The sequence below is a fragment of the Shewanella sp. ISS20 genome (assembly GCF_056522965.1).
The window spans coordinates 2594708-2652378 of sequence record NZ_JAWRZK010000001.1 but is presented as its reverse complement, the minus strand read 5'-3'; the positions used below and the strand labels follow the sequence as shown (position 1 = coordinate 2652378).

Below are 57671 nucleotides of genomic sequence, written 5' to 3'. Positions count from 1 at the left end.
AATGATAACTTGAATCAGTGCACTCTTGGTAAAGACGGTTGCCTTTATCATCGGTAAAGGCTTTTAGAATACGCTCTTTATCGGCGATAATATCTTTAGAGCTAGTTTCATCAATAAAGGCAGTAAATTGAACGATTTCGCCTTTGTCGTTAGTTTCACTCCATTTAGCCACTTCAAGCTTGGGCTTATCGTCGGGCTTGTTATTTTCTTGATAAAGCCAAGTCACATTGCCGTCGCTATCGATGGTGTAAGGCGCCACTGTTTGATCTTGAGCGTTTTTAACCGCGCTATAGCGCTCGATGACCCAAATGCCTTGTTCACGCTGGTTGCGTGGACGGTCTGGATAACCACCACTAGGGCCATTACCATTACTCACCACAGAGTTGCCTTGACCGAAGGCTATGCCAGCGCTGTCGAGCAAGCGGGCATAAGCTGTGTCCTTGTCGTTAGAAATCAAGGTTTCCATGATTAAGATACTGCCGCCGCGACTGACATAATCAATCAGAGCGGTAGCATCATCTTGGCTGATTTTAGGTTTGCTAACATCGGCGCTCATCACTAAGTGGTAATTGTTACCATTGGTTGCAAGCGCATATTCAAAACCATTAAGGATCAGTAGTGGCATGCTGGCAGGATCGAGCCCATCAAAGCTGATTAGCTGCTTAGTGGTTACGCCAAAATCAGGGTGGATAACGAAGTCGGCGTTATTACCCGGCACTTGTCCACCACGCTTAAAATAAGCCTTAGCGATATTAGTGCCAACCGTCATCGGGTTATTAAAAGTGGCGCCTGCTTGATTAGCGGTCAGATATTTGAAGACGTTTTGAAAAAAGCCTTTCATATCATTGCTGTCGTTAGACTTAATGCATTGACCGTTAGTGACACCACCATCCCAACTGTAGCCATTGGGGCAGACTAACACTGAGTTATAACGGGCATTGCCCATGACCATGATTTTACCTTGGCCAATTTCACCTAAGCTAATGAAAGGTAGATTAAAGGTGGCGGTTTCTGCGCCAACTTTATCAACTATTACCTTAGAGGGGACTTCGGTAATATACGCAAGCGACTGGGGATCCCAAGCTTTCTTGCTACCAAATGGCAGCCAGTAGTTATTATCGTTACGCGCCATCAAGATAGGGAAGGCGGTATTGGCGATATTAACTGTACTTTGGCCGCGGGCATTACCTGTGCTGCCGTAGAAGTTAGTGCTGTCATGGAACACGTGGAAATTGTTAACTGCTTGCCAGCCTTGCTGCTGCACGGCGCTGGTGCTACCCCAAAGCTTTTGCACATCAGCTAAAATCTGCCCAGCTTCATCTTTAGCGTTGGCACCTGCGCTCATAACCATAGAAGCATCAATGCTTTGGCAGTTATTCTTGCATAAAGCCTTATCGATTGTCTGCGCTTGGCCTTGGTTAAACTGCGCTAAAAACTCACCCGCGATTACTTGGGTTTGACCATTGCCAAGCTCTAATGATTGATCGTGGGCGCTCAGTCCCAAGGCAATAATTTCGTTAATGACGTTAGGGTATTGAGCAAAGGTTTGGCTAACTTGCTCTGGGACTTGCCAATGATCGCCCTTATCTTCGCTATAACGCTTAACTAAGGTTTGAGCATTGAGGCCTAAATCACCTTCGCCTAATTGTTGCAAGCTAACTTGCTGCTGATTACCGCGAACGCTGCCTAAGGTAAAGGTATCAATACCAAATTCTATGGTGTCGCCCCATACAAACTCGAATTTACCTTTAGCATCGGTAACACCACGGCTGCCACGGCTAAAGTATTCAACCCCAGCTACTGGCGTGCCGTCGGAGTCAGTTAAGATAGCACGGCTTAAAATGGTGTCTTTCGGCTGATAGTGATAACTCGCCTCAGCATTGGCCGCCACAAAACCCGCATTTAAATCACTCGATGCCCCAGGGGTTACTGCAGGCTTGCTATCTGGCACATGGGTCGATGGCAATTTACCTACTTGGTTATCATTGGCTTCTTTTTGCTTAATCAGATCAGCAAAAGCATCAACCTCCATATTGAGATCATGCTGATAATAATTACTAAATTGCAGCGCTTGCAGGCTGCTCAAGCGTAAATCGATAAACTCACCACGGACAGTCCCCATAGTGGCGATTAAGGTTTGCGCGTTACTGCTAGCATTTGCGTTATCAATAAAATTATCACTCTCGGCCAGCAGCAGTTGCTTGCGCTCAGTGCTTTGGCCTGCGCGCGCCTTATCGGCCTGCACATTGCTAAAGCTTGCCAGTAGCACGTCTTGACCATGGTCTTGATAATGACAATTTACACTATCACCGACATTAATCTTGAAGTCTGCGGCAGCTTCGTCATTACAGATCACCATTTGATCAAAGGTGCTCTTACCATCGAGAGAAAAGCTGGCGTGTAACAGAGTCGTCTCTGGTGGCACTGGAATTTCTGGTTCTGGTGGCTGAGGGGTTTCGTTATTTGAGCTACTGCTGCCACCGCAGCCGCCAAGAGTGGCGATAAAAGCCCAACAAATAAGATGTTTATTCATGTGTGTCCTAACAAAAAACAAAATGAGTCGTTAGCGCGGGCAAATGCGCTTGGCTAACTTTTGGGTTATTAATCACTAAAAGGCGGTTGCTGCTCTGGGGGAGACACTGGTGCAAAAACCGTGATAATGAGATTTGAGTCAATGAAGCTATTTTAATTAAATTTTCATCAATTTAATATTATCTCATTGAATATGAGCCAATTTTTTCTTTATTTATCGCCGCAATTACTCTTGCTTGCTGTTTTATTCAGCGTTTGTTGGTGGCGGCGCATCAGCACAGCGCGCTAGTCATGCGGATTTTTTTAGCCAGAGTGTCTAGCTATGTGCTCAAAATAGCAGGAAATATGGCATAAAATGTTAACTGAAAGCGCACTGAGTAAAGACAAACGCTGACTTTGTCGTCATACTTTCGTTTCCCGCCGTTGAGGATGTAGTCATGAATCTAGATGCTTACCAGTTTGACTGGATTCTGTTTGATGCCGACGAAACCTTGTTCCATTTTGATGCGTTTGCCGGTTTAAAACTATTGTTCAGTCGCCATGGAGTGGCCTTTAGTGAACAGGACTTCGAAGAATATCAATTAATTAATCAGCCATTATGGCTTGAATACCAGCGCGGCACTATTGATGCCGAGCACCTTCAAACCACCAGATTTAACGCTTGGGCCACTAAACTCGGTTGCAGCGCCAGCGCGCTTAATCACGGTTTTTTAATGGCCATGGCCGATATTTGTGAGCCGTTACCTGGGGTGAGGGAATTACTGGCAAGCATTAGCCCGCGCTATCGCTTAGGCATAATTACCAATGGCTTTACGCAGTTACAGCAAGTGCGTTTGCAAAAAACTGGGCTTAGTGATTATTTCTCGCTGGTGGTTATTTCTGAACAAGTTGGCGTGGCCAAGCCAGATCCCGCTATTTTTACTCATAGCTTAATGCTAATGAGTGATGTGAGCGGCGCTCAAGTTGCGCCTCACAAGGTATTGATGGTGGGTGATAATTTGCATGCCGACATCTTAGGCGGCAATCGCAGCGGCTTGGCCACGTGCTGGTACAACCCTAGTGGAAAGCCAAGGGTTCCCGAGGTTTTACCTAGCATGGAAATCAGCCATCACGATCAATTGCGGCAGTTATTAAGTTAAGGCTTAATGCGCATCGCTATGATTAATGCCGCGATTAAAGCGGCATTTTTTTGAGCGCAAGTTCTGCAATAAATTCGCTCGGTTGCTCACTGTCACTGAGCAAATACACTTGCTCCTTAGCGCGGGTTAGGGCGACATACAGTAAGCGGCGCTCTTCGGCAAAAGGGTAAGCTTCTTTTGGCGGCAATAAGGCATCCAGTAATAGCGGTGTCACTTGGCGGGCTGGCAAGCCAAACTGACCGCTAATGAGCGGCGAGATAATCACAATATCGGCTTCCATCCCTTTACTGGTGTGAATCGTCATGGCGCTAATCGTTAAATTTGGCCACTCTCGTTGCCACTTTTTAAGCTGCGCCGCGTTTGGTAAATGAAAGCGAAAGCGGCTGAGGATTAACACGCTGCGCGGCGCTGTTTTGCCAATAGTGCTATGTCCACCATCCTTCACGGTACTTGCGTGCTGCGCCAATAACTTAGTGATGATTTCAAGGCTTTGCTGCTGAATATGCGGCGCGCTAATTAAGCTCACTGCACTGGCTTTGCCTTTGCTTAAGCACTGAATTGATTTAGCAATTTGCTGCGGATTAGTTTGCACAAAGTTGCTGGCCACCGCGGCAATACGCTCATTAAAGCGAAAGCTAGTATCTAGATGATTGATGCTGCTATCGCCAAATTGAGCGCTAAAGTGGCGGGTGTAATTTACATCCGAACCCGCAAAGCGATAAATAGCCTGCCAATCATCGCCCACACAAAAGAGTGAAGACGGCTTAACGCTGTTACGAAGCGCTAAGATTAATTGCGCCCTCGGCGCTGAAATATCCTGAAATTCATCCACCATGATAAAGCGCCATGGGCTAACAAATTGGCCACTAGTGACATACTGACAGGCGCGGATAATCATGTCGTCAAAATCAATTTGATTGGCTTGCTTAAGGTGCGCTTGATAGCGGCTCACTAAGGGGCGTAGTAGTTCAAGCTCAGCCAATAGCGGCGCTTTATTGGTGCCTTGCCCTAAGCGCTTGAGCCAGCGAGCTTTTGCCTTACTATCATCGAGCCGATGCAATTTAAACAGCCCAATTTGCCCTGCCAATTGCCTTGCTAGTTGCGCCATTAACGGCTGGGCTAATTGGCTATCCCTTAGCCAGTGATTGGCGGGGATGGCGCTAGGCTCTATGCCTAAGCGGGCTAATGCCTTGATGAGTGCAGGCAGTAATTGCCTTTGCTGCGCTTGGTAATAATATAAATCGATATGGGGTGTTTGCTGCTCTTTATAGCCATTAATGGTTGCCGCAATTTGCCCCTGATAGTGGGCATTATCCACATACTCTGGGCTGCGCTTGGTTTTATCTAAGCTAAAGAAATGCAAATACAACCCAAGCTGAGGTAAATGAAAGCGACTGAGTTCATTTTTATGGGCGGCTTGATAGTGATAATCGATTTGGCGGCTAAATAGCCAATTAGCGAGCACGCGCTCGCTAAAGTTCGCGACCTTGTCCCCCTTAAGGCTCACGATTTGCTGCTCGTTTAAGTAGTTTTGATGATCGCTACTGGATGCAAAATCATGGGGGTGTTTTTCAAGCAAATGCCAGCGCTCAAAATACTCTTGCACTTGAAAGCTATAGGCTGAGTCTTGCATCAAGTTGGCTAATTCTGCCTTAACCCAATCATGCAATCCTTGGCTATCTTGCTGCCACGGGCTCAAACTTGGGGCTTGCCCTTCTACTTGCTGAATGATGCTAAGCCCTAAACTATGAAAGGTAGTGGCAAGCACGGCCGCGCCTTTAAGCTTATCTTGAATGCGAATGGATAATTCATTGGCAGCATCTCGGCCAAAGGCCAATAACAGTAAATCCTCTGCTTGCGCTTGACCACTTGCCAGCAAATAAGCGCTACGGCCCACCATAACGCTAGTTTTGCCGCTGCCAGCGCCTGCTAATAATAAGTTATTGTGCTCATCAATAATGCAGGCGCGGCGCTGACTTAAGGTCAGTGGCCGACTTTCTATGCTATCAAACAGTGATTGAAATTGACTGAGTTGACTCGCCACAAAGCGTTCTTGCTCGGCTTGCCTATCAGCCCTTGTCCAAGCGGCAATAGTCAGTAGCTCTTGAATGGCTAGGGCTAGTGGCTCGTCTATCACTAAGCGGCTATTTTTAATGGCGATATCAGCCAGCTGCCATTTATTTTGCTCTTGGCGCGCATATTCATGAAGACGCTGCAAATGACTATTTCTGGGGTATTGCTGCGATAAACTTGGGCGTAGGTGTTCAACAAATTTAAGTAAGGGTTGGCGCTGGGCTTGCAACCAAAAAGTTAGCATTGGCTGCAGATAGGTTTGCTCGGCGCCATAACTGACCATGGCAATTTGCCAGGTTTTATCGGCGCATGGCAGCTGAATAATCCAACCAAATAAACTTAAATGCCACTGCGGCGGGGCTATGAGGCTGCGCCAACTAAGGTCCATCATTTGGCCTTGAGATTGAAACCTAATACCGGCCTGACTGATGCTTAACGCCGCGCTTGGGGCTCCGCAAATTCGGCCTATGTGGCTACTAAAAATAGGGGTGACGGGCACGGAAAGTCTTATACCAAAATCAATTTGGCAAACTGTGGCGAGTTTTGACTCCTAAAGCAATCAATAGTGAAAATGGCAGGTGTGAATGGAGAAATTTTAGCCGAGCTATTTACCGCACGCCTTAGACTAGCTATGTTCAAATAGAGACAATAATTAATACCTTAGCTTAATTTGTGTAACCCATTAAGGCAGCGGAGGCGCAATGACTTATGCCATAGGATTTTGGCTCGCAGCATGCAGTTTGAGTGCTATGTTGGCCTTAGATTTGGGGATAGATCCCTTGGCGATGCCGCAATGGGTCGCGGTATTGGTTGCACTCTTGTTTATGCCAAGGGCTGGAATGGCTTGTGGCGCTTTGCTGCTGGGGATGTGGGTCTATATCAGCACCTTAGATCAACAGTCGTTAGAGATGAGCTTGAGTGTGTGGGTGATGGCGCCTGTCATCATGCAAGCCTTAGATCATCAGCGTGTCTGGCAATTTCGCGCCTTGTTGCTCACTATGGCCTGTTCATTATTTTTAGGCTTAACAGTGTTGCAAGCCGAAGGGCGATTAGCCGGCGATGCGACGGTGACGTTATGGCAATTGTTCGCCATAACACTCTTGTGTTTAAGCGGGCGTTATTGGCAACCCACCGAAATTGCCAATCCTTGGTTATTGCTGCCCTTAATAGTGTTGCTCGGCTTAGGTCAATTTCAGCCATTGCTGTTAACGCTTAAGCTGATGGCGCTGATCTATTGTTTGCAGCGGCTTAAAATGCTGACAGTTCCTGACTATTTACCTGCAATCACCCAAGCTATGCCCATCATGGCCTTTGTTGGCTTAACCGCTACTGTGGCTGGCAAGATTCCGGCGCCCATACTCTTAGCTTGGCTATTAACCTTAGTGTTCGTATGGCTTGGCGATAGGGTATATACCCAAGAGCAAACCGAAGAGTAAGTATTTGTCAGTATCCAGCCACCAAGCAGCCTATCGTTCGGCCGATAGCATTAATGAATGCTAACGGCTCCATTGCCGCTTCTGCCGCGCAGTTTGTATCAAAATGTATAATTGTTAGTACCTTAGCCGTTAATTCCTTGTTGCCATCAGGTTGATGGGGTATTGTGCGGTCAATATTTATGCATGTATTGAAAGTTGAACAGGATGAAGGTTATGGAAAACCGAGTCATTTATATCGCCTCTGCTGATGCGGGATGGCTGAATATGGTGGCCGTGGGCATGGCAAGTATTTTTGAAGAAATTCAATTTACTACTGTGAATGATGTTCAAGGGTTATGGCACCTGCCGTCCTCGGCGTTGGTTATTTATGATAAAGCTAGCCTAGGTAATCCCACGGCATTATTAATCAATCCACGCGAGCGTGGTGGTAAGTGGTTAATAGTTAATGCTGACAGCCTTGATGAAGAGAGCGTGCCTGGGCTCATTTCTTTAGGTTTCTCAGGGTTAATTGTTAAAAATCAAACCTTAGAGCGGATGCCGCGCGCCATTCGTACCTTAACGGCTAATGAGTTGTGGTTTAGTCGCCATGCCATGTCATTATCTCTCAAGCAAAACTTTAATTTATCGCCGCAACCTACCAATGCTATTCATGTGCTTAGTGCTAAGTACAACTTGTCGGTGCGCGAGCAACAAGTGTTTTTATGTTTGGTGCAAGGGCAAGCCAATAAAGACATAGCGCTTGCCATGAACTTGAGTCCAAGCACCATTAAGTGCCATGTGGCGAGCATTTTGCAGAAAACTGGCAAGCAAGGACGCAGTCAAATCAGCGCCTTATTGTTAGAGGGCTCGCTTGAGTGTGTGATCTAGATCACGCTTGACTTGCTTTAGTTATTTATTCGGCCTAAGGGCGGTGTTTGATTGGCCATGTGACCGATACTAAAATGGATGCCTTGTAAGTATATTGTATGAAAATCAAAACCATACATTACTTGGAATGGAGTCCTTAAAATGAAAGCTTTAACTGTGAGTGTGATCTTAACTGCTATGTTGTCAGCAAGTGCTGGTGCTGCAAATTGGTCGAGTGAAGCTCGTGACAACGACGGCCAAACACAGTTTTACGTCAACCTGCAAGGTGACGTACCGCAGCGTTGTCGTATGATCACTCAACAAAAACTTACCATAGATATGGATTTAAAAGAGGGTAAAGCAAGCCAATTTGAATTCAAAGCTTGGTGTAATGTTGATAGCCGCCAAGGTAAATTAGTGGTTGGAGCTTCTCCATTCATTAACAATAACCAAAAGGATATCATCCCTTTAGCGGTTGAATTTGAGGATGCTAAAGGTCTAATTGATGCAAACAGTCACTCATCTTCAGCAACAAATTACCATGCCATCGATGCTAACTTTGCGGTGAGCAATGCCACAGCACTCGATATGGGTGACATGAACGTACTGAAAATCAAACCTGTTGTTAATGGTTGGGAAAAAGCGGGTACCTATAAAACCAATATGTATGTATCTCTGTACCCACAATAACAATGTAAAGTTGTAAATTAGGGGCCGCTAGGCCCCTTTTGAGGTTGATATGCGCTTAACAACTCTTTTACTCAATGCTGTATTGTTGTTCTCTCCTTTGGCTCATAGCTTTGAATTATTTCCCATGGTCGATTTTATTAGCGATCAAGGCCAACAAAGCGAGCGTTTTTTTAAAGTCAACAATACCACTGACAAACCCTTGCCTCTTGAAGTGTTTATCCAACAACGCTTAGTGACTGGCGAAGCCAATGAGCAATTACAAGCGACTGATGACTTTATGGTGTTCCCTCCGCAAGTGCTTATTCCTCCAGGTAAAACTCAAACCGTTAAAGTGAAATATATTGGCGCTCCTGTGGCCGAGTCGTTGTCATATCGCGTGGTATTTAGTCAGCTGCCCATTGCTGATGATGCCAGTGAAAGTAGCATTAAAATGCTGTTTCAAATTGGCGCCTTGCTGTTTGTGACGTCGGATAAATTGCCGCAACAATTAACCACAGAATTAACTGCTAACCCTAATGAATGGTTGGTTACTAATACAGGCGCGGGCGTATTGACCTTGTCGGCAATGACCTTTGGCGCTAAGGCTGGCAAGCAAAGTTACCGCTGGACTTGGGATGACATTAAGACCTTAGTTGAGCGCCAGTATTTAGCGCCCCGCCAAAGCGTGCGCATCAATGCTGTGAGCTTATTATCAAACAATGAGCAATTAACTCAGGTTGAAGCCTCGGGATATTAGGCCTGTATTAGCGCACCAGTAAGGTGCATTAGGCTGACAAGGAAAGTGAATGAAAGGTGGGATCGGGCTAAGTATTATCTTTGCCTTGATGTTATCCCCCTCACAGGTCGGGGCTATGACTATGTCGTTGCCGTTGTGGGTGGGGGAGCGTGAACTTGGTGAAATCCCCGTCACCCTCTCTGGAATGGAGGTGAGTGCCGTGTCCTTGACTGCGCTGCAAGCCAAGCTTGGCGGCCGAGTTGCAAGTCACAGTTGGCAAGCGTTAGCTGCGCAAGTGGCAACACCCTCTAGCGCTATGATCCCGTTATCGGAACTATCCAAGGTGGGAATTAAGGTGCAATTTGATCCGCAAACCTTAGCCCTATCTGTGGCCATAGCTCCCTCGACTATGGGGGATATAGGAGTAAATTTTGGCGAAGAGTATGCTGAGTTTATTCCAAGCCGCAGTAGCCAATTTAGTTGGCTTAATAGTTTAAATTTCGCCCATACCGAAGATTGGTTAGGAGATAATCAAACTTCTAATTCAGATATAGATTGGTTGGCACAATTTAATCTTGGTGGCGTGAATGGACTGAATATCTCTACCGCCAATTACTTTGAAATCAATGATCAACAAAGCCAGTATTTGCGTGGGGAATGGACGGCTTTTTATGATGCGCCGCGTTTACCGCTGCGAGTATCGTTAGGCGATGTGACCTCGGCGACCTCAGGGTTTTTATCTAGCCTTAGTCTTGGCGGTATCGCGCTTTTTAGTGATTATGCCAATCTTCAACCCGATCGCGTCATTGGCCCGAATAATCAACAAATGTTGATACTGCAAGAATCAGCTGAAATAGATATTACCGTTAATGGCCAAGTTATTTATAGCGGCCGCCAAGACGCCGGACGCTTTAATCTCGCTAATTTACCGTTAAATAATGGCGCCAATGACATTATTGTTTATGTGCGTTACTTATCGGGGCGAACCGAAACCTTAACCTTTAGTCAGTTTTATAACAGCACTTTATTGCAAGAAGGCATAGTAAATTACGCCTTTAGCTTGGGCGCACCTTCTATTTATGGTGATGAGGGCATTGAGTACCTCTCAACCTGGGCCGCAAATGGTTTTATTGAGTATGGTTTCACATCTTGGCTCACCTTAGGGCTGAATGCTACGGCTGCTGAATTTGGTGAAGGCCTTGGCGCTACCGCAACCTTTGGCACTGAGTACGGTAATTTGAGCTCGAGAGCGGCGCTGAGTAATGGCGATGAGCTTGGCTCAATCTACGCATTCAACTTTGAAAGCACTATTGTTGGCGCGGCGGTCAATCAGAGCCCGAATCTTAGGTTAGGCCTTGAGTTTGCTGATGGTTTTAATAACTCGCCTTGGGATGACACGGCTTTGCCACAGACTTATCAGCGCGCATTGGCGAATTATATTTGGACCATTAACGATGCTTGGGATGCGAGTATATCCGCTTCCTATTACCGTGCGTTGTTAGCCGATAAGCAGCTTAATGGCACAGCGCAGGTCAATTGGCGCTCTGGCAATATGAATGTCGGGGCGGGCATCACTTATAACAATAATGACAATGTCTCTAATGCCGATACCCAATATTTTTTGACCTTTGATTGGTACTTATCCCTTGCCGATAAAGGCCTAAGTTTAGGCACTAGCTATAACACCATAGATAATCGTTCGCGCTTAGATATTTCTCGCATCAATAACGATCGGGTCGGCGACATGGGCATGCGGGCGCAGTTAGAGTATGAAGATCAGCGCGACCGCGAATTAGCGCAAGTCAGCTATACCGGCAACCGAGCGCGCTGGGAGGCGGAAGTTCAGCGATCTCAAAGTAATAATGGCAACAGCGATGCCGGTTATTCTGCATCGATCCGCGGTAATACCGCCATAGGTATTGCGGATGGTCATGTTGGTTGGGGCCGCGCGCAACTGGGACCATTTTTAGTGGCTAAGCTGCATCCCACGCTGGCAGAAAGTGAGCTGCAAATTGAAGTTAATCAGTCCGGGCAATATACGGCCGCCGCTTCAGGTACTATTCCTGCGCTATTGCCGTTAGATATAGCTTACACAGCCAATGTGATTGATATTAATGTTCCTAATGCGCCCTTAGGTTATGACTGGGGTGAGAGCCGCTTAGATATATCCCCGGGCGCGGCCACGGGTCATGTGGTGGAAGTCGGGTCGGATAGTTCGTATACCGCTATGGGCACCTTAGTTAACAACAACGCTGAACCTTTAGGTTATTTACAAGGTGACTTGATTGCTAATGGTCAGGCATTGGCTTTCTTTACCAATAAATCTGGGCGTTTTTATATTGCTGGCGTAAGTCCTGGAGTTTATGAGATGCGCCTGCACACTGCGCTATGCCAGAGCATGAGCGTGACAATCGCACCAGGAGATTCAATTCTGATAGACATCGGCACTTTGTCCATGACTTGCACCAAGGAGAATGATCATGAAAGCCATTAACATCTATGGCGTATGGCTTGGATGCCTACTCTTTTGCTCGAATGCGTTGGCTGAATGTGATGGTCAATGGCAAGTGGATTTTACTCCCGCGGCCGCGCAAATGGATACTAAAGGACAAGGGGTGTGGATACCCGCGCATGTGAGTGTCGATCGCGGCCTGAATACCTGCGCCGAGCAACTCTTGCTGCGCCAACCTCAAAGCGGACCATTAATGCTACAAGGCCAAAGTACTATGGCCGAGTATCAGTTGATGCGAGCGAATCGGCAAACCCTCAATCAAATCGGGCGTGATTATTTTGTGTTGCCAGTGCAAGGCATGCATAAGGTCGACTTTTGGGTGTATGTTGCCAAAGGCCAATTACTGGAGCCTGGCCGCTATCAAGGCCTGCTCGATGTGAAATTGCAAGGCGCTAAATTGGGTGAGCAAAGCTGGCAGCAGCACGCGTTTGAATACACAGTCACGCCCTTTGTGCGAGTTAAGTTATCTGGCGTGAGTGGTCAGTGGTTGCAAGCTGTCGGCACCTCAGTGCATGTTAATCTTGGTGATTTAAGTCAGCGTAATCAAAGAGAGCTGCCTGTATATGTAGAAAGTAATACCTTAGTGAGTATGCGGGTGTCATCCAAACATGCAGGCGCCTTAGTGCATACCAGTAACGCCCAAAACCGCGTACCCTACAAAATGTTATTTGCTGGCCAAGAAATAGTGCTGACCAGTGAAGCTCTGCTAGATATTGCCCAGCGACCGTTAATGGGTAAAAACGTGAGCTTAGTGTTTGAGAATCAAGCCTCACCGTTTGCGCGGGCAGGCCACTATGAAGATGTAGTGACTGTGAGTATTTTTGCTAGGTAGTAAGACTAAGCATTTTTGTTAGATAGTAAGAGCATTGCGGCTTGATGGCGGCTAAAGGCTTGCCATCAAGCGTATAGCATTAGCGAGTTAACCGCGTGCTTAAAATGTTAAGATTACGCCCGCTTAAGCGCATCAATTTCACGGCGCAATTGCTGCTGTTCATCCACGGCTAGAGCTTCTAGCACTTCAATCCGCTCCCTTAGTTTCGCAATTTCTTGTTTTAACTCATCTTGACTGGCCTGCTGCTTACGATTGTTTTTTTGCTGTTGAGTTTTCATTTTCATAATCGAAATGAGTGCCCCACACACAATAGCCACAATCGGGATCAGTAACGCTAACGTTGCGCTATTCATAGCAATACTCCAAGGATGTAGATAAAAACCAGTATGGTGCTGACAGGGGTAATTCACCAGTTGCTAAATACTGCAAGTGGTAACTAAGTGTGTTTTGTTTATGGCGGCTCAGGCTATCGCCTTGAGTTATTAAGAAGGGATATGTGGCTATAAAAAAGCCGCTATTAAAAGCGGCTAAGAGAGTCAAGGTTACGCTTAGCGCATAGTGACAAATTCTTCGGCGCCCGTAGGGTGCAGCGCGACGCAGGCATCAAAATCAGCCTTAGTAGCGCCCATCTTAATAGCAACGCCAAAGCCTTGCAGTATTTCATCCATACCAAAACCTATGCCATGAATACCAACTACTTGCTCGTTATCGCCAGCGCATACCAGCTTGAATTTACATTCTTGGCGATGAGCGGTAACGGCGGTATACATGGAGGCAAACGTAGAGCGATAGACTTTAACCTGATCACTGCCAAACTTTTCAATTGCTTGCGGTTCAGTTAAGCCCATAGTGCCAATCGGTGGGTGGCTAAATACTATGGTAGGTACATTGGAGTAATCCATCTTAGCGTTCGGCAAGTTACCAAATAAACGCTCAGATAACAGTCGTCCCGCTTTAACGGCAACAGGGGTTAATTCAATGCCGCCGGCCATAATGTCGCCGACACAATGTATGCCTGCTGCCGTGGTATTTTGATATTCATCTGTGATCACAAAGCCATGCTCATCAAGCTGAACTTGGGTGTGTTCTAAACCTATGTTGTTGGTCGACGGTGTGCGGCCAATGGCCCAAATCAAGCAGTCGACATTGTGCTGCGAACCATTCTCTAAGGTCAGAGTTAAGCTGCCATCGGCTTGCTTTTCTACCGACTGCGGCACGCTATTGGTGTGCAGTGTCGGGCCGTTTTGCGCCATAGCATTGACCAGAGCTTCACTAAGCAGCGGATCAAAGTTACGCAGTGGCATGTGCTTACGCACAAATAAATGGGTTTCGCTGCCAAGGGCATGCAAAACGCCTGCTACTTCAACGGCGATATAACCCGCGCCAACTACAGCCACGCGCTTAGGTTGCGAGGTTAAAGCAAAGAAGCCATCGGAATCAATACCATGCTCAGCGCCAGGAATATCTGGGAAGCTTGGGCTGCCACCCGTCGCAATTAAAATGTGTTTAGCTGTGTAGTGCTGACCATCGACTTCGATAGTGTTGTCATTGATGAAGCGGCCGAACCCGCGCATCACAGTCACTTGATTGCTAGCCAGACCGCGATCATAGGCACCATGAATACGGTTAATATAGGCTTCACGGCTATTGACTAAGGTTTGCCAGTCAAACTTATTCACTGTGACATCAAAACCATAATCTTTGGCATATAAGTGCATGGCTTCAGCGACTTGAGCGCCATACCACATGACTTTTTTCGGTACGCAGCCGACATTGACACAAGTGCCGCCTAAAGCTTTAGCTTCAATCAATAGAACCTTGGCGCCACGCATTGCCGCGCGATTGGCTGAAGCAATACCGCCACTGCCAGCACCTAAGCATATATAGTCAAAATGTTGTGTCATTGGATATCTCCATCCTTGCGACTAACGAGCAATAATGGCTTATTGTAAGTAGGATAAAAGCAAAATGATAGCCGCGCTGCGTCACCAGCCTTAGCGGCTAAGGCCGATGGTGCTTACTATTAGTGGCTGAATGAACAGACCTGACGTTGCTTTAATGTCGGGCCATCGCCACTGCAGTCTAAACAACGCCATTCTTGTCGGCGCTGGCGGAGCTCGGCAGGTTGATGACCAAAGGCTTGTTGCTGTTCATTTAACAGTTGTATGCGGTTATTGAGCCAACGACACGAGGGGTCATTGGCAAATGTCGGACTCACAGTCGCGCTGCTGGTTGTGCTAGTGCGAGTTTGCGGCTGTTTATACCTAGATTGTTGAGAGTGAGACTGTTGATATTGAGGCTGGCGCGGGGATGTTGGCTTTGGTGATATTTTGGGAGCGGGCAGTATTAGATGCGGTTGATTATTCGTTGGGACGATTAGCTGGCCATTGGCATCGCGTGCGCCTTCTTGTCGCAGTGGATAATCAGCCTTGAGTACGGTTTTGGGGTCAGCGGCCATTGCTGCTGTGGTAAATAATAGTACTACCGTTATTAGCCCTAACAGCGTTTGCGGTTTACGTGCTACGTTGAATAATCTTTTATATCCCAAAACAGACTCCAACTCGTTAATTAATTCGAGTGTAGTCGATTAAGCCATTAATATTCTAAATCTAGATCACGGCTTTATTGGCTTATTGATTATCAAACTGCTCTATCAGCGTTTGATAATCAATAATTATTACCAATGAAATTACATCGCCCAGCTCAAATTAATGCCGGCCCAAGTTTCATCTTGGCTGGCGTGTTTTTCGCCTGTGATTTCAGTTTCGCGATCCATGGCGTGGCCTGCAAAGACTTGATTGGCAGTGACGCTAACGGTAAGGTTTGGCTGAACCGTAAACTGAGCCCCGATAGTCAAAGTGGTGTTATCTGAGCCTTCATAGTCATGATTCACATAACCATAGTTAAAGCCTTGGACGGCGCTGGCATATAAATAGGTCGCTGCGGTGGGGTGGAATCCAGAAGTCAGGCCGAGCTCTAAATAACCGCCTTTACTGACGGTTGAATATTGATAGTTGATGCTAGGGGTTAACCATTCAATGCCGTTGTATTCCATGTTGGCGATAAAGTCATTGTCGGTATATCTGTCATCGCCATAACCTTCCACCTTTTGATAGGTCAGGGTAGTGTTGATGTCGTAGAAAGTGGGCAGGTAATATTCGACGCCAATGTCCATTTCAGTGTAATTAACGCTATCACCGCGACCGACGCTGATATAGCTACCGAAGTTTTCACCGGAATATGAAGCATTGCCCCAAAAAATACCGCCTTTAGTGAGTTGGTCGCGACCTTCTGAAATATATTTTGAATCCCATTCAGTGCTTAGGTTGATATCGCCAGCCATGGCGACACTGCTAATGCATGATCCTACTAATACAAGCGCGATTGGTGTTTTCATCGAAATTATGTCCCTGTTAAACTGATAAATGTGCCTAAACAATGATTAAATTATAGGAATGATAACTATTATCAATTGTGATATCGGTTTGGTTTTTATCATTCTTAATGATTTTTAATAAGCAGCAGGGGCGCGAGAAAGGTGTTTCATAACTCGGTAAAAGTTGAAATCAACCTGGGATACGGCAGCAAATAATCTTGCTATTCCCCTTTGGCGGCTTGATTATTACCGATCGCGCCCTTATTTATACTGTTATCACCAAAATTTCATCTGAGGGAAAGGAATGAGTAATCCATTACTTAGCAACACAGATCTACCCCAGTTCTCGAAAATCAAACCTGAACATATACAACCGGCCATCGAGCAAGCCATTGAAGATTGTCGACGCTTGGTTGAACAAGTGGTCTCAGGAACTGAGCAATTTACCTGGGCAAATCTTGTGGCACCTCTTGAGGCAGCTGATGACCGTTTAAGTAAAATGTGGTCGCCTATTTCTCATATGAACTCAGTCCTGAGCACTGAAGAATGGCGTGCCGCCCACGATGCCTGCTTACCTTTATTATCTGACTATGGAACATGGATAGGCCAACATCAAGGTCTGTACCAAGCATATAAAGCGCTGCATCAGTCGCCGCAATTTGCCCAATTATCGAAAGCGCAGCAAACCAGCATAGAACATAGCCTCAGAGATTTTGAGTTATCAGGCATAGGCTTAGATGACGCAGGTAAAAAACGATACGGCGAAATTGCTAAGCGCTTATCAGAAATCACCAGTCAGTTTTCAAACCAGTTATTAGATGCCACTGAAGCTTGGCAAAAGCAGATAGTCGATGAAACGCTATTGGCGGGCTTACCAGAATCGGCAATCGCCGCCGCTAAAGCCATGGCTGAAGAAAAAGAGTTAAGCGGCTGGGTATTTACCTTAGATTTCCCGTCTTACATGCCGGTGATGACTTACAGCGATAACCGCGACTTACGCCAAGAAATGTATAGCGCCTATGTTACGCGCGCTTCAGATCAAGGGCCGTTTGCGGGTCAATACGACAACTCAGCCTTAATGGATGAAATTGTTGCGCTGCGCCATGAACTTGCCAATTTTCTGGGTTTTGCTAATTACGCTGAAAAGTCGTTAGCCACTAAAATGGCCGACACTCCAGAGCAAGTCATTAGTTTCTTAAATGAATTAGCGCTGCGCAGTAAAGCTCAAGGGCAAGCTGACTTAGCCGAGCTTAAATCATTTGCTGAGCAAACCTATGGTGTGACTGAGTTAGCCTCGTGGGATTTAAGCTATTACGCTGAGAAGTTACAAGAGCATAAGTACGAAATCTCTCAAGAAGAATTGCGCCCTTACTTCCCTGAAGACAAGGTATTATCAGGCTTATTCTTTACTGTGTCGCAGTTGTTTGGTCTGCGCATTGAAGAGCAAAAAGACGTTGATAAATGGCATAAAGATGTGCGTTTTTTCCACATTTATGATGCTAGCAATATTCTACGTGGCAGCTTTTATTTAGACCTCTATGCTCGTAGCGGTAAACGTGGTGGCGCTTGGATGGATGAGTGTAAAGTTCGTCGTCTTGACGGTGAACAGTTGCAATTACCTGTAGCGTATCTGACCTGTAACTTTAATGCGCCCGTTGACGGTAAGCCTGCCTTATTTACCCATGATGAAGTGACTACCTTATTCCATGAATTTGGCCATGGCATTCATCATATGCTGACTAAGATAGAAGTTGGCGGTGTGTCTGGCATCAACGGTGTGCCTTGGGATGCCGTTGAATTACCTAGTCAATTCATGGAAAACTGGTGCTGGTCAAAAGAAGCGTTAGTTGAGATTTCTGGTCACTATCAAACCGGCGAGCCATTACCGCAAGTCATGTTAGATAAGATGCTGGCGGCTAAGAATTTCCAATCTGCCATGATGATGCTGCGTCAAATCGAATTGTCATTATTTGATTTCCGTCTGCATTATGAATATGACCCAGCGCAAGGCGCCAAAGTGCAAGCGGTTCTTGATGATGTGCGCAAGCAGGTGGCTGTGGTATTCCCGCCTGCGTTTAACCGCTTCCAGCATAGTTTTGCCCATATTTTTGCGGGTGGTTATGCGGCAGGTTACTACAGCTATAAGTGGGCAGAAGTGTTATCGGCTGATGCTTTCTCGCGTTTTGAGGAAGAGGGTATTTTTAACCCGCACACCGGCGCCGACTTCTTAACTCATATTTTAGAAATGGGTGGCAGTGAAGAGCCGATGGAGTTGTTCACGCGTTTTCGTGGCCGCGAGCCGAGCATTGATGCCTTGTTGCGTCATTCCGGCATCATAGAAACCCAAGACTAAGTCATTCGCGCGAGTTTCATTGCTATGACTCTTATGCCAGTGCTCGCACTGGCATTTTTTATGGATAAATGTGACTGATTTCACACTTGTTGTGTGGTAAGACCTCTGTTAGCCTGTGAGCCTTTGGCTAATAGTTAGCTTTTCACCTTTGCAAGGACGTTCCATGAACTTATATTTTCGCCTGATATGGCTGTTTTTGTGGCGAGTGCGCCACAGTGGCAATATTGGTTTTTTGGATACCAGCAGCATTAGTTATCGCGCGCTGCCAACAGATTGCGATATCAATTTTCATCTCACTAATTCCCGCTATCCAGCCTTTATGGATTTAGCCCGTACTTACATGCTGGCTGACATGGGCTTATTAAAAAAATTCCTCACACTTAAGTGGATGCCAATAGTCAATGCGGCGGAATTTACTTATATCAAGGACATTAAGCCGTTGGCTAAATTTACTATCGATACTAAGTTAGTCGGCTGGGATGAAAAGTATTTTTATATTGAGCAAAGGTTCGTAAGTGAGCGCGGATTGCACTGTATTGCGCATCTGCGCGGAGTATTTGTGTGCGATCGTCGCCAAGTGCCAATCGAAACCTTAGTGACCGCAGCCAATTATCATGGCTCGGCGCCGGAGTTACCGCCAGAAGTGGTTAAGTGGAAAGAGTTTTTACAGGTGAAAAAGCAGCAAAATACTTAAAAAATAGCTGCTGCAATTAGCTTAATGGCGGAATGGCTAAGCCTGCTGCATGAGCCGAGCGAGCTTGCTCAATTTCATCACTGACTAGCATCCAAGCGCCGCGCACTAAGCTTTGCTGGCGATAACGGCTTAAATGTTCCAAGTCGCGAATTTCATTCAGTATTAGCGGGTGGTGTATGCAGGGAATGAGCGCGCAATCGGCTAAGGATAAGCTATCACCACATAGCCAATAATGCGTTGTCAGTTGCTGTTCAAGTCGCAGCAGGAATTGGCGTATGTTCCTAAGCTGCGCTTGTTGTTCTAGTTGATTGTTGGTGTTGCTGTGTTTGTCATACAAGCATAAACCTTCATTGAGTTCAAAATCCACCAATCTATCCCACAGCCGAGTGGCAAGATTATTGGCCTGTTCGCGCAATAGCAGCTGAGTGTAATTGGGAAAGGTGTTATCTAAAAACTCGATAATAATGGTCGATTCTGGATAGAGTTGGGTGCGCTGATAACGCAGCAAAGGCAACTTACCTGTGGGGGAAAGTTGGCGATAATCTTGGCGCGCCAGTGGATCGCTAAGCTCTATAATGCGCGGATAAAAATTGGCTTGTTTTTCATAAAGCGCAATCAATACTTTTTGTGAGTAGCGAGACAAGGGATGGTAATACAAGTCCATCTGGCAGGTCTCCTGTGGCTTGTTTGAAGTTATTTATAACTGTAGCTCTTTTTTGAATACCTGCTCACTGAGAAAGGCCGCCAGCGCCCGTATTCTCGGGGGTAGGGTGTCGTTATGGTTATGACTTAAGAAAATGCCGCCTTGCTGAATTTGATAGTCAGGTAATACCCGTTTTAACACTTGCTGATTCAAATAGGGCTGCGCCAGTGTCGAGGCAACACAAGCAAGTCCTAAGCCTTGGCATGCCAGTTGTAAAACCGCTTGGCTGGAGTTGCAGCTAATATCGGCTTTGACTCGAATATCAAAATGATCTTTATGGCTATTGGTAAGACGTATGGGTTTGGGCAATTGATTACTACCAACCGTTAACCAGTGATGACAACTGAGTACATCGGGATGCGCCAAATGGCCATGGTTTTTTAAATAACTGGGGCTGGCGACAATAATCTCTTCATATTCAGCGAGTTTTAGGGTTTGCCACTGCTGAGTTTTATGAGGCGTTGCTGGCCTCGCTTGCCCCATGTATAGCACTAAGTCGATATGGTGCTCATCGAGATGAAGGCGGTTATCTTCCATTAATAGCGTCAACTTGATATGCGGGTAGCGGCGATGAAACTCACCTATGTGGGGTAAAATCAGTTGGCGACCTAGGTCTCTTGGCATGGCAAATTTTATGCTGCCATTAAGGGTATTAGCATCTGGGATCACTGCTTGTTGCGCCTGCTTTGCCAGATGCAAGAGCTCGTTGCAGTACTGAAAATAATGGCGGCCACTGTCGGTGGGTTGCACAGAGCGCGTAGTGCGCTGCAATAAGTTCACCCCTATGGTTTGCTCAAGTTTCTTGATATGTTGACTGACCATGGAGCGACTGATCTCTAAATGCTGCGCCGCCTTAGTAAATGATCCCTTATCGACCACATTGGCAAACACTAGCATGCGATAAAGCTGAGTAGCATCCATGATGATTCATCCTTGATTATTCATTGCTAATAACCAAATTAGTAGAGATTAATGACTTTATCCAGCATAGGTAACACATTGGAAGTATTTTCAACCATTTATGCCCGCGCTTGTGAGCGTAAAGGCGGGCCAGTAGCATTAGCGCAATTATTGCCAGCAAGCCCAATTCAAAGCGATTTAGCACTCTTGAGTGATGCTGAATATCTATCTGCCTTTAGTCGGCAAGTGTTTAAAAGTGGTTTTGTGTGGCGGGTAGTGACCCAAAAATGGCCGCAATATGAGCAAGCGTTTTTTGGGTTTGAGCCTTTTAAAGTGGCTATGATGTCACCGGATCAATTGGCTGAGCGCGCGCGCGATCCTGCCCTTATCCGCCATCAAAAGAAAACCCAAGCCATTTATGATAATGCCATTATGGTGATGGAAACCTCGGCGCAACGGGGTGGCTTTGGTCAGTTTATTAGTGAGTGGCCGAGCGAAGATATCACTGGGCTATGGTTGTGGTTAAAGCAACATGGCACACGTTTAGGCGGCAATACTGGGCCTTATGCACTGCGAGCATTAGGAAAAGACACCTTTTTAGCGACGCGTGATGTGCTTGGGTATTTTCAAGCCCATGGATTATTAGATGCAGCCATCACATCCAAAAAAGGCTTAAGTCAAATGCAGGCGGTGTTTAATGAGTGGCAACAACAAAGTGGTTATTCGTTAGCGCACTTGAGTATGATTGTCGCCATGAGCGTGGGCGACAATCATCTCGCTGCGCAATAGATTCATCTAAATATATGGCGGTAGCTTAAAAGCTTTTACTGACACCTATGACAAGTCTGTCATCAAAAATTTCAGTTTGGCCGCCATACACTAAGTGCTCACCATCAACTGTGCTGCCGTGGTAGCGCAAATCAAAATCTAAGGATACCCAGCGCTTACTTACGCCAATATTCCAGTGTCCCCAACCTTCCGCCCCTGGGCCACTTAAATCTTGGTAACCGTAAGAGCCTGACACATTAAAGCCATTGCTAAATTGATAGCTGGGGTGAATGGCATAGTTAACCCCAGACCAGTCTTTAACGCCAAACCAATCATCTAAGGTTGGGGTTACTTCCAATTGCACTTTGGCTTGATCAAATTGCTTGGCAACACGCAGCCACAATTCGGTGTAATTGGAATAAGACGCCCCAGGATAAAGGTAAGAGAAAACCATCACATCATAACTAAAACCACTATCTCCAAAGTTGCCCGCTTTTCCTATATAAGGGGCGGTCACTATTTCAAGGTTGGGATCTTGAAATTTAATGTTAGAAGCAAAAACGCCGGCATACCAACCTTGGGCATTGCCCCAATTGAGGGTGCCTTGCACTACTGGGACTTCACCATCGACGGTTTCTGACTCGCCGCGAAACACGTAATCAGAGGCAAAGGTTAACTTGCCGGTAATTTCACCGCCGAGTAATTGATTGTCTGCCGCATTAGCTAAGTTTAGTTGGCTGCCGCATAACAATAATCCGGCCATAGCTAACGTGAGTTGGCTATGGTGATTAGCCACTGAGGCTGCTTGAGTATTCATATTCATCCTATTCTTCGACAAGTGTACTTGCACGAATTAAAGAATAGCAGTTGCTAATAAACAGATTGTTGATCATCGACATTTTTCACGCCGCCGATAATTTTCCTTAAAATCAGAGCGATCAATTAATATTTACTGCATGTAGGGTAAATGTAACCATGTTGCTAGTTGTTTGCCGGATTTAACGATTGCGCAACGGCTTGGTTGGTGGTTCGATCATCTTTTTCATTCGTTTACACTTTTTATCTCAACCTTGGTTGTGTTGCTAATCCTCGTTATGAGATAAATGTACGTTAATTTAATATTCACCTTATTCTCCTTATCTTCTCCACCAACATTCGGCGAGATAAACCCAGAGAAATTGCAATATTCTAGGAGTTCTGATGCGGCATATGCTTAAGATAGTCTCAGTTATTACTGCGGCGCTATGGATAACAGCTTGTAATTCTGAAGCTGAGGGGCCAAAAGCCAATGCAGGACCGCAAGGAGTTCCTGTGAATGTGGTTAAGGTTACTACGCAAGCGCAAGATATCATGATGGAACTGCCAGGTCGCAGCCGCGCATTTATGCAAGCGGAAGTGCGTCCACAGGTCAGCGGTATCATTGAAGCGCGCAGTTTCGTTGAAGGCGGTTTAGTGACAGTGGGTCAGTCGTTATATCAAATCGACCCTTCTACTTATGAAGCGGCCTTAGTGAGCGCTAAAGCTGACTTAGCCCGTGCTGAAGCCATGGAAGTCTCAACCAAGGCGACCGCCGCCCGTTTCCAAAAATTGGTTAAAACCAATGCCATTAGCGATCAAGATTTTGACCAAGCTAAAGCTTCTTACTTAGAAGCCAAAGCGAGTGTCGCTATCGCCAATGCTGCCATTAATAATGCTGAAATCAACTTAGCCTATACCAAAATGGCGGCGCCAATTGCTGGCCGTATTGGTAAGTCTAATGTGACACCAGGTGCCTTAGTTACCGCGAATCAGAGCCAAGCGCTGGCGCAAATTTCACAGCTTGACCCAATCAACGTTGACATAGTGCAATCAAGCACCCAAATGCTGCGTTTAAATTCTCGTATTGCTAGCGGTCAACTGCTGCAACCAGAAACCACAGCGGTAAGACTGGTACTGGAAGATGGCACGCCCTATCCACATCAAGGCAAGCTGCAATTCTCTGAAGTGACTGTGGATGAAAACACAGGTTCAGTTAGCATGCGCGCTGAGTTCCCAAATCCCGATGGTATCTTGCTGCCAGGTATGTTTGTGCGTACCACTATGACAGTAGGTAATGATCCTAAAGCGATTTTAGTGCCACAAAAAGGCGTAACTCGTAACCCTAAAGGTCAAGGTGTTGCCATGGTTGTGGCTGCTGACAATAAAGTTGAAGCTCGCATTGTCACCACAGCGGAAGTGATTAATAACCAGTGGTTAGTGACCAGTGGTTTGCAAGACGGCGATTTAGTGATTGTTGAGGGCTTACAGAAAGTACGTCCAGGTGCGACCGCTATTCCACAGATAGTTTCTAATACTGCTGATAAGTAACGGGAAGAATTCATGGCACGTTATTTTATTGATCGCCCCATCTTTGCATGGGTGATCGCCATTATTATTATGCTGGCGGGGGTCTTAGCGATTAAGACCTTGCCCGTCTCCCAGTATCCAAGCATTGCGCCGCCGACAGTGGTTATCAACGCCACTTACCCAGGTGCTTCGGCAAAAACGGTTGAAGATACAGTAACTCAGGTTATTGAACAGCGCATGACTGGCCTGGATAACTTGCGTTATATCACTTCGCAAAGTGATAGTTTTGGTGGTGCAACCATCACCTTAACCTTTAACGCTGAAGCCGATGCTGACATTGCTCAGGTGCAAGTGCAGAACAAACTGCAGCTGGCCATGCCTTTACTGCCACAAGAAGTACAGGCGCAAGGTATTAGCGTAACTAAGTCCAGTACCGGCTTCTTAATGGTACTTGGCTTCGTGTCGCAAGACGGTTCCATGGATAAAGCGGATATTGGTGACTATGTTGCCAGTAACATTCAAGATCCATTAAGTCGTGTGGCAGGCGTGGGTGATATTCAGTTATTCGGCGCTCAATATGCTATGCGTATTTGGCTCGATCCGCTGAAATTAAACCAATACCGCTTAACCACCAATGACATTTTGATGGCAATTCGCCAGCAAAACGCGCAGGTGTCAGCCGGTCAATTAGGCGGAACGCCGTCAGTGAAAGGCCAGCAGTTAAACGCGACTATTTCTGCTCAGTCACGTTTACAAACCGCCGAAGAGTTCCAAGCCATAGTGCTGAAATCAGACTCTAGCGGCGCAAAAGTGTACTTAAAAGATGTGGCTGAGGTTGAAGTTGGCGCCGAAAGTTACATGGTGACTTCTTTCTATAACGGTCGCCCAGCATCAGGGCTAGCAATTCAGTTAGCCACTGGCGCTAACGCTCTTGATACTGCTGCGGCAGTGCTTGAGCAAATGGAAGAAATGAAGCCTTTCTTCCCGCAAGGGCTAGAAATGGTGATCCCATTTAACACTACTCCATTCGTCGGTAAGTCGATTGAAGGCGTAGTGCACACTCTGCTGGAAGCGGTGGTACTGGTTTTCTTAATCATGTACCTGTTCTTGCAGAACTTCCGTGCTACCTTAATTCCTATGATTGCGGTACCTGTGGTGCTGTTAGGTACCTTTGGTATCTTGGCGGCGGCAGGCTTCTCAATCAACACCTTAACCATGTTCGCTATGGTGCTCGCCATTGGTCTGCTGGTGGATGACGCCATTGTGGTGGTGGAAAACGTGGAGCGAGTCATGTCTGAAGAGGGCTTAAGCCCACTTGAGGCCACCCGTAAATCCATGGATCAAATCACCGGCGCTCTGGTAGGTATTGGTTTAACTCTGTCTGCGGTATTCGTGCCTATGGCATTTATGTCAGGTTCGACCGGGGTTATTTATCGTCAGTTCTCTATTACTATCGTATCGGCCATGGGCCTGTCAGTATTAGTAGCTATCGTTCTGACTCCAGCCTTGTGTGCCACTATGCTTAAGCCGCTTAAGCAAGGTCACACACATATCAATACTGGTTTCTTTGGTTGGTTTAACCGTCATTTTGATAATCTGACCAACAAGTACGAATCAACCGTAGGCACTATCGTTAAGCGTACTGGCCGCGTGTTTGTGATTTATTTAGCCTTAGTGGTTGCCACTGGCTGGATTTTCATGCGCATGCCAACGGCCTTCTTGCCTGATGAAGACCAAGGCGTGATGTTCGTGCAAGCCATTTTGCCACCAAACTCAACTCAAGAAATGACCCAGCAGGTGTTAGACAAGGTCAATGATTATCTGATTGAGGATGAAGAGAAGGCCGTTAACTCAGTGTTTACCGTATCAGGATTTAGTTTCGCTGGTATGGGTCAAAACATGGGTCTAGCTTTCGTGGACATGAAGCCTTGGGATGACCGTACGGCGCCAGGTCTTGATGTGCAGTCGGTAGCTAACCGTGCCATGGGCGCCTTTATGCAAATTAAAGAAGCCTTTGTGTTCGCTTTTGTGCCGCCTGCGGTATTAGAGCTAGGTACGGCTAACGGTTTTGATATGTACCTGCAGGATAAAAGTGGTCAAGGACACGATGCGCTTATCGCTGCCCGTAACCAACTGCTCGGTATGGCGGCTAAAGATCCAAGCCTAATGGGCGTTCGCCCTAACGGTCAGGAAGATGCGCCTCAGTATCAACTGAATATCGATCACGGTAAACTGCGCGCCTTAAGTCTGAATCTGGATGACGTTAATAGCGTATTGGCAACCGCTTGGGGTGGATCGTATGTCAATGACTACATCGACCGCGGCCGCGTGAAAAAAGTATTCGTGCAAGGTGCTGCTGAAGCGCGGATGCAGGCTGAAGATTTGGATAGCTGGTTCGTGCGTAACAGCAAAGGCGAAATGGTGCCATTTTCTGCGTTTGCCACTGGCACTTGGGAATTCGGTTCACCGCGTCTTGAGCGTTTCGGTGGTTTGCCAGCGGTTAACATTCAAGGGGCAACAGCGCCTGGTGTGAGTACCGGTGCTGCCATGGATATCATGGAAAACTTTGCTAAGCAGTTACCAGCAGGCTTTGGTATTGAGTGGAGCGGCTTGTCTTATGAAGAGCGTCTCTCAGGTAACCAAGCGCCTATGCTGTATGCACTGTCTATCTTAGTGGTGTTCTTAGTACTCGCGGCTCTGTATGAAAGCTGGTCAGTACCTTTTGCGGTAATTCTAGTAGTACCACTTGGGGTTATTGGCGCCTTGTTAGCGACTTATGGCCGCGGCCTTAACAACGACGTATTCTTCCAAGTAGGTCTGTTAACCACAGTTGGCTTAGCGACTAAGAACGCCATCTTGATTGTTGAATTCGCGAAAGAATACTACGAGAAAGGCGCTGGATTAGTAGAAGCCACCTTGCACGCAGTGCGAGTGCGTTTACGTCCTATCTTAATGACGTCGTTAGCCTTTGGTCTAGGGGTTGTGCCTCTTGCCATTAGTACTGGTGTGGGTTCAGGCGCACAGAATGCTATCGGTACTGGTGTACTGGGCGGCATGATGAGCTCTACCTTCTTAGGTATCTTCTTTATCCCATTGTTCTTTGTGATTGTTGAGCGCATCTTCAGTCATCGTGAACGTAAGGGCAAAGAGAGCACTACCGATAAGAAGTAAATTCACACGAGTGAACTAATTAAAAAACCCGCCGAGTGCGTAATGCCGATCAGTTAAGACAGATCGCTTGACGATCTCACTGAAAGGATCAAAATCCGATGACCCCATGTCATCGGATTTTTTTATGCAACTTTCAGACGCTTTGGCGCGTACTCATATCAATCGCCATACCGAATTCACCTGTCTGGCCGATGTGCTTGAGCCTGATTTAATTCAGTCGTGCCTTGATTCACATGGTGTTGCCAGTTTACGGCGACGTAAGTTACCTATGGATGCCATGATTTGGGCGGTGATTGGTATGGCTCTGTTCAGAGGCGAGTCCGTCTGCTCTCTCATCAATAAGCTTGCTATCGTCTTACCTCAAGAGGTGGATTACGTGGCTCGCAGTGCTGTCACGCAAGCGGCTGGGCTCTAACGTTGTTCAGGATGTGTTTAAGCGAAGTGCCAAGACCTGGCATGAGAGAGCAGAGCATCCTCATTGGTGTGGACTCAACCTCTACGGTGTCGATGGTGTCGTGTGGCGAACACCTGATAGTGAGCAAAACAACCAGGCCTTTGGCAAAACCGCCAATGCTGCTGGTGATGCTGCTTATCCTCAAATTCGTATGGTTTGCATGATGGAATTAAGCAGCCACTTGGTATTGAACAGTGCCTTTGATTCTGTTGCTGTCAGTGAAATGAATTTAGCCGCCGAACTGATATCCAGCATACCCAATAACAGCCTGACTCTGTTTGACAGAGGCTTCTATCCGTTGGGGCTTTTGCATGCCTGGCAACAGGCTCAACCTAACAGCCACTGGCTGCTGCTGTTGAAGAAAGGCACACAATATGAAGTGGTACGATCTTTAGGAAAACACGACCAACTGGTGCAGTTAACCACTACACCTCAAGCCAGAAAGAAGTGGCCTATTGCCTGACAATATTGAAGCTCGCTTACTGACGAAGACGGTAAAAGGTAAGTTGGTTTCCATTTTGACCTCATTAACTGACCCCTTGCGTTATCCGGGGGCCGAAATAGCGAATTTATATGCCCATCGATGGGAGATAGCAGTGGGCTCTCGGGAGATGAAGCAACATCTGCTGGAGAGTCGCTTTACGTTACGCAGTCAATTGCCAGAGCTGGTTATCCAAGAATTGTGGGGGGTACTGTTGGCCTATAACCTCATCAGATACAAGATGGTGTTGATGGCTAAAAGCTTACCGTCGTTACATCCGAACCAATTAAGCTTTAGAGATGCGTCGAGTTATATCATTTTCAAACTGACTCAGCTGTCATCTCAAACGCGAGGGAATGTCCCGAGAGATGTCTTGGACATAGTGCGTAATGCGATGCAGTTCAAGCTTGATGGGAAACGGGATAGAGCCTATCCACGTGCGTTAAAAATGAGTAAAAACAAGTATCCCATTAAGCCTAAGAAAATTGCCGTTCACACTAAGTGAACGGCATTACGCCGAGTGCGGGTTTTTTATTGGCTGCAATTGGCAGGATATTTAGTTGCGCCAAGCTTACAGCGCGTGATGAATTGCCGTGGTTAGCAGTAACTCATTGTCATCGAGCGCATGCACATCGCAGCGACTGGCAGTTAACAGCGCGTACGATGCGCGGCCATGATTGCGTGGAATGGTGGTGGAACCTGGGTTTATCAGCAAAATGCCATCACTATATTCAGCGGTCGCAATATGGGTGTGACCATAGACTAAGGCGTCGCCTGCTTGCAGCGGCGGCAGATTATCTGGATGGTAAATATGGCCATGGGTTAAGAACAAGCGCATTTGTGGCATTAACACTTGCTGATAAGTGGCTGTGATAGGAAATTGCAGCAGCATTTGATCGACTTCACTGTCGCAATTACCGCGCACCGCAATGATGCGGTCGGCATAAGTATTTAATAATTCAGCCAGTTGCACTGGGTTATAGCCATCAGGGATAGCATTGCGCGGGCCGTGATTGAGTAAATCCCCAAGTAACAATAAATAACGGGCACCAGATTGCTCAAAGCGCTCAAGCATAGCTTGGCCAGCAGTGAGTGAACCGTGCAGATCGGAGGCGATAAAGAGTGTCATGATAAAACCTTACAAACTAACTCAGGCCGTCAATATAGCGCCTAAGCCGAGCTTTGCAAGGGTAAAGCGTTAGCGGTAAATCATGGACGTGATAACGCGGGTATGGCGCAGAGGTTTGAGCTGGCATTAAAACTAATGGCGGCTAAGGTTGCCCCTCACCGCCATTAGCTTGATGCGTGACGTACGATTTATCGCAAGTCAGTATTTATCTTAAGGTACGTAGTAAGTGGCAGCGCCTGGGCCGACTGGTATACCAAGTACAAACACCCACAAGAAGAAGAAACTGACCCAACCGATAAAGAAGATGATGGTATAGGGCAGCATAGTTGCTATCAGCGTGCCGATACCGAGATCTTTCTTATAGCGACAAGCCACCGCCAAAATCAGGCCGAAATAACTCATCATAGGGGTGATCAAGTTAGTCACTGAATCACCAATTCGGTAAGCTGCTTGAATGGTTTCTGGCGCATAACCAATTAACATCAGCATAGGCACAAAGATAGGCGCGGTAATCGCCCACTGCGCTGAGGCGCTGCCTAATGACAAGTTAATAATGCCGCACATAAAGATAAACAGCACAAATACCATAGGGCCAGTTAAGCCAATAGCCGTCAAGGCTTCGGCGCCTGCTACGGCTAATACTGCGCCTAAGTTAGTCCACTGGAAGAAAGCCACAAACTGCGAGGCGAAAAATACCAATACGATATACATGCCCATTGAGCTCATGCTGTGAGACATGGAGTTAATCACATCTTTATCGGTTTTCATTATGCCAATGGCTTTGCCATACACTAAGCCTGGAATAGCAAAACCAATAAAGATGAAGGCTACTATGCCTTTTAAGAAAGGTGAACCCGACACAGCGCCAGTGGCTTGATTGCGCAGCGGCGCGCCTTCAGGCACAACTAGCAAGGCAATAGTGAGTACAAACGCCAGCGTTGCCCAGCCCGCGAGTTTAAGCGCGCGCTTTTCTTCAGGGCTAACGGTTTCCATTTTTTGATCGCTTAAGTCTATGCCAGCTTCACTTGGGTCGTACTTGCCTAAGTTAGGCTCGACAATTTTCTCAGTAACAACAGCGCCTAAGATAGTGATGATAAAGGTTGAAGCAAACATAAAGTACCAGTTGGCTTCTGGCCCTACGTTATATTGCGGGTCAATCATGCGCGCAGCGGTTTCTGTGATACCAGATAACAATGGATCCACAGTCCCTAATAATAAGTTGGCGCTATAACCGCCCGATACGCCAGCAAAGGCGGCGGCTAAACCAGCTAATGGGTGGCGTCCAAGGGAGTGGAAAATCATGGCAGCCATAGGAATTAATACCACATAACCTAGCTCAGAGGCGGTATTAGAGACTATGCCAGCAAACACAATAGTGACTGTCACTAAGCGCTTGGAGCTGCCAATCACCAGTAAACGCATGGCGGCGGATAACATGCCAGAGCGCTCTGCAATACCTACACCTAATAGCGCAACTAGCACAGTGCCTAATGGCGCAAAACCAGTGAAGTTAGTGACAAGGTTTGACACTATCATCCGCAGGCCTTCGCCATTCATTAAGCTGACCACATGAATTAAGCCATCGGCACTGCGCCCTGAAGCGCCGACTGGGCGCGGGTCTGCTACCGACATGCCAAAATAGCCGGCAATACCGCTTATCACTAAAATGGCGAGACAGAAGATGGCAAACAAGGTGATGGGGTGCGGCAACAAATTGCCTAGGCGCTCAATAGTGTTCAAAAACTTAACAAACCAGCCTTTGCTGGCGAGATCTTGCGGGGAATGGCTCACCCCGTGGCTCGATGATTGACTCATGGCTACTTCCTTCAATTAGTTAGGTGCTAAGCACTCTTGTTATCACTGTGCTGCTATTTGTAGTTATGGTGCAGCTTGCAGGTAGTGGTGGGTTGTTACAGTTTTGACTGTGTGGCGCGTATTGGAATTTAAGCTAAATTCTGCGGCGTGTATTTTTCACACTCTCGCCACCCTAAGTAAAACAACAGCTTTAACTAGGTATGGTTATGATATTCAGATATTTAGCGTCATATGTCAAAAAATACTTATTATGCCGCCTCGCCACAAGGTTAACTTTGTGTTTAACCTAAGTTTTGCTTAAATTAAATTATCGTGCTGCTTAAAAAATACCGCCAACACCTATGCGCAACATAATGTAAATGCTATGTTTTATTGATGATTCGGTAATTTCGGAAGGAAAAATTCGCCAGAACCTGGCTTATCGATAAAATGCTAAGACAAGAGCGCGTAAAAACATTTGTTATCTATTTGTACCTGTGTGGCAGTGAATTTGCTAGAGTTAGTGCTAGGCAGACTTAAGGACCTGGAATTAGGGATGATAGTGCAACCACGGACAGGGTATTTACTCTGCATATTATTGTTAAGCTTGCTGCCAGTGAGTGACGCTTTTGCGGCATCAGCCGCTAAAGCTGACAAAAAATATTCAGTTTATCGCTACCAGCGCGCCGATGGTTTATGGGTATTTACCGACAAAACTCCTGCCAGCAAAGGTTATACCTTATTACTGTTTGACTGCTTCGCTTGTGGTGATGATGGCTTAGATTGGAAGCGGGTGGGGCTACATGTTGGGCCTTATCGACAACTCATCAAACAAGCGGCCAATAAGCATCAAGTGGAAGAAGCGCTAATTCAGGCCGTTATTCACGCTGAGTCGAATTTTAACCCCTTAGCTGTGTCGCGCCGCGGCGCCATGGGATTAATGCAATTAATGCCGCCCACCGCTAAAGAGCTTGGGGTCACCAATGCCTTTTTACCTGAACAAAATATCTCGGCGGGTACTGAATACTTGGCCAGTATGCTGCGCCGCTTTAATGGCGACTTAACTAAGGCGTGTGCCGCCTACAATGCTGGTGCCTCCAATGTTGAACGCTTTAATGGCGTGCCGCCCTTTGCTGAAACGCGCGCTTATGTGGCGCGGGTGAAGATTTTACTGGCGCGTTACCGTAAGCAAGCGGTCTAAACTCCTAGATTTTCATCCTGATTAGCCGCCTTAACCGCCCATAAAAAAGCCCAGCACAGGGCTGGGCTAATCCATGTAAACTCAGGCTTATTCGCCAACTTCCCATTTAACTTGGGTAAAGCCGCCGCCTTGATCTAGACAAGTGCTTAAATAGCTTAAGGTCTCTTCTGCCAAGGTATCGAGTTGCCATGGCGGGTTAATCACCCATAAACCTGCGGCAGTCATGCCAAATTCATTGCTATCGGGAGCAATCGCTTGCTCAATGCGCAGTTGGCGCTTAATACCGCTGGCCTTTAAGATATCGAACATAGCTTCGGTTTGGTCGCGATTAACGACGGGATACCAAATCATATAGACGCCAGTGGCAAAGCGCTTATAGGCTTCAATCACGCTGATGGCGACATCTTCATAGTCGGTTTTCATTTCATAGCTTGGGTCAACCAAGACTAACGCGCGGCGCTCTAATGGCGGCATGGCAGCAATTAAGCCTTGTAAGCCATCTGCATTGCGCACTTTAACTTTGCGCTCGCCAGCAAACTGCTGAGAAATAGTGTCAAAGTCAGTGGTGTGCAGTTCGTGCAATACCATGCGATCTTTCGGGCGCAGCTCCATATCCATGATAGAAGGCGAGCCTGGGTAGTACTCAAGTGCATCCGACTCGCCATTAAACAGGCGTACAGCACGGACGTAATCGGCCAAAGACTCCGGCAGATCAGTGGCTTGCCATAACTTAGCGATACCTTCTAAATACTCACCGGTTTTTTGGGAAAATTCAGCGTTTAATGAATATCCACCCGCGCCGGCATGAGTGTCGACATACACAAATGGCTTATCTTTTTTTTGCAGTAAGCGAATGGTCTGCAGCAGCAGACTGTGTTTAAGCACATCGGCATAATTGCCGGCGTGATAGCCGTGGCGGTAACTAAGCATGGGAGCCTGTGATAACAAAAGAATAATGGCGCATTATAGCTAGCCATAGGCGAGATGTCATGGACGCTTGAGTGCATAGCTAAGCAGACAGTGGCATAATGGCGCCGAGATACTTAACCTAGATGTGATGCCGTGAGCCAAGCGATTTACTTTGATATTAATGATGACCGTCTGGTCGCGATTGCCAATGAGCAGCAACTGGGCTTTGAGCAAGATGCCTTGTTTGAATTGACCTTTGTGGATGAGGCGTTAACTCTGCTTAAGCGCGACGAGCCTAAACTTGGCGGCATTAGTGTCGATTTTATTGCTGGCGCCGTGGCGCACCGCCGTAAATTTGGTGGTGGTCGTGGTCAATCCATTGCCAAAGCCGTAGGTTTAAAACATGGCTCTAATCCCACTGTGGTGGATGGTACTGCTGGCCTTGGCCGCGACGCCTTTGTTCTGGCAAGCCTTGGTTGCAAGGTGACTATGTTAGAGCGCAACCCCGTAGTGGCCGCTTTGTTAGCTGACGGTTTACACCGCGCTTATCAAGACGCTGAAATTGGCACTTGGATGCGTGAGCGCATGAGCTTAGTGCACGCCTCAAGTTTGCAAGCGCTGCCAGCCTTAGGCTTAAGCCCTGATGTGGTGTATCTCGACCCTATGTATCCGCACCGCGAAAAATCAGCGTTAGTGAAAAAAGAAATGCGGGTATTTCAATCTTTAGTGGGCGCCGACCTTGATGCCGATGGTTTATTGCAACCAGCCTTAGATTTGGCCACTAAGCGCGTGGTAGTTAAGCGTCCAGATTACGCCGAGGATCTCGATGGCCTTAAGCCAAACGCTGTGATTGCGACTAAGAAAAACCGCTTTGATGTCTATGTTAAAGCCGCTATGGTTAGTTGATAACAGTTTGTTTTTTGATGATAAATTTATTTTATTATGATAGTAGTCTGATATAAGTCAATAGTCTGCTTGCAGTGACATTTATTTGTTGCTGCACCAGTCTGCTTGCAGCAACACCAAGCTTAAGCGGTAGAAACGCTTATCTAAAAATGGTTTGGCAGCACAGATACCTCATGCTGTCTTTGTAATCGCATAACAATAACATTCGAGTCTCAGTTGTTGGAATCGTAACGCGGGCTGAGTTCAAACCGAGTTTATAGGCAGCGCCTTTCAAAACTGTCTCATTTTTGAGACTTAGCTAAAGATATTTAATTCAATGAGTTATTCAAAATTCTGCGGCAACAACCTAAAGACATATCTTAAAAATAAGACTTAACTTATCTCGTGCACAATAAAATCAATAGGTTAAAAGTGGCATTCAAATTGCCCCTTCGTGCTCGTCCTTACTCATAGGTAAATAACGGGGTAATAAAATGAAGTCAGCGTTTGGATTGATCATGCTTTTTGCGAGCTTGTTGGCTGGAGGGGTTGAGGCATCTACTCGTCCCTTGTTTGCTGGGCAACACCAAGAGATTGGTGAGGTAGAAACTTATTATCTGGGAGATCAGTTGGTTGTGAGTGTGCAAGTGACTGAAGTCGGTTGGTGTCTAGAGCGTTCCCACCTGTATGTGGGTGAGAGTGAACCGCTATCATCCGCGCCTGGGCTATTCCCCTATAGCCACGAGCTAGGCTGCGCCCGGAGTGATATCTATAGGGTAGATGTCAACGCAGTGGATCAGTATGTCGCTTATCATGCAGAAAGTAAGCAGTCGAGCTATCCCATAGGCGGGACGGTTTCCTACTCGGTCAAATTCCCTGGTGACGATTCTTACTTTGATGCAACCATCAATGGCTCCGGCCCCTTTAATGCATGGTGTATGGATTTGGGGCGTACTATCTCTCCGGGCACCACCTACACCAACTGTGAGTTGCGGTCATTGAATGATCCTGATTTGGGCGTGGTCGATAAGGAGCAAAATCTGAATGCAGTCTCTTGGATATTGAATCAAGACTGGAATCTATATCCTCAGTATTCTTGGCAAGATATTCAGGGGGCTATCTGGAAGCTGACCGATGATAGCAATCCTATGGGCTCTGCCGGCGGTATTAGCTGGAATGAGAGCAATGCACTGGCCATAGTTGCGCTCGCTGTTGAAAATGGTAGCACTTATCAGGCGGGCAGTTTTGAAGGGCTAGTGCTTTTGTGCCGCAATACCGCTGGAGCGATTACCCAGCAAATTACTGTGGTGGCGGTTCCTGCTTTAAATTTCTTTATTGGTGAAGATACTGCCTGGGCCGATGGTGACAGTAACTGGTATAACGGCAAAGGTAACAAGATAGGTTGGGGCAGCTATTGGCTTGAAGTTTACCCTACTTTATAAATATTGGATGTTACGACAAAGCCGGCTAAATGCCGGTTTTTGTTTTTGATAGGAAAAATAGCTATCGACATATCATGGATTCGCTTTTTGCCGTTGCAGAAGGATAAATATAGTTACCTTAGGTTTGGCAAGGTCAATGTCACACCTAGAGAGTTAAGTTAGTCAGATTAAGTGTTGTGTCTCACATTAATTAGGCGCCACCTAGAAAGGGGTATCAACAATAGGTGTTAATGTAACTTATTGTATATAAAAACAACCTCTGCCAAATCACCATGAATATAAAACTAATTTACCTACTTGGGCTGATGTCATTTGTAGCCATAGCCAATACCGATAATCGCGTTGAACTCGCCCAGCAAAGTTGGCAAGCAACCGCGCAGTCGAATCACAGAGTGGATTTATTGGAGGAGCGTCCTGATTTAGTGCTGCTGTACGCGGGTTCATCTTTCGCCAAAGAATACAATAGTCCCAGAGGGCATCAGTTCGCTGTGATGGACGCAACTCACATATTGCGCACTGGCAGCGGCACTAAAGCCTTGGGCGATCCGGGCGCAAGTTGCTGGTCTTGCAAAGCCCCAGGCGCCGTCGCATTGACTCAAGCCATGGGCGAGCAGGGGTTTGCGAGCAAGAGCTTTGCCGATGTTGCCTATGCCATGGACGTGAGTGTGGGTTGTGATGATTGCCATAAGTCAGGCTCAGCAGAATTAGCCTTGCCGCGGGCGCATGCCAGTAATGCCATGAATAAAATCCGCATGCCTTTTGATGCTCAAACCCCAGCGGTTAAGGCTTCGCAAGTGTGCGGTCAATGCCATGTCACTTATTACTTTCAGCAAGAAAAAACCAATGCGGTAAACATCCCTTGGATATTTGGTAACGACGCTGACAACATTGAAAAATATTATGATACCCGCCGTTTTGCTGACTTTGTTCACCCAATATCTGGCGTTCCTATCATCAAAGCTCGCCACCCTGAATTTGAACATTGGAGCCGCAGCGTTCACGCCCAAAGTGAAATAGGCTGCGCTAATTGCCACATGGCGACCACGACAGCAAATGATGGTAAAGCAGTCACTAACCACAAAATCACTAGCAGTTTTAATAACTTTGAGACTAAGTGCTCGGGCTGTCATGAAAGTGCGACAGAGATAACTCAGCTAATCGCCACCAATAAAAGTGAGCTAGATAGCAAGCGCACAGACGTTGAAAAACTATTGGTCAAAGCGCATATAGAGGCCGGCGCTGCGTGGGATAGCGGCCTAACATGGGGTGATTTAGACAGTGCGCTGATGGATATTCGCCATGCCCAGTGGCGCTGGGATTATGTGGTGGCATCTCATGGCGCCCACGCCCACAACAGCAAAGAAGCCATGTTCTTGTTAGATGTGGCGCAGCGGCAGGTAGACATGGCTAGAGCCAAGTTGGCGCAGATATTAAAGACCATAGGTGCACCTACTGTTAACTATCCAGAGTTAAGGTCTAAAGCCGATGCCCAAGCCTTTATTGGCCTCAATATGGCGCAGCTTAAGGCCGAGAAACAAAAATTCTTACAAGAGGTAGTTAAATCGAGTTGGCCAAGCGCTAGCCACAACCTTGAGAAATAGTCTTTGTAACCATTTAGCCTTAGGGCGGCTTTGGCTTCAGCGTAGACCGCCAATATGGGGTCTACGCCTAAAGGTTTCTAAGTGGTGCCTAAATTCTTGGGTTACATCTTCTTAGGAAAAATGGGGTAAGACTCGGTGCCTAATACTTTGCCATTGACAGCAATGCCATAGTAATCACTGTCATTATGGTATTTCTCCTGCGTCTGCTTCACATCCCCTTGGCTGCGCTCGTGGGAGTTAATGTAAGCTGCAACGTCCCAAGCCTGTTGAGTCGTTAGCTGCATGCCCTTACCAAAAGGCATGTTTTCATATATGAAAAATGCGGCGGTATTAACCCTGTGCATGCCGGCTCCCCAGTTATAACGTTGAGATCCCCATAATGGCGGCAGCACATAGACGCCCGCCATCGCCTGACCTTGACCATCGGCGCTATGACAGGTTTGGCAGTGGGCAACATATATGTCTTTCCCGCACTCTGCTGAATAGGCCAGTTCAGGTTTAGGAATTTCTGGATAGGCTCGACCTGGCAAGTTAGCGCGCTCTTCAATCGTCATAGCTTTGGCTAATGCGTCTGGCAGCGGGAAGTCTTACCGTTTGCCACCTTTAACTAGCTCGGCGTCGCTTAATTCAGGAACTGGGCCGCTGATTTTCGCCTCGTCCATCAAGCCACCCATGCCTAACCAATAGGCATAGGCAGAAAGAGCCACTAACTCAGGGCTACCCGATGCGGGGGCGGTGCCATTCATGGAATAATTAAAACAGCCCTGAATACGCTCTTCAAAACTGCTGACCTTATCATCTTTTTTGCGATAAGCCGGATAAGCAAAATAAGCCGCCCAAAGCGGCGAGGCATTGGCTTTGCGGCCTGCATCCATATGGCAGTTGGTGCAATCGGCCCCATAGCGGCCAGCAATAGCATGGTAGAAGATTTCATGTCTGGCTCCTTATTTCAAATTAGCAAAGTAGTTTGCTAAGGCATCGATTTCGGCGGCGGTAAGCTTGTTAGCTACATTGGCCATCATGCCATCGACATCACCTTTGCGGGTGCCAGACTGCCATGCCAATAATTGACCCTTAATATAACTTGCCGGTTGATTGGCTAAACGGGGAAATAAACCGCCACCGAGCGCTGAAGGGCCATGACAGGTTACACAGGCAGGTATGCCTCGTGACCAATCGCCTTGGTTAGCTAAGCGCTGGATATCGTCAGAAAATACTAGCTGCTGACCGCGGATAAGGGGCTTAACATCAGTGTCGGGCTTAGCTGAAAAATAATTAGCCACTTGCTCGATACCATCCCCTTGCAGCGTCATGGCCATGGCGGTCATGGTCGGGTTTTGGCGCGCTCCCGCTTGGAAATGCTGTAACTGCAATGAGATATATTTGCTTGATAATCCCACTAATCAAGGGCCGAGAGGGTCAATGCCCTCACCTTGCATGCCATGATAAGACACACATAGTTGGGCTGGTTGCGGGATAGTGTCAGTAGGCGCAGCGGCGGCGTAACCGCTATATAGGGTTAAGCCTATCAGGAGGGTTTCATCTTCATGTTCTATCCTTGAAGAGTTAGGCTTTACACCATAATGTTTATTGTTATTTATGTGCTGCTCGCACATAACCCATTTGAATAAAAGCTCACGCTAGCCTTAATCTGCATTAATGGCGTTTGTTCGCTCAATCAACATGGGGGCGTTTACCTTACCCTTTACACGGGTAAGGCTGCAACTGTTCAAACCCTAGCCATTAAAAACAGTCACCACAAGCAATTGCGTCTGTCCGTAACGATTTAGCAAGCTAATTATCAAATAATACAGAAATAGTCGTGCTAACAAGGGCACTTAAGCTACTTGTCAGTTGGTATCAGGCGTGGAGGATTTCATCCTTGCTTAGGCTTGAGTGCTCCCGGCATAGCTATTTACGCGATTCGCTAAAAAAGCGCCGATTAGTGTAGAATCCTGCGTTTGTGCTGGTCGTGAGGCCATGCCTTATGTGGCTTAACGGCTAACTGCGTGAATACTTGGATTATTGTTATGGTGTGATTGATGAAAGTTGAAAAATTAGAAAATTATGTGCCCAAGCTGACGGAAGTGGCCACTTGGCACTTTACTGAGTGGCATGACTTGTATCCAGGCAGCACGCTGGCAGATTTTGTTAACGACTTGCATAACTGCTTAAATGATGACGCCGTGCCAAGCACTTGGGTGCTGGTGGATGGTGATGAAGTGGTGGGGAGCGCATCGATTTTAACTCAAGATATGACGACTCATCCTGAGCTATCCCCTTGGCTCGCTAATGTATTTATTAAGCCTGAGTATCGCGGTAAGCGCCTTGGCAGCATCTTGATAAACGAAGTTATGCGCATCGCTGCCGATAAGGGCTTGGACCTGCTGCACTTATTTACTGAAGATCAGCGTGAGTTTTATGAAAAGCTCGGCTGGCAAGCCATTAAGCAAGAGCGCTATCAGTATGCAGAGGTCACAATCATGACCATTAATCTTAATGAACGCCGCGCCCAAGTCGCTTAGTTACTGCCGCTAATTCATCTGGTGCAGCAACCTTGCTGGTTGCTGTCATTCTCCCCCTTCTTTGTGCATCCCCCTTTTCCCTGCTTGCAGCCTTAGCGCTCGATATTTGTTTTAATTTCATTCGCGGCTAAAAGTTCATAAGTTATTCACGCTGCGCATTTTTTACACTATATTTGTAGCCTATTATTAGAGCGTTATGATGGCCGTTAGCTGTAAGCGGCGTGACGCTCTAGCGCTGGCGCGAGTGACACACGGACGGGTGTTTACGTAAAAATTTCCACCGAATGCAAACATAGTTAATAAGCACTAACGAGGTTTACCACCATGGGCATGATGAAAGAATTCAAAGAATTTGCAGTCAAAGGCAATGTAGTCGATATGGCGGTCGGTATTATTATCGGCGCGGCCTTCGGTAAAATTGTCACTGTGTTAGTGTCTGGTGTCATCATGCCGCCAATTGGGGTGTTATTGGGCGGGGTTAATTTTTCTGATTTAGCGTGGGTGGTTAAAGAGGCGGCGGGTGACGCGCCTGCTGTGGTCATCAGTTACGGCGCCTTTATTCAAACAGTGCTCGATTTTATGATTGTGGCCTTCGCGATTTTTATGCTGGTCAAAGTCATTAATAAATTAAAAAGAAAAGCGGAAGAGGCTCCAGCCGCGCCTGCGGCTCCATCGGCGCAAGAAGTGTTACTGACTGAAATCCGCGATTTATTGAAATCTAAATCGTAACTGGATGAAGCGATTTCAGCTAAACAAGGCGCCAATGATGGCGCCTTTTTATTAACGGCCACAGGCTCGCAAATAATGGATGTTATTGATTCGTTGACTATTTGGTCGGAAATCGTCATTCTCCATAGCCATACTGAGAGTTTGGTTAGGGTAAACCGCGCCAATGAGTGAGCGGCTAAAGAGTGATGACAGGCGGTAAAAGGAATGATGTTTGGGCATGTATTTAGGCAATGACAATGAACAGCAGCGAATCATCACTAGCGGTTGAACATGACACTTGTCATGAGTGTGATTTGCAGGTTGCCATTCCACCTTTGCAAGTGAATCAAAAGGCGCTGTGCCCGCGTTGTGGTTTTTTGCTGGCGGCTAAACGGCGCAATGCCTTAAACCGTATGTTGGCCTTTGCGCTGACGGCGTTGATTTTTTTAGCCTTGTCGCTGCCATTTCATTTTATTTCGTTTAAATCTAGCGGCTTAGAGAATGAGATAAAGATGCTAGATAGCGTGACCATTTTAATCAGTAGTGGCTATGGTTTTTTGGCCGTGATTGAAGTGATTACCGTGTTGTTAATCCCTATGCTGGTCTTAATCAGCCTAATGTATGTGACCTTATCGCTAAAATTAGGGCGCATGCCATGGCAAGGGCGCGAGATTATGGCGCTTATTTACCGCTTGCTCCCTTGGAATATGGCAGAGATTTTTCTGGTGGGTACCTTAGTTAGCTTGGTTAAGATTATCTCCCTTGCCGACATTCATTTGGGGACGTCGTTTTTTGCCTTCATTTTGTTTTCTATTTCGATGACGGCGACCTTACTGCATATTGATAAGCGCTCGTTTAATCAGGCATTTGCCTCTTGCGCGGCGGCAGCTAATGACAATCACTCGAGCGCAATTATTACAGCCTCTGTTCCTCATGCCCCTGTGCAGCCCAGCCTGTCGATTCAGCGCACTTGGGCATTAATCATCACTTCTATCTTGTTATATATCCCGGCCAATATCTTGCCGATTATGAATACGCGGCTGTTAGGGCAAGACGATCCGAGCACTATCATCGGCGGGGTGTTGCTATTGTGGCATCACGGCTCTTATCCAATCGCTATGGTGATTTTTGTGGCGAGTGTGATGGTGCCTATTATCAAAATACTGGTACTGATTTGGCTTAATTACAGCGTGCAAACTGGCGCGTTTCGCTACACCAAGCAGCGTATTCGTTGGTATCGCTTGGCGGAATTTGTGGGGCGTTGGTCGATGATAGATATCTTTGTGGTGATCATTTTGGCGAGCTTAGTGCAGCTAGGCAATGCCATGAGCATAGTGCCAGGCTCGGCTACTTTTGCCTTTGCTGGGGTGGTGATAGTGACCATGTTGGCCGCCATGAGTTTTGAACCTAAATTAATTTATAACGATAAGGTTGGCTATGAACCTAGATAAGCAAATGGACGCTGACATTAAGCCAGTTAGAAGCATATCTGCCATCTGGTTTGTGCCCATAGTTGCGCTTTTGATTGGTGTTTGGATGGTGTATTACCACTTAAGCCATCAAGGGCCTGCCATCACCATTTATTTTGATTCTGCCGAAGGCATGGAAGCTGGCAAAACTAAAATTAAATCCCGTTACGTTAATATCGGTGAAGTAGAAAGCATTCGCCTCAATGAAGAGGGCGATGGGGTTAATATCACCGCTCGACTCGCTAAAAGCGCTGAAAAAATGCTGGTGGAAGACACTAATTTTTGGGTGGTCACCCCTAAAATCACCTTGGCTGGGGTATCTGGCTTAGATACCTTAATTTCAGGGGTTTATATTGAGCTTGCGCCCGGCGCTTCTAAAAAAACCGCCGATACTTATACCGCGCTCGAATCTGCCCCTATTACTCCCAAAGGCACGCCAGGCTTACATTTAACCCTTAATAGTAATAAAGAATTTGATTACGCTAAGGGGGATCCCATCATTTATAAAGGCTTAACTGTGGGTCAGATTGATGATGTGTTTTTTAACATTGATCAGCGGGTGGTTTACTACAACGCCTTTATTAACGCGCCATATCATGAGTTGATTACTAGCAATACCCGCTTTTGGGATGCAAGCGGCTTAACTGTCTCTCTTAATGCCGAAGGCATAAGTATTAATACCGGCAATGTTGAAACCATGCTCACCAATGGCGTGACCTTTGATGTGCCAGATGGCATGCCGCTTGGGGACAAAATTACTGAGCGTACTGATTTTGATATTTATCAAGATTATCTCAGTGCCAGTAACGCCAGATATACGCAGTCGCTGCCTTACGTCATGCTAGTGAATGACAGTATTCGTGGCCTCAATGTTGGCGCGCCAGTGGAGTATCGCGGCGTGCAAATTGGCCAAGTCACCGCCGTGAATTTGGGCAGCGTTGATCCTAAGGCGCTTTATAACGATGCCATTAGTATTCCGGTATTGATTAACTTAAACCCTGGGCGCGTGGGCTTACCTGATACTCAGCAAGGGGCTGAGATAATGAATGAACAAAACATAAATTGGGTGAAAAGTGGCCTGCGGGCGAGCTTAAAAACTGGCAATGTGCTGACGGGAAGCTTGTTTGTCGACTTGCAGCATTTTGATTTACCTAAGCTTAATGAGATAGCTAGCTATAAAGGCTATGCGGTTATTCCAACCGTGAAAAACGAGTTCTCGCAGATCACCGACAAATTTGGTCAGTTGGTGGATAAAATCAATCGTCTGCCCATCAATGATATGGCGACCAATGCCAATGCCACGCTCACCAATGCTAATACGACCTTAGCCAATGCTTCGGCCTTGTTGGTGGCTTTACAGCGCAGCACCAATAGCTTAGATAAGCTGTTAACCGCAGCCGATCAGCAGCAATTAATCCAAGAGTTAACCGCCACCTTTGAAAATATCTCGCGTTTAAGTGGCGACTTCTCCCAAGGCTCGACAGGTTACGAGCAATTGCAGCAAGGCATACAAAGCATCTCGGATGTTATGTATGAATTAAAACCGCTGTTAGAGCAGCTAAAACATCAACCCAACGGGCTCATCTTCGATTCTGGGACTGAGCATGTAGAACCGAAAAAACATCCTGAGGTGACTCAATGATTAGCCGATTATCTGCAGGAGTGGCACGCTGTTGCCCAATAAACCTGAGTGCGATTAAGCAGAACGTGAAGAGCCAGCGCGCCGCCTTAATGTTGCTGGCTATCAGTAGCTTACTGCTTGGCTGCAGTTCAAGCGCTGAGCCTAAAACCACCAGTTATTACTTACTAAATACCCAAGCATCATTACTACCTAGCGATGGCGTTAAGGCTGCAAATCAATTAAGCGACGCCGATAAAGCGCAAGTGCGCCCTAAGGTAGTGGTAGCGGTGAGCTTAGCTAAGTATTTGGCTGAGCCGTATTTAGTGATGCAAATCGATAAGCATAAAATCCATTACGCCAGTTTTCATATGTGGGCTGAGCCGCTGATAGATAGCACCCGCAAAGCGCTGCTAAGCGATCTTAATGGCTTAAGCGCAAGTGGTGACAAAGGCTATGACTTTGTGGTGCAAACGCGCACCAACACTAAAGTTAACACCAATGCTCAAGCGGCAACACCTGTGCTTAAGGTGCAGATAGATTATTTTCATGTGACCAATCAATCTACCGTAGTGCTTTCTGGTCGTTACCAGTATTTACAAGGGGATAATAAATTAGATCAAGTGTTTGCGTTTGAAGCCAAAGTGCCAGCTGATGGTTATTCACCCTCAGTTGCTGTGATGCGCCAGTTAGTCAATCAGTTAGCTGTGCAAATCACCGCCAGCATTTAAGGTGGGTTGTTTGGTTAAATCAGTCTCGCCTTAACGTAACAAGGCGAGACTGATATCAAAAGAGCAGATGGACATTAGCCTTTGTTCTGATGGCTATTATGGGTCTTAGTTAAGCGGCTCATAATTGGCAATACAGCCAAGGCGATAAGGGTGCACGCTAGGGCGGCAATCCCAAGCTTATTGAACAGGCTAGTGTAGATGGGCAAGGTTTCTAGCGGGTTAGTTAAGCCTTGTGGCACGCTGGCAAAGTTAGCGACAACTCCGCCTAAGTATTGTGAAATACCCGATGCCACAAAGTAGGCGCCCATCATAAAGCCACCCATGCGCTCAGGCACGTAGCGGGCAATCATAGCTAGCCCTAAACCACTGACTAATAGCTCGCCTAATGAATACGAGCCATAGCCCCAAATCATCACCCAAGATGAAGTTTTGCCATTAATGGCATAGTTGCCGGCAATGCTATAAATAAAGAAACCTAAGGCCACGACGGCAAAGCCCAAGGCAAATTTAGCGGCAATGGAAATATCCTTATTATTCTTGCCTCCCCAAGTATAAGCCCAAGCCAGCACAGGGCTTAGGATCATGATCCAAATCGGGTTTAATGCTTGGAACTGCGCCGGTGACCAAGTCCATAAATGGGTGCCAAAGACCACAAAATCCCAATCGACATTACGCAGGGCAAATAGCGCTAATGAGGTCGACATTTGCTGGTAAAAAATAAAGAAGAATACGGTTTGTATGGTGAGCACTAACGCAGCAATAAGACCTGCGCGTTCATTGGCATGGCTACTGCGAATAAGGTGAATAAAGATAGCAAGTACGGCAATGCCAGCGCTATAAACAAAAATCCGCGCGACCATTTCATATTCAAGAATGACTGCAGACATAGCCACCGCAATCAATGAACAGCCGAGCACCATGGCTAATTTACGGGTATTAACTGGGTGTGAATCGGGCTCAGAGCCATAGGCCGCTAAGCTTTGGCGCATGACTAAATAGTTGCTGATACCGACAATCAAACCGATAAAGCACACAGAGAAGGCAGCATGCCAGCCATAACCATTGCCATAGGTGTTGTTGACATAATCTTTGATTAACGGGGTGAGCAACATGGAAAAAGTCGAGCCAATATTGACGGCCATGTAGTAGATGGTAAAGGCACTATCGATTTTAGAATCATCACCATCGTAAATCTTACGCACTAAGTTACCGGCATTAGGTTTAAATAACCCGTTACCTACCACAATCACGCCAAGGGCGGAAAATAGGAACCAAGTATTTTCAGAGGGGACTGCCATTAAGGCATAACCTAAGGTGAGAATGACGGCGCCTATGATCATAGTGCGCTTAGTGCCAAGCACCTTATCACCGACCCAGCCACCAATGGCGGGAGATACGTAAATTAATGCGGCGCAGGCACTCCACACTAAGTTGGCGCGGCTATCTTCAAAGCCAAGGCGCTCGACCATAAAGTACACTATGAGCGCTTGCATGCCGTAGAATCCGAAACGCTCCCACATTTCGATCAATGACACTGTCATGAATGACTTGGTCTGACTTACTGTAACAGCCTTAGTTGTCATCGTGATTTCCCATCAGAGAGGTTTATTGGATTAAATATAGTGGTGCGGTAGGGCTTCAACCAACCGGACTTTTAGGCATGTTACAGGCCATTGCAGCGAGAATTTAATTAAATCTTGTTGAAGTCTCCTTACAGGCAGGCTTTATGGCTTGAAGTTAGTATTTTGTTCTGGCGCCGCTGCACCGCCATCATGGCGATGATTGCGCTATTAAAAGTGGAACAAGTGTGAGCTGTTTTTTGGATTTGGTTTTTCACAGCGTGGCAATTGTTTAATGAAAGCTAACTGAGGTTCGCGGTTAAATATTGGATATATCATTAGCTTATACATTATGGCTGTAGGTGTGATACTTTCTATACAATACCCTTGCTGCTTATCGGTTTTTGTCTAGGCAGAATGGGGCTATGCTGTAGAAGCTTAATAATTAACAGGAGTCGTTATGATAGCCGTTGGACAAAAGTTACCTGAAGGTGTGTTAGCTGAATTATCTGCAGAAGGTATGACTCAGCACCAAGTGCGTGAACTCTTTGCGGGTAAACGTGCGGTGTTATTCGCTGTGCCTGGTGCATTTACTCCGACATGCTCTGAAACTCACTTACCTGGGTATGTAGTGTATGCCGACCAGCTTAAAGCCAAAGGTGTAGATTTGATTGCTTGTGTATCAGTCAACGATGCCTTTGTGATGCGTGCTTGGGGCAAGGCTAATAACGCTGAAGCGCTTACCATGTTAGCCGATGGCGATGGTAACTTCGCTAAGTCACTGGGTCTTACCATGGAAACCGCTGGTTTTGGTGGCACGCGTTCGCAGCGTTATGCCATGGTGATTGATAATGGTGTAGTGACAGCCTTGTTTGTTGAACCAGAAAAGCAGTTTGGGATCAGTAGCGCTGAGGCGGTATTGGCCACGCTATAAGTTTGTTAAGGTTCAAAAAATGCCCAGCTAAGCTGGGCATTTTTATATCAGGGATTAATCTTGGCAATCAATCGTCAATATATTGAGTTTGACTGAGCGGTAAATGGATTTTAGCCAATAAGCCGCCATGCTCACGATTACTGAGTTCCACTTGGCCATTATGAATATCAATAATACGTTTGATAATGGCCAAACCTAGGCCTGAACCTGTGGTGTTACTGCGCGCGCTATCGCCGCGAGTAAAAGGTTCAAATAGCTTAGGGATATCGCTATTGGCTATGCCGCCGCCATTATCTTCGATAGTAAATTCAATGGCATCATCAAGCTGGCGCGATTCTATTTTGACCCAACCATTGCCATATTTAATGGCGTTTTCAACTAAGTTGGCAATCACCCGCTTAATGGCTATGTCATTCATGGGTACGTCTTGGCAAGGCGAGAGCTTAAGCTCAATGTGTATTCGACCCGCTTCCGCCGCAGCCACATCTTCCAATAAACGATTGATAGAATGCGCTTCGCGTTTGACCGCTAAGTCTTGGCGCACGTAGGAAATAAATTGATCGATAATGGCGTCCATATCTTCGATGTCATTGACTATGCCATCTTTAAGATATTGATCTTCGTCAACCATCATTTCACTTGCCAGCCGAATACGGGTAAGGGGCGTGCGCAAATCATGGGAAATCCCCGCCATTAACAAGGCTCTATCTTGCTCTAGCTGGCGCATGCTTTGCGCCATGTGGTTAAAGGCGTTGGTCACTTCAATCAATTCAGTGGAGCCACTTAACGGCAGAGTTTCAGGAAAGCGCCCTTTAGATACTGAAATAGCGGCTTTTTGTAAGCGCCTTAGCGGCCGATTTTGCTGGCGGGCAAACCACCAACCGCCAAAGACACTGAGGCCGCCAATCACAATTAAATACAGTAATAAGGGCGACAGCTCTAACTCATTAAAGTCAGATAAGGGCACCTTAATCCATACTGAAGGAGCTTGTGGCGGCTTGATCCAGATTTGAAACGAGCGCCCTTGGGCGACACGCACTTCGGCTTCACCGCCTAAGTATTCTGACATTTGCGCGGATAGGAGCTGATAAGAAGTGGCTTTATCGACACCGGACAGTACAGCATCTTTTTGGTTATAAATCTGCATGCCATTATCTTTGACCTTGGCATTGAGAGCATCGGTCAAGGTTAAGTTTTCGCGGCCAATCTCGACCCCTTCGGCAAACAGCATATGGACTTGGCGAGCAATCAATTGATTGATTTGCTGATAGCTAGGTTTAATAAAATAAACCGCGACCGTGATATAAGACACTACTTGATTGATTAGCAGCAAAAAGGCTATCAATACAAATATTTGGCTAAAAGCGCTGCGGGGCAGCCAGCGCCGTAATTTAGCTAAACTCATTTGGTTTTGCTGCCGTCAGGAACGAACACATAACCTAGACCCCAGACAGTCTGTATGTATCTTGGGCTGGTCGGATCCACTTCGATAAGACGGCGCAGCCGCGATACTTGCACGTCAATGGAGCGCTCTAGCGCAGAATAATCACGCCCGCGCGCCAAGTTCATCAGTTTATCGCGGGATAATGGTTCACGCTGATGCTTAACTAGCACTTTAAGCACGGCAAATTCACCACTAGTGAGCGGAATATTGGTTTCGCCTTGGAACATTTCGCGGGTCGCGAGATTCAAGGTAAATTCGCCAAAGGTGACCAGCTCTTCTTGCTGGGTCGGCGCGCCCGGAACATCTTGTACACGCCGGCGCATTACGGCATTAATCCGCGCCAGCAATTCACGTGGATTAAATGGCTTGGGCAGGTAGTCATCGGCGCCTAATTCTAGGCCGATAATGCGGTCAACTTCATCGCCCTTGGCGGTGAGCATAACGATAGGTAAGTTATTGCCTTGCTGGCGTAAACGGCGACAAATAGATAATCCATCTTCGCCCGGCAGCATGAGATCTAAAACCATTAAATGAAAATTTTCGCGGGCCAATAAACGATTCATCTGTTCGGCGTTGGCGGCGCTACGCACTTGAAAACCTTGCTCTAATAAATAGCGTTCTAATAACCCACGCAGGCGCATGTCATCATCAACGATCAAAATTTTAGATGTTTCTTGTCCCATGATAGTACCCATATTGGTGTAACCGCTTGGCAAATAGTGTGCCACACAAAGCGAACTCATAATGCTGCAAATATACAGACACTAGGAGTTAAGTACCAATACTGGAAAGAAAATTACGCAATCTGTTTGAATTAACTTGGCAGCCCTAAGGCTGCCATTAAGCGCTGGCCTGTTTTTTACGTTTAAATAGCATCAATAACGGCACTAAGGCCAAGTATGAAAACATAATAAAACCGAAGGTATAAACAAAGGCTAACAAGGTTGATTGTTGTTGCAGCAATTGGGTGATTTGAGCAATAAAGCTTGGGTCAATAATACTGCTATGTTGCGCCATCGCCGCTTGTTGCAATAGGGGATTCGTCGGTGATAACTCGGCGCCTAAGCTATGCCATTGCTCTTGCTGGGTGCGGCTAAAGTAGGTGTTTACAATGGAAATACCAAAAGAGCCGCCTAAGGTGCGACAAAGGTTAAATACCACGGCGCCGCTGACAGTATCGTTTTTGCTTAAGGTGGCATACGCCAGCTGACTTAACGGCGCAAAGACTAAGCCCATGCCAGCGCCTTGAATGATAGAGGGCAATAATATCCAATGCAGATCAATTTCCATGGAATACTGCATCATAAAGAAGGTGCCTAAGGCATTGAGTAATAAGCCTATGGCAATTAGCATACGCGGATCGAGTTTATCCATATAACGCGCTAAGGCTAATAACACTATGGCTGAGGTGAGTCCGCGCGGCGCCATGACAAAGCCTGTGGCCTCAACTGGATAGTTGAGCAATTGCTCAAGCATCATAGGTTGCAACTGAGTGATGCCAAACATGCCCATAGAGAAGCCCGCCATTAACAAGCATGACACTGCTAAGTTGCGATCTTTAAGTAGCCACATGGGCGCTATTACGCCTTTAGTGAGCCAGGATCTTGCCAAAAAGAAAATCCACGCGCACACGCTTATGATGGTGGCAAACAGAATTAGATTCGAGCTGAACCAACCTTCTTCATTGCCTCTGTCTAACACCATTTGCAGCAAACCTATGCCGATAGCCATACCAAACACTAACGGCCAATCGACGCTGGTTTTACCGCGGCCATCAAGTTTAACGAAGAAATACAATAGGGATAAACACAAGATACCTATGGGTAAGTTGACATAGAAAATCCAGCGCCAATCCATGTTCTCTGTGATGATGCCGCCAAGTGTCGGCCCTAAAATCGGGCCAAGTAATACGCCAACGCTAAAGAGTGCCATGGCTTTACCGCGCTCATTGGCTGGGTAAATTTGCACCATGATAGATTGCGATAAGGGGATGACCGACGCGCCAAACGCGCCCTGCATTATCCTAAATATCACCATTTCTGCGAGTGAGTCGGCTTGGCCGCACAAGGCTGAGCTAATCACAAAGCCTGATACTGAAACGAGTAACAGCCGGCGCAAGCCAATTTTTAGCGATAAATAACTGGCAATCGGAATAAAAATGGCTTCAGCCATGGAGTAAGAGGTGAGTACCCAAGTCACTTGCTCTGAGGTCACGCCGAGGGCGCCCATCATTTGCGGCAGCGCGACGTTGGCGATGGTCATGTCGAGCAGTACCATGATGGCCGAAAGCATCACGGCCAAAGTCACCATAGTGCGAGTGTTTTTGGGTAATACGGTACTGGCAGTGTCAGCACTCATTACTTGGCCGCTACAGCTAAGGTATCAACAGTCACAGTGGCGCTCGCCCCAGCGCGCAGCGCGGGTTTATCGGCCAACGAGAGGAACTTAATTTTAACCGGGAAGCGCTGCGGCACTTTCACCCAGTTACCTGTGGCATTTTCAGGGGGCAGTAATGAGAACGATGAGCCACTGGCAGGTGAAATAGCTTCTATCACCCCTTGATAGGTCACATCTGGGTACATATCCACCACGATATTGGCCGGCATGCCCACGGTTAATAGCCCAACTGTGGATTCTTTATAGTTAGCTTCAACCCAAAAAGTGTCTGATTCCACCAGTGGCATCATAGATAAACCAGGGGAAACCACGCTGCCAGGGCGTACAGACACATCGCCTAAATAGCCATCATGGGGCGCCATAATATTGGTATAAGACAAATTGAGCGTGGCTTGGCTTAAGGCCGCTGCCGCTTGCTTAACTTGCGGCGCTTCATCGCCCTTAGCGCCTTGCTGAGTGATTAATTGGCTCATTTTAGCGCGTGCCGCCTCAAGATTAGTTTGGGCACTCGCAAGCTGAGCTTTAGCATTGTCAGCATCTTGTTGGGGCAGTAAGGCTTGGTTTACTAAGTCTATGGTACGGCGATAATTCTTTTGAACATCAGTCAGATTGGCATCGGCCGCGCGGACGTTGGCGCTGGCGGCAAGAATGGCGTCATCGGTCGCTTTATTATTTTGCGCGGCAATCTCGTATACCGCTTTGGCTTGCGCCAATTGAGCTTCAAACGGCGCAGGATCGATTTGTACCAGTAAATCGCCTTTATTGACTTGCTGATAATCTTGCACATCCACAGCTTGGATTTTGCCGCTTAATTGTGGCGCCACATATAAGATATTGGCGTGAATATAAGCATCATCTGTGGATGGGTAGGTTTTTTGATGTTGGATATAAAAGTAACCCGCGGCGATAAAGGCAAGGATGATGACAACTAATACGAACAAGTTGCGTCCTTTATTGGAGCTCGCGCTAGCACTGTCGGCGGAATTGTCGTTGGTAGTTGGCATGATGATCCCTAAATTTTTAAGCTATCTGAGCGTAGAAATAGCAAATATCAGCCTAGTTTAGGAGTTAATTTTTGGCAACATTGGCCCAAAATCCTTGAAGATTAACATAATTTCAACCGCTGATTTGGCGCTATAAACTCACTCTTAAGGGCAATTTTTCGCAGAAATTGTGAGCCACCGCCCCTTGTTCGGTCTCTAAGGTTTTTTCCTGTAGGAGGCTATTTATACTGGTGCCGAATTTTCAGGAGGGAAGAAGTTATGTGGAAAAAATTAGCGCTGGTATGGGTAGTAGTATCAGCAGGTTCTTCATCAATAGCGCTGGCTTCATCAACCGGAATGCGACCTATGCCAGTGGCAGGTGCGCCTCTTGGTTATATTATTCATAACCCTTATGAAAATGCCCCATTAACCGCTTTAGTGACCTTAGATGGTCATCATATTTCGGACGTTAACGTTAAAGTGCATAAGAAAGGCGAGCAAGGCGTAGATATTTCCTATGCTGTGGCCGATATGCGCGTGCTGGATGAAGGTGGCGTGCCGATCTTTGGTTTATACCCAGATCATTACAATAAATTCACTATTAGCTGGCAAGAAAATGGTGAAGCTAAGCAGCACGATTATCGCTTGATGACCCCAGATGTTGATATGGGCTTTTCTGAAAGCCAGTGGGCCAAAGCGCCCTCAGTTGACGTTAAGCAGGTCGATGCTGACTTTAAAGACAGATTATATTTCGTCAACTGGACTAACCCAGACGGTAAGGCCGCGCCATTAATGCACAATAATCCCACCGCGCCTGGCGCATTTTCGTGGGACGGAAAGCCCGGCTTCTTTATCATTGATACCGCTGGCGATATTCGCTGGTACATGAATCCTTATACCACCCACGATGCTAGCCGTTACGATGGCGCCGGTTATGCCATGGGCATGAACGTGACCGCGGAAGGCAACATGGTATGGGTGCAAGGCCAGACGTGGAAGCAAATGACCTTGATGGGTCGCATGGTGTCATCGCACCGTTTACCGGGTAACTTTATTGATGCCTCCCATGAAGGCATTCAAGTGGAAAACGGTAATTTCTTATTAAGAGTGGCGGCTAAAAACTATCGCCGCGCTGATGGTGTCATGGTTAATACTGTGCGCGATCAGATTATCGAAGTGGATGCGAGCGGTAAGCTGGTGGACTACTGGGATCTCAACACTATTTTAGATCCTATGCGTGACGCGGCCCTTTTGTCGCTAGATGCTGGCGCTGTGTGTTTAAACATAGACATTACTCAAGCTGGCAAGCAATCATCCGCTAGCGATCTGCGCACTGCCCCTATGGGCGACATTCATGGCGTTGAAACTGGCCGCAACTGGGCTCACGTTAACTCCATCGATTACGATCCTAAAGATGACAGCATTATTATTAGCTCGCGCCATCAATCGGCCGTGATTAAAATTGGCCGCGACAAGCAAGTTAAATGGATTTTAAGTCCATCACGCGGTTGGAATGACGCCTTAGCCACTAAGCTGCTAACCCCAGTTGATGCTGGTGGCAAAGTGATTAACTGCACAGTGCGCGGCATGTGTGCTGGCAGCGAGTTTGACTTTGTCTATACCCCGCATACCGCCTATAAAGTTGATGAAAAGGGCACATTTACCGTATTTGATAATGGCGATGGCCGACACCTTGCCCAGCCTATGTTCCCCACTGGTAAGTATTCGCGCGCGGTGGAATATAAGATTGATGAAGACAAGATGACAGTCGAGCAAGTGTGGCAATACGGTAAAGATGAGCTAGGTTACGATGGCTATTCGCCAGTGACTTCTATCGTTAAATATCAAGCCGATAAAGACAGCATCATGAGTTACTTTGCCTCAGCAGGTTTATTTGGTTTAGGTGGCGGTTACGGCAACATGAAGCTCGATGAAACCACAGGTAAAGTGCACTCTATTTTGGTTGAACATAGATATGGTGAAACCAAACCTGCAGTGCGCATAGATATCAAGAGCCACGATATGTTCGCGACCGGTTATCGCGCTCAAGTTATCCATCCTGCACAAATGCTTAAATAAACTAAGCGCACCAAATTAAGCTCACTAAAACTTACCACTGGCCTAGTTCACTTTGATTTAGGCTGGTGGGATAGTGTTTGGCTTGCGGTTATTGCCTCCTTGAATTTACGGCGTTTTATAACGTTTATTCCTTATGCGTAGAGCCAGAGCTTAGATTAACACCTTAGGTTTCAATGCTATCGATTTTATCGCCCAATCTATTTGTCTCAATATTTATCTATTCAGCGTTAAAACTTCCCGCGCTAATGCCCCTAACTAAATGTCTTGTGACTCTGATAAATTTGAATTACTCACTTTCCTAAAGTGATTGGTATAAACTAGCCGCAGCTGACATTCCGCTTTAATAGCTCGAGTAGCACAAGATAAACTGCTTGGTCGAGAGTGAGATCAAAACAACATGAAAGCACACCTGATTACTCGCAAGGGTTGGCAAGCCTTAGATACCGAACTTAAGTATCTGTGGAAGCAATATCGTCCAGAGATCACCTTAAAAGTGCAAGAGGCAGCGGCGCAGGGCGATCGCTCAGAGAACGCTGATTACACTTATAATAAACGCCTGTTAAGACAAATAGATAGCCGAGTTCGTTATCTGGTGAAGCGTCTTGAAGAATTAAAGATTGTCGATTATTCCCCCCAGCAAGATGGCAAGGTATTTTTTGGTGCCTACATTGAACTTGAGAACGAACAAGGGGATGTGGTGCGTTACCGCATAGTCGGCAAAGATGAGCTCGATACTAAATTAGGTTATATCACCATCGACTCGCCTATGGCTCGCGCCTTAATTGGCAAGCAAGTCGATGATGAAGTGCAAGTAAACACACCTTTGGGCTTGAAACTTTGGTATGTCAATGCCATCCAATATCAAGCATTTACTGATTAGTTTACGGTTAAGTTTCACGCTTATGGTATTGTGCCGCTAGCGCTGAGCTTAACCCAAGAGATATGACAGAAGTTGACTATGCATAATATTGCTCTACAAATCGCCCAAGAACTGAATGTTCGTGAACAACAAGTACTCGCTACTATCGCCTTATTAGATGATGGCGCGACTGTGCCCTTTGTGGCGCGTTATCGTAAAGAAGCAACTGGCGGCTTAGATGATAGCCAGCTGCGTACTTTGCATTCACGCTTAGGTTATTTGCGGGAGTTAAATGATAGACGTCAGGTCATTTTGGCCAGCATTGAAGCCCAAGGGCAGTTAAGCGCCGCACTGCGCAGTGCCATTGATAGCGCTGATAGTAAGACGCGTCTTGAAGATTTATACCTGCCGTTTAAGCCGAAGCGTCGCACTAAAGGCCAGATTGCTATTGAAGCTGGCTTACTACCGCTGGCTGATAGTCTGCTTGCAGATCGCGCTGGCGATATTAATGAGCGCGCGCACGCCTATGTCAATCTAGAAGCTGGCTTTAGTGACGAAAAAGCAGTGCTTGAAGGCGCACGTTATATTTTGATGGAGCGCTTTGCAGAAGACGCTGAGCTGCTGCTGACTATCCGTAATCACTTGCAACATGAAGCCGTGATTAAAAGCCAAATGGTGGCTGGTAAAGAAAAAGAAGGCGCTAAATTTCGCGATTACTTTGAACATCAAGAAGCCATTAGCAAGGTGCCATCCCATCGCGCGCTGGCTATGCTGCGCGGTCGCAATGAAGGCGCTTTATCGCTAGCCATGCAGGCCGACAGTCAAGGTGATGGCGCCGCAATTTGTGAGCACATCATTCTTGATCGTTTGCAGTTGAACTTAGGCAAAGGCGAAGTGGATACTTGGCTGCGCACTGTAGTTACTGCCACATGGCGAATTAAAATCGCGCTGCAAATGGAAAACGAATTTATTACCCGCATGCGTGAGCAAGCGGAAGCTGAAGCCATTAAAGTGTTTGCCCGCAATCTTAATGATTTGCTGATGGCACCACCGGCTGGTGCTAAAGCGACTATGGGGCTAGATCCTGGCTTGCGCACAGGCGTTAAAGTGGCGATTGTTGATAACACAGGCAAGCTTGTGGGTCATACGGTTATTCATCCTCATGCGCCACAAAATCAGTGGGAAAAGTCGGTTCGCAGCTTAGGCAACTTAGTCAAAATGCATAAGGTGGAATTGATTGCTATTGGTAATGGCACGGCTTCCCGCGAAACCGACAAGTTGGCCGCCGAAGTGATTGCTTATGTGAAAGAAACTCACGCTAACGTCACTAAAATCATGGTGTCAGAGGCGGGCGCTTCTGTGTATTCAGCATCAGAACTGGCCGCTGCAGAATTCCCAGATCTTGATGTCACTATTCGCGGCGCAGTATCTATTGCCCGTCGCCTGCAAGATCCATTGGCTGAATTAGTTAAGATTGAGCCTAAAGCTATTGGTGTTGGTCAATATCAGCATGATGTGAGCCAAAGCCAGTTATCGGCTTCGCTAGAAGCCGTGGTTGAAGATTGCGTAAACCATGTGGGCGTTGACGTTAACATGGCATCCGCGCCGTTATTAGCGCAAGTTGCTGGTTTGAATAAAACCTTAGCCAAAAATTTAGTGAACTATCGCGATGAACACGGCCAGTTTAGCGATCGTAAGTCGCTACTTAAGGTGCCACGTTTAGGGCCTAAGGCCTTTGAACAAGCCGCGGGTTTCTTGCGTTTACACGGCAATAACCCGCTGGATGCTTCCGGGGTTCACCCAGAAACCTATAGCGTGGTTGAAAATATCGCCCGTCATCATCAAGTGCCTGTCGAGCAGCTTATTGGCAACAGTGAGTTATTGGCAAAAGTTGATGCCAACGCTTTTGTGACGGCAAACTTTGGTTTACCGACCATTAGCGACATCATTAGCGAGCTTGAAAAGCCTGGCCGTGATCCGCGCGGTGAGTTTAAAACCGCTCACTTTAAAGAAGGGGTGGAAGAGCTTAAAGATCTTAAGCTGGATATGATCTTAGAGGGCGTAGTCACTAACGTGACTAACTTTGGCGCCTTTGTGGATGTCGGTGTTCATCAAGATGGTTTAGTGCATATTTCGTCATTGACCGATAAGTTTGTCTCAGATCCGCACACCGTTGTGAAAGCGGGTGATGTGGTTAAAGTAAAAGTAATGGAAGTGGATATTGAGCGTCGCCGTGTTGGTTTAAGCATGCGCCTTGATGAAAAAGCCAATACTGCAGCTAAGCCAACCTCTAAACCAGGTGCTAAGCCAGGCGCTAAAACTAGCGGTCAGCCAAAAGCGGCAAAACAGCCTAAGCAAGCTAATGCTGCCATGGGTAATGCCTTTGCTGATGCTTTTGCCAAGCTTAAGAAAAACTAAGATGTATTGCGCTTATTGAGCACTTTAAAAAACCGGCATTGCCGGTTTTTTTATGGCTTAAGCATGCACATCAAACTCATTAACTGCTTGACTTGCCTGATTAAGCTGATAGGTGTTCTGCACATGTTGGCGCACCAACGGAATTAAATGGCTCGCAAGTTTAGGCGGAGCCAACTGACTCGCAGAGTAGCTCACTGGTGTTTTGGCAGGCTTAATTAAGTCGCGCCGGCTGAGGGCTGGTTTAGTGACAAATCGTTTGGGTGGCAGTTTTTCAGCCACAGCGACAGCTTGTTGAGCACTAGCTTGTTCTTGCTGGCCTTGTTTACCTTGCTGTTGCTGCTGTTTTTCTTGAATGCTTAACGGCTGCGGCGATTTATCATATTGATTAAGCGGCGGTTCATCTGCTGATGGGGTAGCTTGCTGCGGTGGCAGTAATGGCGGTTTTTGCAGATTATCAACCCGAGCTAACTCAGTTCCCACATTAGTCGTGGACAGCGGAACATGAGGATAGTGGGTTACCAACTGCATAAGGCCTCCTGCCTGTGGTCTTGGTTAAAGCATAATCCTAAACGGCCGATAAAGACAATTAGCCTTGAGAGTTAGCCGGCAACTGCTTAATCCATTCATGGATCACCGCCACAAATTCTTGTGGGTGTGAAATAAACGGGCCATGGGAGGCTTTATCAAACACATGATCACTAAATTGTGGCTGCTGCGGCATTAAATCCACCACACCTTTAGGCACTAAGCCATCGAGTTTGCCCCATAACCTTAACCATGGGCGTTCAATTTCTTGGTTTTGCGCGCGAATATCTAAGCTCGCTAACCAATCTAGTCCCACTTCAAGCGCCGCCAGTTGCGGCAGCGGCCGCGCTAATACTTGCTCTTTTATCTGTTTAATATCGGTTTTGGCGCTGGCAGAGCCCATGGCTTGAATGGCTAAGAAGCGCTCGATAGTGAGGGATAAATCTAACTCGAGTTGGCGG

The 57671-nt window shown here is 46.7% G+C and carries 44 protein-coding genes and 3 pseudogenes (2 of these 47 running past the window's edge); 26 read left to right on the top strand and 21 right to left on the bottom strand.

Annotated elements, in window-relative coordinates; genetic code table 11:
- Positions 1-2533, bottom strand: the 5' portion of a protein-coding gene (locus tag AC1HDP_RS12025) for an SslE/AcfD family lipoprotein zinc metalloprotease (protein WP_479638951.1). The gene continues 1961 nt to the left of window position 1, outside the view; 2533 of the gene's 4494 nt are visible here — the first part of the coding sequence; the start codon lies at positions 2531-2533; the stop codon falls past the left edge of the window.
- Between the two features lie 436 nt (positions 2534-2969).
- Between AC1HDP_RS12025 and yjjG the strand changes: the two genes are divergently transcribed.
- Positions 2970-3671: a pyrimidine 5'-nucleotidase gene (yjjG, locus tag AC1HDP_RS12020; RefSeq protein WP_479638950.1), complete on the top strand. Its 702-nt coding sequence runs from the start codon at positions 2970-2972 to the stop codon at positions 3669-3671.
- A 34-nt stretch (positions 3672-3705) separates the two neighbouring features.
- Here yjjG and AC1HDP_RS12015 read toward each other — a convergent pair whose 3' ends face one another.
- Positions 3706-6243, bottom strand: coding sequence for a UvrD-helicase domain-containing protein (locus AC1HDP_RS12015; protein WP_479638949.1), 2538 nt, complete (start codon positions 6241-6243; stop codon positions 3706-3708).
- A gap of 202 nt (positions 6244-6445) precedes the next feature.
- Here AC1HDP_RS12015 and AC1HDP_RS12010 point away from each other — a divergent pair, with 202 nt between their 5' ends.
- From AC1HDP_RS12010 to AC1HDP_RS11985, 6 genes are all read left to right on the top strand, one after another.
- Complete coding sequence (locus tag AC1HDP_RS12010; RefSeq protein ID WP_479638948.1) at positions 6446-7180, top strand: VP0952 family biofilm-associated protein; 735 nt, start codon at positions 6446-6448, stop codon at positions 7178-7180.
- 213 nt (positions 7181-7393) lie between these two features.
- On the top strand, positions 7394-8047 hold the full coding sequence (locus AC1HDP_RS12005; protein WP_479638947.1) for a helix-turn-helix transcriptional regulator: 654 nt from the start codon (positions 7394-7396) through the stop codon (positions 8045-8047).
- 141 nt (positions 8048-8188) lie between these two features.
- Positions 8189-8716 carry a hypothetical protein gene (locus AC1HDP_RS12000; protein WP_479638946.1) on the top strand — a complete coding sequence of 176 codons (528 nt, stop codon included), beginning with the start codon at positions 8189-8191 and terminating at the stop codon, positions 8714-8716.
- 49 nt (positions 8717-8765) lie between these two features.
- Complete coding sequence (locus tag AC1HDP_RS11995; protein WP_479638945.1) at positions 8766-9452, top strand: fimbrial biogenesis chaperone; 687 nt, start codon at positions 8766-8768, stop codon at positions 9450-9452.
- Between the two features lie 49 nt (positions 9453-9501).
- Positions 9502-11925 carry a fimbria/pilus outer membrane usher protein gene (locus AC1HDP_RS11990; RefSeq protein ID WP_479638944.1) on the top strand — a complete coding sequence of 808 codons (2424 nt, stop codon included), beginning with the start codon at positions 9502-9504 and terminating at the stop codon, positions 11923-11925.
- Positions 11912-12775: a hypothetical protein gene (locus AC1HDP_RS11985; RefSeq protein ID WP_479638943.1), complete on the top strand. Its 864-nt coding sequence runs from the start codon at positions 11912-11914 to the stop codon at positions 12773-12775. Before AC1HDP_RS11990 ends, AC1HDP_RS11985 begins: the two co-directional genes overlap by 14 nt.
- Positions 12776-12888: 113 nt before the next feature.
- Here the strand turns inward: AC1HDP_RS11985 and AC1HDP_RS11980 are convergent, their stop codons facing one another.
- The 4 genes from AC1HDP_RS11980 to AC1HDP_RS11965 all read right to left on the bottom strand — a co-directional run bounded on the left by AC1HDP_RS11980 (position 12889) and on the right by AC1HDP_RS11965 (position 16172).
- Positions 12889-13128, bottom strand: a complete 240-nt coding sequence (locus AC1HDP_RS11980; protein WP_140930017.1) for a hypothetical protein — start codon at positions 13126-13128, stop codon at positions 12889-12891.
- A gap of 195 nt (positions 13129-13323) precedes the next feature.
- Entirely contained in the window at positions 13324-14679 is a 1356-nt protein-coding gene (gorA, locus tag AC1HDP_RS11975) for a glutathione-disulfide reductase (protein WP_479638942.1), read from the bottom strand.
- A 119-nt stretch (positions 14680-14798) separates the two neighbouring features.
- Positions 14799-15323 carry a hypothetical protein gene (locus AC1HDP_RS11970; protein ID WP_479638941.1) on the bottom strand — a complete coding sequence of 175 codons (525 nt, stop codon included), beginning with the start codon at positions 15321-15323 and terminating at the stop codon, positions 14799-14801.
- 141 nt (positions 15324-15464) lie between these two features.
- On the bottom strand, positions 15465-16172 hold the full coding sequence (locus AC1HDP_RS11965) for a hypothetical protein (protein ID WP_479638940.1): 708 nt from the start codon (positions 16170-16172) through the stop codon (positions 15465-15467).
- A gap of 283 nt (positions 16173-16455) precedes the next feature.
- Here AC1HDP_RS11965 and prlC point away from each other — a divergent pair, with 283 nt between their 5' ends.
- Complete coding sequence (gene prlC, locus AC1HDP_RS11960; RefSeq protein ID WP_479638939.1) at positions 16456-18504, top strand: oligopeptidase A; 2049 nt, start codon at positions 16456-16458, stop codon at positions 18502-18504.
- A gap of 163 nt (positions 18505-18667) precedes the next feature.
- Entirely contained in the window at positions 18668-19198 is a 531-nt protein-coding gene (locus tag AC1HDP_RS11955; RefSeq protein WP_479638938.1) for a thioesterase family protein, read from the top strand.
- Positions 19199-19214: 16 nt separating this feature from the next.
- Here the strand turns inward: AC1HDP_RS11955 and AC1HDP_RS11950 are convergent, their stop codons facing one another.
- Positions 19215-19862 (bottom strand): glutathione S-transferase family protein, encoded by a 648-nt coding sequence (locus AC1HDP_RS11950; protein WP_479638937.1) that lies wholly within the window; start codon positions 19860-19862, stop codon positions 19215-19217.
- A 33-nt stretch (positions 19863-19895) separates the two neighbouring features.
- Complete coding sequence (locus AC1HDP_RS11945) at positions 19896-20822, bottom strand: LysR family transcriptional regulator (RefSeq protein WP_479638936.1); 927 nt, start codon at positions 20820-20822, stop codon at positions 19896-19898.
- A 51-nt stretch (positions 20823-20873) separates the two neighbouring features.
- On the opposite strand from AC1HDP_RS11945, the gene AC1HDP_RS11940 reads away from it, so the two are divergent.
- Positions 20874-21590: a DNA-3-methyladenine glycosylase I gene (locus AC1HDP_RS11940; protein ID WP_479638935.1), complete on the top strand. Its 717-nt coding sequence runs from the start codon at positions 20874-20876 to the stop codon at positions 21588-21590.
- Between the two features lie 25 nt (positions 21591-21615).
- Here the strand turns inward: AC1HDP_RS11940 and AC1HDP_RS11935 are convergent, their stop codons facing one another.
- Entirely contained in the window at positions 21616-22332 is a 717-nt protein-coding gene (locus AC1HDP_RS11935; protein ID WP_479639881.1) for a TorF family putative porin, read from the bottom strand.
- A 437-nt stretch (positions 22333-22769) separates the two neighbouring features.
- On the opposite strand from AC1HDP_RS11935, the gene AC1HDP_RS11930 reads away from it, so the two are divergent.
- The 3 genes and pseudogenes from AC1HDP_RS11930 to AC1HDP_RS11920 all read left to right on the top strand — a co-directional run bounded on the left by AC1HDP_RS11930 (position 22770) and on the right by AC1HDP_RS11920 (position 28505).
- Positions 22770-23915: an efflux RND transporter periplasmic adaptor subunit gene (locus AC1HDP_RS11930; protein ID WP_479638934.1), complete on the top strand. Its 1146-nt coding sequence runs from the start codon at positions 22770-22772 to the stop codon at positions 23913-23915.
- Positions 23916-23927: 12 nt separating this feature from the next.
- Positions 23928-27065 (top strand): efflux RND transporter permease subunit, encoded by a 3138-nt coding sequence (locus tag AC1HDP_RS11925; RefSeq protein ID WP_479638933.1) that lies wholly within the window; start codon positions 23928-23930, stop codon positions 27063-27065.
- Between the two features lie 124 nt (positions 27066-27189).
- Positions 27190-28505, top strand: a pseudogene (locus tag AC1HDP_RS11920) (IS4 family transposase).
- Between the two features lie 66 nt (positions 28506-28571).
- Here AC1HDP_RS11920 and yfcE read toward each other — a convergent pair.
- On the bottom strand, positions 28572-29129 hold the full coding sequence (gene yfcE / locus AC1HDP_RS11915; protein ID WP_479638932.1) for a phosphodiesterase: 558 nt from the start codon (positions 29127-29129) through the stop codon (positions 28572-28574).
- 210 nt (positions 29130-29339) lie between these two features.
- Entirely contained in the window at positions 29340-30944 is a 1605-nt protein-coding gene (locus tag AC1HDP_RS11910) for an AbgT family transporter (RefSeq protein WP_479638931.1), read from the bottom strand.
- A gap of 535 nt (positions 30945-31479) precedes the next feature.
- Here AC1HDP_RS11910 and AC1HDP_RS11905 point away from each other — a divergent pair.
- Positions 31480-32124: a lytic transglycosylase domain-containing protein gene (locus AC1HDP_RS11905; RefSeq protein ID WP_206194357.1), complete on the top strand. Its 645-nt coding sequence runs from the start codon at positions 31480-31482 to the stop codon at positions 32122-32124.
- Between the two features lie 87 nt (positions 32125-32211).
- On the opposite strand, the gene AC1HDP_RS11900 is transcribed toward AC1HDP_RS11905, so the two are convergent.
- Positions 32212-33054 (bottom strand): 23S rRNA (adenine(2030)-N(6))-methyltransferase RlmJ, encoded by an 843-nt coding sequence (locus AC1HDP_RS11900; protein WP_479638930.1) that lies wholly within the window; start codon positions 33052-33054, stop codon positions 32212-32214.
- A gap of 156 nt (positions 33055-33210) precedes the next feature.
- On the opposite strand from AC1HDP_RS11900, the gene AC1HDP_RS11895 reads away from it, so the two are divergent.
- The 3 genes from AC1HDP_RS11895 to AC1HDP_RS11885 all read left to right on the top strand — a co-directional run bounded on the left by AC1HDP_RS11895 (position 33211) and on the right by AC1HDP_RS11885 (position 36961).
- On the top strand, positions 33211-33939 hold the full coding sequence (locus tag AC1HDP_RS11895; protein ID WP_479639880.1) for a class I SAM-dependent methyltransferase: 729 nt from the start codon (positions 33211-33213) through the stop codon (positions 33937-33939).
- Between the two features lie 473 nt (positions 33940-34412).
- On the top strand, positions 34413-35360 hold the full coding sequence (locus tag AC1HDP_RS11890) for a thioester domain-containing protein (RefSeq protein ID WP_479638929.1): 948 nt from the start codon (positions 34413-34415) through the stop codon (positions 35358-35360).
- Positions 35361-35632: 272 nt separating this feature from the next.
- Entirely contained in the window at positions 35633-36961 is a 1329-nt protein-coding gene (locus AC1HDP_RS11885; protein WP_479638928.1) for an ammonia-forming cytochrome c nitrite reductase subunit c552, read from the top strand.
- Between the two features lie 101 nt (positions 36962-37062).
- Here the strand turns inward: AC1HDP_RS11885 and AC1HDP_RS11880 are convergent.
- Both AC1HDP_RS11880 and AC1HDP_RS11875 read right to left on the bottom strand, forming a co-directional pair.
- Positions 37063-37890, bottom strand: a pseudogene (locus tag AC1HDP_RS11880) (c-type cytochrome).
- Positions 37891-37905: 15 nt separating this feature from the next.
- Positions 37906-38517: pseudogene (locus AC1HDP_RS11875) on the bottom strand (c-type cytochrome).
- 486 nt (positions 38518-39003) lie between these two features.
- On the opposite strand from AC1HDP_RS11875, the gene AC1HDP_RS11870 reads away from it, so the two are divergent.
- The 5 genes from AC1HDP_RS11870 (at position 39004) to AC1HDP_RS11850 (ending at position 44012) form a co-directional block, all read left to right on the top strand.
- A complete protein-coding gene (locus AC1HDP_RS11870) occupies positions 39004-39486 on the top strand; it encodes a GNAT family N-acetyltransferase (protein WP_479638927.1) in 483 nt (160 codons plus the stop codon).
- A 324-nt stretch (positions 39487-39810) separates the two neighbouring features.
- Positions 39811-40215 (top strand): large-conductance mechanosensitive channel protein MscL, encoded by a 405-nt coding sequence (mscL, locus tag AC1HDP_RS11865; RefSeq protein WP_140929994.1) that lies wholly within the window; start codon positions 39811-39813, stop codon positions 40213-40215.
- A gap of 236 nt (positions 40216-40451) precedes the next feature.
- On the top strand, positions 40452-41645 hold the full coding sequence (locus AC1HDP_RS11860) for a PqiA/YebS family transporter subunit (RefSeq protein ID WP_479638926.1): 1194 nt from the start codon (positions 40452-40454) through the stop codon (positions 41643-41645).
- Positions 41632-43305, top strand: a complete 1674-nt coding sequence (gene pqiB / locus AC1HDP_RS11855; protein WP_479638925.1) for an intermembrane transport protein PqiB — start codon at positions 41632-41634, stop codon at positions 43303-43305. The genes AC1HDP_RS11860 and pqiB overlap by 14 nt, the downstream gene beginning before the upstream one ends.
- Positions 43302-44012 (top strand): PqiC family protein, encoded by a 711-nt coding sequence (locus tag AC1HDP_RS11850; protein WP_479638924.1) that lies wholly within the window; start codon positions 43302-43304, stop codon positions 44010-44012. The genes pqiB and AC1HDP_RS11850 overlap by 4 nt, the downstream gene beginning before the upstream one ends.
- Before the next feature lie 74 nt (positions 44013-44086).
- On the opposite strand, the gene AC1HDP_RS11845 is transcribed toward AC1HDP_RS11850, so the two are convergent.
- A complete protein-coding gene (locus AC1HDP_RS11845) occupies positions 44087-45595 on the bottom strand; it encodes a peptide MFS transporter (protein ID WP_479638923.1) in 1509 nt (502 codons plus the stop codon).
- Positions 45596-46031: 436 nt separating this feature from the next.
- Here AC1HDP_RS11845 and AC1HDP_RS11840 point away from each other — a divergent pair, with 436 nt between their 5' ends.
- A complete protein-coding gene (locus AC1HDP_RS11840) occupies positions 46032-46505 on the top strand; it encodes a redoxin family protein (protein WP_479638922.1) in 474 nt (157 codons plus the stop codon).
- A gap of 67 nt (positions 46506-46572) precedes the next feature.
- On the opposite strand, the gene envZ is transcribed toward AC1HDP_RS11840, so the two are convergent.
- The 4 genes from envZ to AC1HDP_RS11820 form a co-directional block, all read right to left on the bottom strand.
- Entirely contained in the window at positions 46573-47910 is a 1338-nt protein-coding gene (gene envZ / locus AC1HDP_RS11835; RefSeq protein ID WP_479638921.1) for a two-component system sensor histidine kinase EnvZ, read from the bottom strand.
- Positions 47907-48677 (bottom strand): osmolarity response regulator transcription factor OmpR, encoded by a 771-nt coding sequence (ompR, locus tag AC1HDP_RS11830; RefSeq protein WP_479638920.1) that lies wholly within the window; start codon positions 48675-48677, stop codon positions 47907-47909. The genes envZ and ompR overlap by 4 nt, the downstream gene beginning before the upstream one ends.
- A gap of 112 nt (positions 48678-48789) precedes the next feature.
- The gene (locus AC1HDP_RS11825; RefSeq protein WP_479638919.1) at positions 48790-50307 is read right to left on the bottom strand and encodes a DHA2 family efflux MFS transporter permease subunit; all 1518 of its coding nucleotides are present in this window, start codon (positions 50305-50307) and stop codon (positions 48790-48792) included.
- Entirely contained in the window at positions 50307-51350 is a 1044-nt protein-coding gene (locus tag AC1HDP_RS11820) for an HlyD family secretion protein (RefSeq protein WP_140929986.1), read from the bottom strand. The genes AC1HDP_RS11825 and AC1HDP_RS11820 overlap by 1 nt, the downstream gene beginning before the upstream one ends.
- A gap of 258 nt (positions 51351-51608) precedes the next feature.
- On the opposite strand from AC1HDP_RS11820, the gene AC1HDP_RS11815 reads away from it, so the two are divergent.
- The 3 genes from AC1HDP_RS11815 to AC1HDP_RS11805 all read left to right on the top strand — a co-directional run bounded on the left by AC1HDP_RS11815 (position 51609) and on the right by AC1HDP_RS11805 (position 56685).
- Entirely contained in the window at positions 51609-53408 is a 1800-nt protein-coding gene (locus tag AC1HDP_RS11815) for an aryl-sulfate sulfotransferase (protein ID WP_479638918.1), read from the top strand.
- Positions 53409-53805: 397 nt separating this feature from the next.
- On the top strand, positions 53806-54288 hold the full coding sequence (gene greB / locus AC1HDP_RS11810) for a transcription elongation factor GreB (RefSeq protein WP_479638917.1): 483 nt from the start codon (positions 53806-53808) through the stop codon (positions 54286-54288).
- A gap of 78 nt (positions 54289-54366) precedes the next feature.
- Positions 54367-56685 (top strand): Tex family protein, encoded by a 2319-nt coding sequence (locus tag AC1HDP_RS11805; protein ID WP_479638916.1) that lies wholly within the window; start codon positions 54367-54369, stop codon positions 56683-56685.
- A gap of 57 nt (positions 56686-56742) precedes the next feature.
- Here AC1HDP_RS11805 and AC1HDP_RS11800 read toward each other — a convergent pair whose 3' ends face one another.
- Complete coding sequence (locus tag AC1HDP_RS11800) at positions 56743-57213, bottom strand: hypothetical protein (RefSeq protein WP_479638915.1); 471 nt, start codon at positions 57211-57213, stop codon at positions 56743-56745.
- A 58-nt stretch (positions 57214-57271) separates the two neighbouring features.
- Positions 57272-57671, bottom strand: partial view of a pimeloyl-ACP methyl ester esterase BioH gene (gene bioH, locus AC1HDP_RS11795; RefSeq protein WP_479638914.1) — the 3' portion only. Its footprint extends 398 nt past the window's final position; 400 of the gene's 798 nt are visible here — the last part of the coding sequence; its start codon lies beyond the right edge, outside the window — the gene reads right to left on this strand; its stop codon occupies positions 57272-57274.

What these genes read in the sequence shown, in the direction of transcription:
- yjjG (WP_479638950.1), top strand. Translation starts at nt 2,970, where the DNA reads ATGAATCTAGATGCTTACCAGTTTGACTGGATTCTGTTTGATGCCGAC.
- AC1HDP_RS12010 (WP_479638948.1), top strand. Translation starts at nt 6,446, where the DNA reads ATGACTTATGCCATAGGATTTTGGCTCGCAGCATGCAGTTTGAGTGCT.
- AC1HDP_RS12005 (WP_479638947.1), top strand. Translation starts at nt 7,394, where the DNA reads ATGGAAAACCGAGTCATTTATATCGCCTCTGCTGATGCGGGATGGCTG.
- AC1HDP_RS12000 (WP_479638946.1), top strand. Translation starts at nt 8,189, where the DNA reads ATGAAAGCTTTAACTGTGAGTGTGATCTTAACTGCTATGTTGTCAGCA.
- AC1HDP_RS11995 (WP_479638945.1), top strand. Translation starts at nt 8,766, where the DNA reads ATGCGCTTAACAACTCTTTTACTCAATGCTGTATTGTTGTTCTCTCCT.
- AC1HDP_RS11990 (WP_479638944.1), top strand. Translation starts at nt 9,502, where the DNA reads ATGAAAGGTGGGATCGGGCTAAGTATTATCTTTGCCTTGATGTTATCC.
- AC1HDP_RS11985 (WP_479638943.1), top strand. Translation starts at nt 11,912, where the DNA reads ATGAAAGCCATTAACATCTATGGCGTATGGCTTGGATGCCTACTCTTT.
- AC1HDP_RS11980 (WP_140930017.1), bottom strand. Translation starts at nt 13,128, where the DNA reads ATGAATAGCGCAACGTTAGCGTTACTGATCCCGATTGTGGCTATTGTG.
- gorA (WP_479638942.1), bottom strand. Translation starts at nt 14,679, where the DNA reads ATGACACAACATTTTGACTATATATGCTTAGGTGCTGGCAGTGGCGGT.
- AC1HDP_RS11965 (WP_479638940.1), bottom strand. Translation starts at nt 16,172, where the DNA reads ATGAAAACACCAATCGCGCTTGTATTAGTAGGATCATGCATTAGCAGT.
- prlC (WP_479638939.1), top strand. Translation starts at nt 16,456, where the DNA reads ATGAGTAATCCATTACTTAGCAACACAGATCTACCCCAGTTCTCGAAA.
- AC1HDP_RS11955 (WP_479638938.1), top strand. Translation starts at nt 18,668, where the DNA reads ATGAACTTATATTTTCGCCTGATATGGCTGTTTTTGTGGCGAGTGCGC.
- AC1HDP_RS11950 (WP_479638937.1), bottom strand. Translation starts at nt 19,862, where the DNA reads ATGGACTTGTATTACCATCCCTTGTCTCGCTACTCACAAAAAGTATTG.
- AC1HDP_RS11945 (WP_479638936.1), bottom strand. Translation starts at nt 20,822, where the DNA reads ATGGATGCTACTCAGCTTTATCGCATGCTAGTGTTTGCCAATGTGGTC.
- AC1HDP_RS11940 (WP_479638935.1), top strand. Translation starts at nt 20,874, where the DNA reads ATGACTTTATCCAGCATAGGTAACACATTGGAAGTATTTTCAACCATT.
- AC1HDP_RS11935 (WP_479639881.1), bottom strand. Translation starts at nt 22,332, where the DNA reads ATGGCCGGATTATTGTTATGCGGCAGCCAACTAAACTTAGCTAATGCG.
- AC1HDP_RS11930 (WP_479638934.1), top strand. Translation starts at nt 22,770, where the DNA reads ATGCGGCATATGCTTAAGATAGTCTCAGTTATTACTGCGGCGCTATGG.
- AC1HDP_RS11925 (WP_479638933.1), top strand. Translation starts at nt 23,928, where the DNA reads ATGGCACGTTATTTTATTGATCGCCCCATCTTTGCATGGGTGATCGCC.
- yfcE (WP_479638932.1), bottom strand. Translation starts at nt 29,129, where the DNA reads ATGACACTCTTTATCGCCTCCGATCTGCACGGTTCACTCACTGCTGGC.
- AC1HDP_RS11910 (WP_479638931.1), bottom strand. Translation starts at nt 30,944, where the DNA reads ATGAGTCAATCATCGAGCCACGGGGTGAGCCATTCCCCGCAAGATCTC.
- AC1HDP_RS11905 (WP_206194357.1), top strand. Translation starts at nt 31,480, where the DNA reads ATGATAGTGCAACCACGGACAGGGTATTTACTCTGCATATTATTGTTA.
- AC1HDP_RS11900 (WP_479638930.1), bottom strand. Translation starts at nt 33,054, where the DNA reads ATGCTTAGTTACCGCCACGGCTATCACGCCGGCAATTATGCCGATGTG.
- AC1HDP_RS11890 (WP_479638929.1), top strand. Translation starts at nt 34,413, where the DNA reads ATGAAGTCAGCGTTTGGATTGATCATGCTTTTTGCGAGCTTGTTGGCT.
- AC1HDP_RS11885 (WP_479638928.1), top strand. Translation starts at nt 35,633, where the DNA reads ATGAATATAAAACTAATTTACCTACTTGGGCTGATGTCATTTGTAGCC.
- AC1HDP_RS11870 (WP_479638927.1), top strand. Translation starts at nt 39,004, where the DNA reads ATGAAAGTTGAAAAATTAGAAAATTATGTGCCCAAGCTGACGGAAGTG.
- mscL (WP_140929994.1), top strand. Translation starts at nt 39,811, where the DNA reads ATGGGCATGATGAAAGAATTCAAAGAATTTGCAGTCAAAGGCAATGTA.
- AC1HDP_RS11860 (WP_479638926.1), top strand. Translation starts at nt 40,452, where the DNA reads ATGAACAGCAGCGAATCATCACTAGCGGTTGAACATGACACTTGTCAT.
- pqiB (WP_479638925.1), top strand. Translation starts at nt 41,632, where the DNA reads ATGAACCTAGATAAGCAAATGGACGCTGACATTAAGCCAGTTAGAAGC.
- AC1HDP_RS11850 (WP_479638924.1), top strand. Translation starts at nt 43,302, where the DNA reads ATGATTAGCCGATTATCTGCAGGAGTGGCACGCTGTTGCCCAATAAAC.
- AC1HDP_RS11845 (WP_479638923.1), bottom strand. Translation starts at nt 45,595, where the DNA reads ATGACAACTAAGGCTGTTACAGTAAGTCAGACCAAGTCATTCATGACA.
- AC1HDP_RS11840 (WP_479638922.1), top strand. Translation starts at nt 46,032, where the DNA reads ATGATAGCCGTTGGACAAAAGTTACCTGAAGGTGTGTTAGCTGAATTA.
- envZ (WP_479638921.1), bottom strand. Translation starts at nt 47,910, where the DNA reads ATGAGTTTAGCTAAATTACGGCGCTGGCTGCCCCGCAGCGCTTTTAGC.
- AC1HDP_RS11825 (WP_479638919.1), bottom strand. Translation starts at nt 50,307, where the DNA reads ATGAGTGCTGACACTGCCAGTACCGTATTACCCAAAAACACTCGCACT.
- AC1HDP_RS11820 (WP_140929986.1), bottom strand. Translation starts at nt 51,350, where the DNA reads ATGCCAACTACCAACGACAATTCCGCCGACAGTGCTAGCGCGAGCTCC.
- AC1HDP_RS11815 (WP_479638918.1), top strand. Translation starts at nt 51,609, where the DNA reads ATGTGGAAAAAATTAGCGCTGGTATGGGTAGTAGTATCAGCAGGTTCT.
- greB (WP_479638917.1), top strand. Translation starts at nt 53,806, where the DNA reads ATGAAAGCACACCTGATTACTCGCAAGGGTTGGCAAGCCTTAGATACC.
- AC1HDP_RS11805 (WP_479638916.1), top strand. Translation starts at nt 54,367, where the DNA reads ATGCATAATATTGCTCTACAAATCGCCCAAGAACTGAATGTTCGTGAA.
- AC1HDP_RS11800 (WP_479638915.1), bottom strand. Translation starts at nt 57,213, where the DNA reads ATGCAGTTGGTAACCCACTATCCTCATGTTCCGCTGTCCACGACTAAT.